Here is a 57,671-nt window from a genome sequence, read left to right as displayed (position 1 = left end):
AAGATGAAGCGACAATTGAAATGATTTATATGCCGTATGTGTTGAATCTGAAAAGATGGATTGACGAAATACAGTCTGCATTCCCGGACTTTGCGGACGGCTTTATCCCGAAGCACGCAGTGCCTGACACTCATTTTATCCAGCTGGATTAAATAAAACCCCTGCCGCATGGCGAGGGGTTTTTCAGCTATGCCATTCTCTCAGCTTCTGATCGCTCGGCAATAGGAAGGCAAGGATGCCGAGAACAGGGAGAAAGGCAATGGCAATCATTGTCGGAGTCAGTCCCGCGGCGTCAATCAGAGCGCCCAGCGCAACAGCGCCAATCGCGCCCATTCCGAAGGCGAGCCCGACAGTCAAACCGGACATTGTGCCGATTTTTCCAGGAACTAGCTCTTGTGCGTAGACAACTGTTACGGAAAAGCTTGACATCAGAATCAAGCCAATCAAGGCAAGCACGCCATAGGCGAGAACAGGGCCGGCAAATGGCAGCAAAATCGCCAGCGGCGCAGAGCACAGCAGCGAACCGAGGATTACGAAGCGTTTTCCAAAACGGTCTGCGAGCGGGCCGCCGAGAAACGTGCCGACAGCGCCGAACAGCAAAAAGACAAAAATATAGCTTTGTGCCTGCTGAATGCTTACGTGATATGTATCCATCGCGTAAAACGTGTAAAAGTTGCCGATCGCACTCGTATACCAGGAACGCGCAAAAATGAGAAATATAATAATGATAAGAGCAGATACTACAGATTTGGTGATGGCTGTTTTTTCAGCCGTTTTCTTTTGTTTGCCGGACTGCTGGGCAAGGCTTCCGAGACGTACAGCATACCATTTCGCAATATACAGCAGAAACATAACAGCGAGCGCGGCGACAAGCGTGAACCAAACGGCGCCGAATTGTCCGAGCGGCACAAGGATCAGCGCGGTGATCAGAGGCGCCATCGCCTGGCCTGAGTTTCCGCCTACCTGATAGATCGACTGGGCGAGCCCGCGTTTTGTGCCGGCGGCCATATACGCCACACGGGAGCCTTCCGGATGGAAAATGGCCGAGCCTAATCCGATGAAAAACACACAGCATAAAATCGTTACAAATGACGGGGCAAATGCCAGGCCCAAAATGCCAAGCATGCTGGCGGTCAGACCGATTGGCAGCGCGTACGGCCGCGGCCGTTTATCGGTATACCAGCCGACGACAGGCTGCATGACGGATGATACCATGTTTAATGTAAAAGCGATGATGCCGAGCTGTGTAAATGTCAGGCTCATGGAGCGTTCCAAAATAGGGAACATGGCCGGAATTACGGCTTGCAGCGAATCGTTGAGCATGTGGCAGATTCCGATGATAATCAAAATCGGATACACCGTGGTGTCGGGTTTTTGAACTGTTTTTTCTTTTAGCGGGGCGGCAATAGCCAAATGAGTCTCCTCCTTACATCTATAACCAAAGCATATCACCATATTATTCATAAGGTGAAGAATTTATCAAGAGGAAAAAAGACTCTTCTAAAAGCGTCGTCAGCTTGATTAGTAGCTGACGGGATTTTCGATCTTTAAAATGGGGTACAGTTCTTCAAGCTTGCGAATCTCATAGGTTGGCAGGATCTCTGGCTCGTTTGGCTTATTGCCAGGGTTAATCCAGCAAGTATCAAGCCCGGCGAGCTGTCCGCCTTTGATATCAGCTGTCAGTGAATCTCCGATGATTAATGTGTACTCCGCGGAAAATTGGGGAATCCGTTCAAATACGTAATTAAAATACTCCTTCATCGGCTTTTGGAAGCCTGTGTCTTCAGAAACGAAAATATTCTTGAAGAACGGAAATAATCCTGCATCACGGAGGCGCTTGTATTGTGTCTTTGACACGCCGTTTGTCACGATATACAAATCAAACTGATGCTGCAGATTTGAGATGAGATCAAAGGCGCCGTCAATAAGATGATGCCCTTCTTCGAGAAAGCTGCGATACTTTTGCTCAAGCAAAGTGCCGTCCGCTTCATAACCGCACTCCTTGAACAAAGCGGAAAAACGGGTATTCACGACTTCATCCCGAGTCATCTTACCTTCTTCAAAGGCTCTCCAGAGACCTTGATTAATCGTTTTATACTGCGCCTTCATGTCATTTGTTAAAGGAATGTTCTGATCCTCAAACAGCAAACGCAGCGCTAAAGCTTCTGCCGCTTGAAAATCGAGGATGGTATCATCTACATCAAATAATAAAGTGCGGTATTGTTTCATCTGTGTATCTCCCTTTTCATGAAGTACTCAAAGTATAGCACATAAAAAAAGGAAAAAGCCGGCAGGTGAGGCACCGCCGGCTAAAAGAGATTATTTGTTTAATAAGCTGTGTTTTCTTGAATACAGAAAATAAACCAGCGTTCCGATAGCGATCCAAATCACAAATGAAAGCCATGTGACGCCGGGAAGGCTGTACATGAACCATAGGCAGATGCCCGCGCTGATAATCGGCACTACCGGAACAAACGGCACTCTGAAGGACGCTTTGATGTCTGGAAATTTCTTTCTTAACACAATGACTGCAATCGAAATGACGGTAAACGCGGCAAGCGTTCCCATGTTCACCAGATGAGCCAGCGTTCCGAGATTAATAAAGCCGGCGATCCCCGCTGCAACGATACCTGTCAGCCATGTGTTGCGGAACGGGGTTTTAAAGGACGGATGAACCTTTGCGAACAACCCGGGCAGAAGACCGTCTCTGCTCATGGCAAATGTCAAACGGACCTGAGCGTACAGCAAAGCAAGCATAACCGTTGTAATCCCAATAATGGCGCCGACAGAAATGATTCCGGCAACCGCGTCCTGGCCGACGAATTTCAGTGCAAAGGACACCGGATCTCCGACATTCAATTTTGTATAAGGCATCATGCCTGTCAGCACAAGGGATACCGTGATGTACAGAACCGTGCAGACGGCAAGGGCTGAAATAATGCCGACGGGCATGTTTTTTTGCGGATTTTTCACTTCCTCTGAAGCGTTAGAAACCGCGTCAAACCCAAGATACGCGAAGAACACAGTTGCCGCGCTCAGAATGACGCCTTTCATCCCGAATGGCATAAAAGGAGACCAGTTGTCCGGTTTGACATAGCCGATGCCGACAATAATGAACAATAAAATGATCCCGATTTTCATCAGTACGATGACGTTGTTAAAGCGAGTGCTTTCCTTGACGCCTCTGCTGACAATCGCAGTGATGATGAGAATGATCACTGCAGCCGGAAGGTTAAATACGGCGCCCGGGGTGCTCCCCGGCGCTCCTGTCAATGCGGCCGGAATATGAAGGTTGAAGCCGGCAAGCAGTGATTGAAAGTATGACGACCAGCCGGTGGCAACCGCCGACAGTGCAATGACATATTCAAGCATGAGATCCCATCCGATCAAAAAGGCGAGCAGTTCTCCGAGTGTTACGTAGGAGTATGAATACACGCTTCCCGATATCGGAATCGAAGACGAAAACTCAGCATAGCAGAAGGCAGCAAGCGCACAGGCGAGCCCCGCTAAAATAAACGATATGATGAGAGCGGGACCTGCACCGGTCGCTGCCACTGTTCCTGTAATGACAAAAATCCCTGTGCCGATGACACAACCGATGCCAAGCAAGGTTAAATCAAATGCGCTTAACGTACGGGCAAGGCTTTTTGACTTGCTCTGCGCACTCAATGTTTCAAGCGGTTTTTTTCTAAATAATGAACTCATCAAAAGTTCCTCCTGGAAAATTCGAAATATTCTAATCATTATATACAGTTCTTGTTGTATTATATTGTCGAAATTTGGCGCAGTCAATCATATATTTTTCTGCTTTAAAAGATAGAAGCAAAAAAGCGTTGGCGTATCATAGTATAGTAATTTTTACTAATCATATATTCAATTTTATGCAGGGTGAACCGATAGAAAAAATAGAATCGCCCATATTTCGACTTGCGGTTAAAAAGGAGATGCTGACCATGTTTCAATATGAAGAATTGAATAAACAGTTTATCGGCGGAAAATGGCAGGAGGGCAGCAGCCCAAATGTACTGGAAAACAAAAATCCTTATACTCAAAAAACATTCACAACCTTTCAAAAAGCGACTGCTGACGATGTAGATGAAGCGTACAGGGCAGCGGCGCTGGCGAAGAAAAAATGGGATGCGGTCAATCCGTTCGAGAAAAGAACCATTTTAGAAAAAGCCGTCACGTATATCGAAGAGAACGAAGAAGCCATCATTTATTTGATTATGGAAGAGCTTGGCGGAACAAGGCTCAAAGCAGCTTTTGAAATCGGTCTTGTCAAAAACATCATAAAAGAAGCGGCAACGTTCCCTGTCCGCATGGAAGGCAAAATTCTTCCGTCAACAATAGACGGAAAGGAAAACAGATTATATCGCGTGCCTGCAGGTGTAGTCGGTGTCATCAGTCCATTTAACTTCCCATTCTTTTTATCTATGAAATCAGTGGCGCCCGCGCTTGGAGCCGGGAATGGCGTCGTATTAAAGCCGCATGAGGAAACGCCGATTTGCGGCGGTACGCTGATTGCGAAAATTTTTGAGAACGCGGGAATTCCAGAGGGGCTGCTGAATGTTGTTGTCACAGACATTGCAGAAATCGGAGACAGCTTTGTTGAACACCCAGTGCCGCGGATCATTTCATTTACAGGTTCTACGAAAGTCGGCAGTTACATCGGCCAGCTTGCGATGAAGCATTTTAAAAAGCCGCTTCTTGAACTCGGCGGCAACAGCGCCTTCATCGTACTTGAGGATGCAGATATAGAATATGCGGTCAATGCGGCGGTGTTCAGCCGATTTACACACCAGGGACAGATTTGCATGTCAGCCAACCGCGTACTGGTTCACTCATCAATTTATGATAAGTTCCTTGAACTGTATCAGGCAAAAGTGGAATCGCTGAAGGTCGGCGACCCGATGGATCCTGATACGATTATCGGGCCTTTAATCAACAGCAGACAGACGGACGGACTGATGAAATCTGTCGAGAAAGCGATTGAAGAAGGCGCTGTTCCAGTGAAGCTTGGGGGATTTAACGGGACGATCGTAGAACCGACGATCTTAAAAGACGTTAAACCGTTCATGAGCATTGCCAAGGAAGAGCTGTTCGGACCTGTCGTTTCCTTTATGAAGTTTGATTCAGAAGATGAAGCGGTAGATATCGCAAACGAAACCCCGTTTGGTTTGAGCGGTGCCGTACATACGTCAAATCTTGAGCGCGGCGTTGCTTTTGCGAAACGCATTGAAACAGGCATGATTCACGTCAATGACACGACCATTAATGATGAACCGAATGTGGCCTTCGGCGGTGAAAAGCAATCAGGCCTCGGCCGTTTGAATGGCGAGTGGAGCCTCGAAGAATTTACAACGCTGAAATGGATCTCAGTTCAGCACGAAAAACGAAGCTTTCCTTACTAATAAAAAAGGAGTGAATGGAATTGAGCATTAAAACGGAAAAAGAAACCGCAGATCTTCTGGATGCATTTATCAAAGTAGCCCCTTATTTAAACAGCCTGGTCCAAGATGATATTACAATCGGCATTTACGATACGGAAAAACTGCTCGTGAATATACCGGCCAAAACCTTCTCGCTGAACGTAAAAGCCGGCGATCCGCTGCAGGAAGGGGATATTATCACAGATGCCATCCGCAGCAACCAGAAGAAGACGAGCATGGTGCCGAAAGAATTGTTCGGTTTCCCATTGATTGCCCGTGCCATCCCGCTTCACGACGAGAATGGAAGAGTCATTGGGGGCGTCGGCCTCGGAACGAGCCTTGAGGAGTCGTCTAAGCTTCATGATGTGGCAGAAAGCTTATCGGCTGTTGTTGAACAAACGGCTGCTGCCATTTCCGACATTTCTGAATCTATCAACGGGTTTTCAACCCAAATGTCGGGCATTTCCTCTCAGGCGAAAAAGGTAAGCGAAAGTGCCGGTGAAATCGCCGATATTTCAGTAACCGTGAAAGGCATCTCTGACCAAAGCAACCTGCTCGGCTTGAACGCTGCGATCGAAGCGGCGAGAGCTGGAGAGTCCGGAAAAGGCTTCTCTGTCGTGGCAGATGAGATCAGAAAGCTAGCAACACACTCGAAAGAAAATGTCGGCCAAATTGATCAAATCACGAAAAAAATCCACAGCCTGCTGAAAGGGCTGGAGGAATCAATAGAGTCAATCAACCAGCATACGGATGGACAAGCCGCTGCCGTTGAACAAATTTCCGCTACGATGCAGGAGATTTCAGGAAGCGCGCAGCATCTTGCAAAAATGGCAGAAAAAGCGCTTGAGGAAGAGTAAGAGACCGGGGACAACTGTCCCCGGTCTTTTTCTTATCCCGCATTTCCATGAAATTTGCCTGACGTTTTACTAGTTTTATTCCAGCAGCTGATTTAAAATGTACACATGAACTTACGTGAGGATTGATAGGAACCATGAGCATATTAAAAGCAGAACATCTTTATAAAACATACGGAGATAAAACATTATTTGACCACATCTCCTTTCATATTGAAGAGAATGAGAGAATCGGATTAATCGGGCCGAACGGAACAGGAAAATCAACGCTGCTGAAAGTGATCGCCGGCTTGGAATCTATCGAAGAGGGAGAAATCATGAAATCGGGCAGCGTGCGCGTCGAATTTCTTCATCAAGAACCGGAGCTGCCTGCGGGACAAACTGTGCTTGAGCACATCTATTCCGGTGAATCGGCTGTGATGAAAACCATGCGTGAATATGAAAAAGCGCTGTATGAACTTGGGAAAGATCCTGAAAATGAACAACGCCAGAAGCACCTGCTTGCGGCACAGGCGAAAATGGACGCAAACAACGCGTGGGATGCGAACACCCTGGCAAAAACCGTATTGTCTAAGCTAGGCGTCAACGACGTAACAAAGCCGGTCAACGAGCTCTCAGGCGGCCAGAAAAAACGGGTGGCCATTGCCAAAAACTTAATTCAGCCCGCTGACCTGCTGATCTTAGACGAGCCAACGAACCATTTGGATAATGAAACAATTGAGTGGCTTGAAGGATATTTAAGCCAATATCCCGGCGCCGTCATGCTGGTGACGCATGACAGGTATTTCTTAAACCGTGTCACGAACCGCATTTATGAGCTCGAACGAGGCAGCCTCTACACATACAAAGGCAACTATGAAGTGTTTTTAGAAAAACGCGCGGAACGGGAAGCGCAGGCTGAGCAAAAGGAAACGAAGCGGCAAAACCTGCTGCGCCGTGAACTGGCTTGGCTCAGACGGGGAGCAAAAGCACGCTCCACAAAGCAAAAGGCGAGAATTGACCGAGTGGAGGCGCTTAAGGAGCAGAAAGGCCCTCAGTCATCGGGCTCACTCGACTTTGCGATTGGCTCCCACCGTCTAGGCAAACAGGTCATTGAAGCGGAAAACATCATGATCGCTTATGACGGCCGCATGCTTGTCGACCGCTTTAATGAATTGGTCATACCGGGTGAACGGATCGGGATTATCGGACCGAACGGCATCGGAAAAACAACCCTGTTAAACACCCTTGCCGGCCGTCATACGCCTGACGGCGGCCATATTACGATCGGACAGACTGTGAGAATCGGCTACTATACCCAGGATCATAGTGAAATGAATGGCGAGTTAAAGGTTATTGACTATATAAAAGAAACGGCGGAGGTCGTAAAAACGGCGGATGGCGATATCATTACAGCTGAACAAATGCTGGAGCGTTTCCTCTTCCCGCGTTCGATGCAGCAGACGTATATCCGCAAGCTGTCCGGCGGGGAAAAACGCCGTTTATACTTGCTTCAGGTTCTCATGCAGGAGCCGAATGTCCTGTTTCTTGATGAGCCGACGAACGATTTGGATACTGAAACATTAAGCGTCCTCGAGGATTATATCGACCAGTTCCCTGGCGTCGTCATCACCGTATCCCATGACCGCTACTTCCTTGACCGTGTCGTCGACCGTTTAATTGTGTTTGAAGGAAATGGCGTCATTTCCCGCTTCCAAGGCTCCTACAGCGACTATATGGAGGAGTCAAAAGCGAAAAAAGCGGCCCAAAAACCGGCAGTTGATGAAAAACCGGCTGAAGCTGAGCCGAAGAAAAAACGGAAAAAGCTTTCTTACAAAGATCAGCTCGAATGGGACGGCATTGAGGATAAAATTGCCCAGCTGGAAGAAAAGCATGAGCAGCTCGAAGCTGACATCGCTGCAGCAGGCAGCGATTTCGGAAAAATCCAAGAGCTGATGGCCGAGCAGGCGAAAACGGCGGAAGAGCTTGAGGCTGCTATGGACCGCTGGACAGAATTGTCTCTTATGATAGAAGAGCTGGAAAGCTAAAAAACGCGGCCCGCAGAAGGCCGCGTTTTTTTCACATAATGGACAAAAACGAAGCGCCCTGCTTATGATAGGATGAAATTGTGTGTCAGCGGCACATGGAAAACTAACGGAGATGATGAAGTATGACATGGACGATCGTGATGTTAATTCTCATGAGTCTGGTAAAAATCGTATTAACCTGTCTTCCAACAGGCGTCATGGAATGGCTGCTCGGAAAATTTGAGGTACACGCCAAGCTGAGTGACGAACATGCTGTTCTCTCTATAGATGGAAAACGTCTCGAGGGTGAAGAGAAGCAGAAAGTGATTGAACAATTTAACGAAGCTGTTTTTCTGGAAAAATATTATATTTATCCAGGTGACGAAGAGCGTTATTTACATCCGGAAAACGGCGGTACGCCGCTGGTGATAGATACGAAAAAAGGCAAAAAAGTTGTAAAGCTGTTTGTATACCGCTACGGCGACCATATCGACGTCGTGAAACAGTACAAGAAGAAAGTCATTGCGTATCAATTGCTTTCTGATAGCCTTCAAAAGCAGACTCTGTCAGTGACAGGAAGTTTAGCTTAAACAAGAAAGTGCAAGACGGGTGCTTTATGGCGCTCGTCTTTTTTTCTTGTTTTTCAAAACTTTACGTTTACGTTAAGGTTCAAAAGGTGTATAATGGGAACAGAAACGGCGAAGGGGGATTTACCTTGGAATGGATGAAGATTGATCAAGTAGCCAAACGAAGCGGGCTGACAAAGCGGACCATCCGTTTTTATGAAGAAATCGGCTTGATTCCGGCGCCGAAACGGACAGACGGCGGCGTAAGGCTTTATTCAGAGGATGATATGGAGGAGCTTGAGAAAGTCATCAGCACAAAAGAGGTGCTCGGTTTTTCCCTTCAGGAGCTTCAGCATTTCATGGAAACCAGCCGCCAGCTAGAGTTAAACAAAGAGGGGTATTTGTTGTCACTGGATCCTAAGGAACGGAAAGAAAAACTGGAGGAAATTCAGGAAACCCTGAATCACCAGCTGAATTTGATTGATGAGAAAATCCGCACATTCCAAAGCTTTAAAGAACGCCTGCAAGGCATGAAAAATAAAGCGGAACGTGCCATTCAATCAATCGAATGAAACGTTTGCCAAACGCTATTTTTGTAGCGTTTCTTTTAATGGAATAAAGATGGAGGTCAGGTCAAATGGATAAGACGAAACAAGTGAATCAGAAAACAGGCTTGCTCAGCCAGCCGAAAGCGGTATGGGCTGTGGCATTTGCCTGTGTGATTTCCTTTATGGGAATCGGGCTGGTCGATCCAATTCTTCCGGCCATTGCCGCACAATTACATGCTTCACCTAGTGAAGTATCACTCTTGTTTACAAGTTATTTGCTCGTTACCGGATTTATGATGTTTTTCTCAGGAGCCATTTCCAGCCGCATCGGCGCGAAATGGACGTTAATTCTAGGACTCATTTTTATTATTGTGTTTGCGGGGCTTGGCGGCAGCTCAAGCTCAATCGCTCAGTTAGTCGGGTATCGCGGCGGCTGGGGATTAGGTAATGCTTTGTTTATTTCAACAGCGCTTGCAGTTATCGTCGGCGTATCAGTCGGAGGAAGTGCCCAAGCGATTATTTTGTATGAGGCTGCGCTCGGTCTCGGGATTTCTGTCGGGCCGCTAGCAGGCGGAGAGCTTGGAAGCATTTCATGGCGCGCACCGTTTTTCGGAGTATCTGTCCTGATGTTTATTGCGTTAATCGCGATTTCTTTCATGCTTCCGAAGTTGCAGAAACCGGCGAAACGCGTCGGAGTGTTTGATGCGATGAAGGCGCTCAAATATAAAGGCCTTTTAACAATGGCGGTATCGGCATTCTTATACAACTTTGGATTTTTTATCCTACTTGCTTATTCTCCGTTCGTTCTGGATTTAGATGAACACGGTCTTGGATATGTCTTCTTCGGCTGGGGCCTTCTGCTGGCGATTACGTCAGTCTTTACGGCGCCGCTCGTGCACAAAGCGCTGGGCACAGTGCGTTCCTTGGTTGTTCTCTTTATCGCCTTTGCAGTCATTCTTATGATCATGGGGATCTGGACAGAGCATCAGACATTGATTATTACATGTATCGTTGTCGCTGGTGCTGTCCTCGGTATGGTGAATACGATCATGACAACCGCTGTGATGGGTTCTGCGCCGGTTGAACGTTCAATCGCGTCTTCAGCCTACAGCTCAGTCCGCTTCATCGGCGGTGCGCTCGCTCCGTGGATTGCGGGAATGCTGTCAGAGCACTTCACCGCAAGCACACCATATACAGTAGGCGGTATCGTCGTTTTTGTCGGCATGCTTGTCCTTCTCATGGGACGTAAACACCTTGCCGGAATTAAGGCGGGACATTAATGGCGAAAGACACTGCAGATGCAGTGTCTTTTTTCATTTGATCAAGTTATACCCTTTATTGTCAGTATTCATGATCAGTTATAATGGCATCATCATAACATTAGTGCAGGAAAGGACAGCCTTATGACACAATTTTACGATTTAACGGCTAAAACGCCTTTAGAAACCGGTTCTTTCAGGCAACGAAAACGGCGTTCACGGAAAGGGCATCCGCTTCGGTCTGGCATTGATGCGGCGGGTATTTATCTAGAAGAGGCCGATAATGTATCCGTTCATTTACGATTGCCATATCAAGTGATGGTTCATGCTATAGAGGGGACGTTTGCCATGGATAAGGCAAAACCTGACGAATATGATCAGAAGTGTTTACAGGTGCTCTATCATTACATACACAGCGTCATGAAAAACAGCTTTTCGGTTGAATGGTTCACCGCTTGGGCTGATGAGGAGGACTTTGAACTGTCTGCCAAAAGAGAGCTGACACTTGATGAATTCACATCGCCATCGCAGCTCATTTTAAAAGACAGAGAGCTGTTGAGAATCGTTCAGAAAAAATGGCAGTAAAAAACCCGCCCTTCAGCAGGCGGGTTTTCTTCAATTTAAAGCACTTTCGTCGTCCAAGACTCGCAGTTCCATGTTTCTGTCGCGATATCCATATAAAAGTCGGGCTCGTGGGAAATGAGCAGAATGGAGCCTTTGTATTCTTTGAGGGCGCGCTTGAGCTCTTCCTTGGCATCGACATCCAAGTGGTTTGTCGGCTCATCGAGCACCAGCAGATTTGTTTCTGAATTGATCAGCTTGCATAATCTGACTTTCGCTTTCTCTCCTCCGCTTAATACGGAGACGCGGCTTTCGATATGCTTTGTTGTCAGCCCGCATTTTGCCAGTGCGGCACGGATTTCATACTGCGTATAAGAAGGGAATTCGCTCCATACCTCTTCGATGCACGTATTGTTGTTTGTTTCCTTAACCTCTTGCTCAAAATAGCCGGTAAAGAGATGCTCGCCGCGTTCAACAGAGCCCTCAAGCGGCTGGATTTCGCCAAGCAGGCTCTTCAGCAACGTCGTTTTTCCGATTCCGTTTGCGCCGTAAAGGGCGATTTTTTGGCCGCGCTCCATGCGGAGGTTGAGCGGACGGGACAGCGGGGAATCGTAACCGATCACGAGATCCTTCGTTTCAAAAATCAGCTTGCCTGAGGTTCTCGCCGGCTTAAAGTGGAATTCCGGCTTTGGCTTTTCTGCCGCCAGCTCGATCATATCCATCTTATCGAGTTTCTTTTGGCGGGACATCGCCATGTTTCTCGTGCTGACACGGGCTTTGTTGCGGGCAACGAAATCCTTCAGCTCTGCGACTTCCTGCTGCTGCTTTTTGTAGGCCGCTTCAAGCTGCTGTTTCTTCACCTCGTAGACTTCCATAAACTGATGGTAGTCGCCAACATAGCGAGTCAGCTCTTGATTTTCTACGTGATAAATCAGGTTGATGACGCTGTTTAAGAACGGAATGTCATGGGAAATCAGGATGAACGCGTTCTCGTATTCCTGCAGATAGCGTTTCAGCCATTCAATATGCTGTTCATCAAGATAGTTGGTCGGCTCATCGAGAAGCAGAATTTCCGGCTTTTCAAGGAGCAGCTTGGCGAGAAGGACCTTTGTGCGCTGTCCGCCGCTCAAATCAGTGACATCACGCTCTAATCCGATATCGCTCAAGCCGAGGCCGCGGGCGATTTCCTCCACCTTGGAATCAATGACATAAAAATCATTGTTTGTCAGCGCGTCTTGAATTACGCCGACTTCTTCAAGCAGCTTTTCGAGCTCGTCGGGATCAGCCTCGCCCATTTTGTTGTAAATCTCGTTCATTTCCTCTTCCATCGCAAATAAATAATGGAACGCGTCTTTCAGGACGTCACGGATGGATTTTCCTTTTTCCAGCACGGTATGCTGATCGAGATAGCCGACACGGACATTTTTTGACCACTCGACTTTTCCCTCATCAGGTTCAAGCTTTCCGGTAATAATATTCATGAAGGTTGATTTTCCTTCACCATTTGCGCCGATCAAGCCGACGTGCTCGCCTTTTAACAGGCGGAAGGAAACGTTATTAAAAATGGCCCGGTCCCCGAAGCCGTGGCTTAAATCCTTTACAGATAAAATACTCATGTTTACACCTCTATCGTTATCAAACACGCACAATCGGCGTGTAATATTCACCCTTTTGATTATAAAGGAGGATTCGGAATGTTGAAAGGTATAGGAAAGAAAAAGAAAAATTGCGTTCCGGGCGAGGTTTTGAGATACTATGGAATAGATTTCAGGAATTGAGGAGAACAAAATGACGCAAACTTGGCCATTTTTACATAATGCACAATCATTTATACAAGAGAATTGGAATGCTTCCGGCTTTCAAAAGCCGACCCCTGTTCAGGAGCAGGCAGCCCAGCTGATTATGGACGGAAAGGATGTTATTGCGGAATCGCCGACAGGCACAGGCAAGACGCTGGCGTATGCGCTGCCGGTCTTAGAGCGGATCAAGCCGGACCAGAAGCATCCGCAGGCAGTCATTTTAGCGCCTTCGCGTGAGCTGGTGATGCAGATTTTTCAGGTGATTCAGGATTGGAAAGCGGGCTCAGAGCTGCGCGCGGCTTCCTTAATCGGCGGGGCGAATGTGAAGAAGCAGGTCGAAAAGCTGAAAAAACACCCGCATATCATCGTCGGTACGCCAGGCAGGGTATTTGAGCTGATTAAAGCAAAGAAACTCAAAATGCATGAAGTGAAAACGATCGTGCTTGATGAAACGGATCAGCTTATCCTGCCGGAGCATCGCGAAACGATCAAGCAAATCATTAAAACGACATTGAGAGACCGGCAGCTTCTTTGTTTCTCAGCCACCCTCAAAAAGGAAACAGAGGATGTGCTTCGCGAACTGGCGCAAGAGCCTGAGGTATTGAAGGTACAGCGAAGCAAGGCGGAAGCTGGAAAAGTGAAGCATCAATATCTGATTTGCGACCAGCGCGACAAAGTGAAGCTGCTGCAAAAGCTGTCAAGGCTCGAAGGCATGCAGGCGCTCGTATTTGTGAGAGACATCGGCAACCTGAGTGTATATGCGGAAAAGCTGGCCTATCACCACGTTGATCTCGGCGTTTTGCACAGTGAGGCGAAAAAAATGGAGCGGGCTAAAATCATTGCTGCATTCGAAGACGGAGCGTTTCCGCTTTTATTGGCGACTGACATTGCTGCACGCGGTTTAGACATTGAAAACCTGCCATACGTAATTCATGCAGATATTCCTGACGAAGACGGCTACGTTCACAGATCAGGTCGAACAGGCCGTGCCGGAAAAGAGGGCAATGTGCTGAGCCTCGTTACAAAACTGGAGGAATCAAAGCTGAAAAAAATGGCGAAGAAGCTTGGCGTGGAGCTGAGTGAAGCTGTGTATGCCGGCGGAAAATTGAAGACGAAATAAAAAGGAGGGCGAAAAGCCCTTCTTTTTTGTTGTAAAATAATAGAAAAAGTTTCGCGCGGGGGTGGGAAGATGGTTTCAATAGACAGATTTCAAGCAGTGAAGGAGCCAGAGCTGAAGATCCTTGAACACTGGTTTGAACATGAGGATACCAGGCGGAGAATGGATGGCATGCTGCCATTAGATGACTGGTATGCACGAGTAAGTAAAGATGAACAGGATACTGTCATCATGGCATATGATGGACAGCTGCCGGCAGGGATGGCCGTTATTGAGTTCGGGGAGGAGCGGACGTATATTGGATTAATCGTTAATCCTTTGTACCGGCTTCAAGGGTATGGAAAACGGATATTGCAAAAACTGCTGGCTGATCAGGATTTTACTAGCGTGCGGGAATGGGTGGCATGCATCGAAGAAGACAATCGAGTCAGTTTAGCCTGCTTTCAAGCAGCAGGATTCACTTTAGAAGATACAGAACCTGATGAAGATGGTTTTCTTACGCTGATTCTTCGCAGCTGACCTCATCCCAACACAAAAGGAGGGCAAAAAGCCCTCCCATTTTCATCTTCAGCTCGGATCGCTGACCTTGATCAGCTGTTTTCCTTTATTTTCTCCCTTAAATAAGCCGAGAAACGCGTCAGGAATGTTTTCGAAGCCTTCTGTGATGGTTTCCTCGTAATGAAGTTTACCAGCCTTCAGCCATTCGGCCAGCTGTTTTGCCCCCTCAGAAAAACGATCGGAGTAGTCGCTTACGATAAACCCTTGCATCAGCGACTTCGTTTTAATGAGTTTTGATTGAACACGAGGGCCCATGTCATCTGCTTCGCTTTCTGCGTTATAGGAAGATATGGCGCCGCACACCGGAATGCGGGCAAATTCATTGAGCAGGTTCATGACCGCGTCTGAAATCGGTCCGCCTACATTGTCAAAATACACATCGACACCGTTAGGACAAGCGTCTTCAAGCGCTTTTTGGATATCATCAGCTGTTTTGTAATTGATGGCTTCATCAAACTGCAGCTCCTGCTTTAAATAGGAGACTTTTTCATCAGAGCCCGCGATGCCGACAACTCGCGCGCCTTTGATTTTGGCAATCTGCCCGACTGTTGAACCGACGGCTCCCGCAGCTCCGGAGACCACTACGGTTTCGCCTTCTTTCGGACGCCCGATATCCAGCAATCCAAAGTATGCCGTCAAGCCGGTCATCCCCAAAATGCCGAGATAGGCAGAAGCGGGAGCAAGGCTTGTATCAATGTTTCGCAAGGCAGACTCGCTTACCGAGGAAAATTCCTGCCAGCTGAGGTTTCCGATGACGATATCGCCTTTTTTCAGATGATTCCCGTCTGATACAACTTCAGCGATGACCCCGCCAGAAAGCGCTTCATTCAAGGCGAACGGCTCAACATATGACTTCGTATCCTGCATACGGCCGCGCATATAAGGGTCAACCGATACATAAAGCGTTTTGACAAGCACTTCCCCTTGCTTCGGTTCAGGAACCGGAATGGTTTCAAAGCGAAAATCTTCATGAACGGGAACACCTTGCGGACGTCTTGCTAATTGAATTTGCTGCTGAGATGCTGTCATTTTCATCCTCCTATCACTTGGTTGACACCACTGTAACATGGACAGGAGAGGAAATACAAAAGGTATGCTGGCATACAAAAAAGGAGAGGGGTTCCTCTCCTTTTTATTTGGCCCGTAATTTCGGGCACAGTCCCGTCGGCAGGCACATTGGCTTCTGGTCGATCGGGCTTCTCATAATGCAGCATTCCAAGCCGAAGACTTCACGGAAAAACGGCTGGGTAAATACGTCTTCCGGTGTTCCGGCATTGTATATTTTTCCGTCCAGTACACTGATCAAATAGTCGGCATATTGAGCGGCTTGGTTTAAATCATGGAGCACCATGACAACGGTGCGGCCATGATCGCGGTTCAGCTTTTTCAGAAGCTCAAGCACTTCAATCTGGTGTGAGATGTCTAAATATGTGGTCGGTTCATCAAGCAAAAGCAAATCAGTGCCTTGTGCAAGCGCCATGGAAATCCATGCTCTTTGTCTTTGGCCGCCTGAGAGGGCATCCAGTGTCCGATCCTTCAGCTCAATCATGCCCGTTGCTTCCAGCGCCCACTCTACCATGTCGTGATCCTCTTGGGTATGCTTGGATAACAGCTTTTTGTGAGGATGTCTGCCGAAATAGCATAATTCTTCTACCGTCAATCCTTCAGGCGCCTGAGGAGATTGAGGTAGAATGGCCAGTTTTTTTGCGACTTCTTTTGATGGCTGGCGGTGTATATCTTTTCCCTCTAATAGAACAGTACCGCTTTTTGGAGCCATCAGCCTGGCGAGCGATTTGAGGATCGTTGATTTCCCGCAGCCATTGGCGCCGATAAGCGCAGTGATTTTGCCTTCTTCTATCTTTAAATCGACTCCGTCTATAATCACTGTGCTGTCATATGAAAGAGTGAGTTGGTCTGCAGCCAGTTTTCCCATGGTATCCTCTCCCTACTGTTTCCTCGCTTCAAATTTCAATAAATATAAGAAATAAGGCGTACCGATCACGGCCGTCAGTATGCCAGCCGGTATTTCAACCGGGGGCATGATGCCGCGCCCTAATGTATCTGCAATTAATAATATAATAGCACCAATCAATGCCGATGCAGGCAGTAAATATTTAGCTTTTTCTCCGGTAAGCCGTCTGGCGATATGCGGAGCAAGCAAACCGATAAAACCGATTGAGCCGACGACGGCTACACAGCTTCCCGCAAGTGCAACCGCGGTGAAAATCAGGATGAATCTCAGCCGGTTTGCGTTTTCGCCCAGACCCTGTGCAAGCTCATCACCGAGAGACATCAGGTCCAGCTTCGGTATGAGAATGCAGACGATCGGCAAAAGAATCAATAGCCATGGCGCAAGCAGCTTGACTTCTTCCCAGTTTCTTCCCCAGAGGCTGCCTGTCAGCCAAATGAGTGCAGCATTCACGTCGCCCGGAAACTTGACCATCATATATTGCATCCCGGCGTGGCAGACCGCGCCTAAGGCGATGCCTGATAAAGCCAGTGAAGAGGGCTGAATGCTTTTTTTGCGGGCTATCATTAATAATAGTACAGCAATAATGGCGGCGCCGGCAAATGCGGAGAACGGAAGCACGTATACCGGTGATTCAGGAAAGATCAGAATCACAGTCATCGCCGCAAGTCCGGAACCTTTTGAAATGCCGACAACGTCCGGAGAAGCGAGCGGGTTGCGAATCACACCCTGTAAAATTGCTCCGGCTGCGGCAAGCCCGGCACCAGCCAAAATCGCTAATACAATCCGTGGGAGGCGATATTGCTGAATGATAAATTCAAAGGAATGATCCAATCCCAGCAAATTCGTCACTACCGCAGCTGGTGAAATGTATAAGGCGCCGAAGCCGATGCTGATGACGGACAGAACGATCAGAATCACGGCCAATAGAAGTATCGCCAGCAAGGGGCGTTTTTGTTTTCTGGTTGTTTTCTTCATTTCAGATTTCGCCCTTTCCTCGCCAAGTATAAGAAGAACGGTGTTCCGATAATTGCTGTGACAATGCCAACCGGTGATTCATAGGGAAATGCAATCCATCTGGCCAGAACATCGGCGTACACCAGCAAAATGGCACCGAACAGCGCCGAAAACGGAAGCACGTATTGGTAATGTTCTCCGATCAGCTTGCGGACAATATGCGGAACAAGCAGTCCGACAAATCCAATCGGCCCGGCGACGGCTACGGAAGCGCCGGAAAGAATTAAAATGATCAAACTGATCAGAATTCGGATGCCGTTCATATTTTGCCCAAGCCCTTTTGCTGTTTCGTCTCCGAGACCAAGAACAGAAACAGAGCCGGAAAACACGAGGGCCAGCCCGATGCCGATCACAGAAAACGGAGCGATGGTCATGACGTCCTGCCAATTGCTCCCATCTATCGCGCCTGTCATCCAGTACAGGACATCCTCTCCCGACTCATTTAAAATAATAATAGCCTGTGTCATGGAAGAGAGGAACAAATGCACCGCCATTCCTGACAGGGCCAGCTTGACAGGTGTCATTCCGCCAGATGAGGCAATCATGTATACAATCGCACCGCCTGCTGCCGCACCCGCAAAAGCGAATACAACGGAGGAGTAGGGCGATGCCGGCAGAACGACGAGCGCAGCAACGACAAAAAGCGATGCACCCGCATTCACGCCGAAAATTTGAGGTGAAGCCAGAGGGTTTCTCGTCATGGCCTGCATCAGCGCCCCTGCTACGGCCAGGCTGGCGCCGACGAAAACGCCGATTAATGTGCGGGGAAGGCGAAGAGTAGAGATGATGAGCTGTTCCTTAGAACCGTCCCATACAAAAAGATATTTCAATGCATCGATGATGCCGATATCTGAGGCGCCTACTGAAAGATTCAGCCCAAGCCCGAATATTAATATGATCAGTGCGATGATGAACATCATCAGTCTTGATGATGAGCGCCGTTTGGCTGAATGATACAACTGTCTCACTTCCTTACTGCGTCTGATTGCAAAAACGAAGAAGCAAGGATTTCCCCTCGCTTCTTTTTTGTCCTACTTATTATACACTTTTTTGAGGACGTCTTTGGCGCTTGTTTCACTAGACTTGATCCCTCTGAATCTTGTCCAAGTGTCACGGTCCGCATCATAGATTTGTCCGTTTTTCACCGCTTTGAGATTTTTCCAGAGCGGGTTCTTTTTCCACTCGTCTACAATTGTCTTGCCTTCATTCGCTGAGATGAACAATATATCAGGATCGATTTTGCTCAATTGCTCAAGGCTGACCTCTTGATAGGCTTCATTTGATTTCACAGCGTGTGTAAAGCCGAGCATGTTAAAGATTTCTCCGTCATAAGATGATGACGTATGAAGCTGGAATGAATCTGCTCTCGCAACCCCGAGAACGATGCTGCGATTTTCATCTTTAGGAAGTTCCGCTTTCAGATCGTTGATCACTTTTTTGTGATCGGCAAGCTTCTCTTTTCCTTCATTTTCTTTATTTAATGCTTTAGCGATCGTTGTAAAGCTGTCGATCGTTTCGTCATAAGTCGCTTCCCGGCTTTTTAATTCAATTGTCGGGGCGATTTGTTTCAGCTGTTTATAAATGTTTTTATGGCGCTCAGCGTCAGCGATGATTAAATCAGGCTTCAAGGAACTGATGACTTCAAGATTCGGTTCGCTGCGTGTGCCTACAGATGTATAATCGATTGAACTGCCGACAAGCTTTTTAATCATATCTTTTTTGTTGTCATCGGCGATGCCCACTGGCGTAATGCCGAGATTGTAGACAGCATCCAAGAATGATAGCTCTAGGACAACCACCCGCTTAGGTGTGCCGCTTACTGTCGTTTTTCCTTCTTCGTCTCGGATCACTCTGGAATCCTTAGACTCGCTTTTGCCGCTTCCGTTGTTATTCTGGCTTGATGAACAGCCAGATACAATGAGGCAGGCGAGCAATAAAACACTCATGATGGCAATCAACTTGTTAGAATAGGTGCGCATGTCATTCTTCCTTCTTTTAGATTTAGTAATGAGAATCATTATCACATGTAAACACTATAATAGCATGGCTCATCATGTCAATATTTTTTTAATAAAGAAAGCTGCGGTTTATTGCTTTTTCATGAAAGCATCATCAGACACAAATAAGTGGTATGCAACGTTACCGTGTCTTCGAGACAAAAACGCATGGGCGTTGGCTTTAGAGGTTTCGAACATATCAGCAGTGACATAAGGAAGGAGAGTGCTGAGATAACCGGACAATTTCTTTTCTATTTCATCTGTTAGTGCAAATTCAATGTCGCCGATATTCATGATAATCGAGAAAACAAAGTCGATATCGATATGAAAATGTTCCTCGGCAAAAACCGCAAGCTCGTGAATTCCTGGTGAACATCCGGCGCGCTTATAGAAAATCTGTTTGACTAAATCACTCACAATCCAAGCATTGTATTGCTGTTCTGGTGAAAAGTATTGCATTAGACATACCTCCTGCTCGTACGGATAAAGGCAGCATTTCATGGTCGTGTGCTCCGTGCAGCGGCTTCTCTTTAATTTTGATTTTTCTGAAAATGGGTCCCGTTCCTATCACTTTACCATGGGCGGAAAATAAAAGGCTACTATCATTCTTCCTGTTTTTCTCTCCAATGTTCTGAAATCTGTTTCATCAATATGCGAACGGGTATAAAAGAAACATAGATATCATGAAGGAGGAATTCGAAATGAAACCAGTTGTAAAAGAGTATACAAACGACGAACAGCTCATGAAGGATGTAGAAGAATTACAGAAAATGGGTGTTGCGACAGAGGATGTATACGTCTTAGCTCACGATGATGACAGAACGGAACGCCTGGCAGGCAACACGAATGCCAACACGATCGGAGCAAAAGAAACAGGTTTCAAGCACGCGGTAGGAAATATCTTTAATAAAAAAGGAGACGAGCTCCGCAATAAAATTCACGAAATCGGCTTTTCTGAAGATGAAGCCGCTCAATTCGAAAAACGTTTAGATGAAGGGAAAGTGCTTCTCTTTGTGACAGATAATGAAAAAGTGAAATCCTGGGCATAATGCAGGGATATAGCCCAAAAGGCAAACTTCGGCCTTTTGGGTTTTTTTGCGGTCTTTGCGGTATATGCGTTGCAGTATGCCGCAATCAGATAGCGGAACATTTTCGGTTCTGAATGTCCCTCAATTTGCTATTATATTTTTGTGATAAATTGGAATAAAATCTCACAAAATAGAAAATGGGGGTACATAGTGAATGAAAAAAGTAATGTTAGCTACGGCTCTGTTTTTAGGATTGACTCCAGCTGGCGCGAACGCAGCTGATTTAGGCCATCAGACGTTGGGATCCAATGATGGCTGGGGCGCGTATTCAACCGGCACAACAGGCGGATCAAAAGCATCGTCCTCGAATGTGTATACCGTCAGCAACAGAAACCAGCTTGTCTCGGCACTAGGAAAGGAAACCAACACAACGCCAAAAATCATTTATATCAAGGGAACGATTGACATGAATGTGGATGACAATCTAAAGCCGCTTGGTCTAAATGACTATAAAGATCCGGAGTACGATTTGGATAAATATTTGAAAGCCTATGACCCAAGCACATGGGGCAAAAAAGAGCCGTCTGGAACTCAAGAAGAGGCGAGAGCACGCTCACAGAAAAACCAAAAAGCACGGGTTATGGTGGATATTCCTGCTAACACGACCATCGTCGGTTCAGGGACAAATGCCAAAATCGTGGGCGGAAACTTCCAAATCAAAAGTGATAACGTCATTATCCGCAATCTCGAATTCCAGGACGCTTATGATTATTTTCCGCAGTGGGATCCGACTGACGGCAGCTCAGGAAACTGGAACTCACAATACGACAACATCACGATAAACGGCGGCACGCACATATGGATTGACCATTGCACCTTTAATGACGGTTCCCGGCCAGACAGCACATCGCCTAAGTATTTCGGCAGAAAATATCAGCATCATGACGGGCAAACTGATGCTTCTAACGGTGCTAACTATATCACGATGTCTTACAACTATTATCACGATCATGATAAAAGCTCCATCTTCGGATCAAGCGACAGCAAAACATCTGATGACGGAAAATTAAAAATTACGCTTCACCACAACCGCTACAAGAATATCGTTCAGCGCGCACCGAGAGTCCGCTTCGGACAAGTGCATGTATACAACAACTATTATGAAGGCAGTACAAGCTCCTCAGATTATGCCTTCAGTTATGCGTGGGGAATCGGAAAGTCCTCTAAAATCTATGCTCAGAACAATGTCTTTGACGTACCTGGACTGACAGCTGCTAAAACGATCAGCGTATTTAGCGGGGGAACAGCCTTATATGACTCAGGCACATTGCTGAACGGGGCACAAATCAACGCATCGGCTGCAAACGGGCTGAGCTCTTCTGTCGGCTGGACGCCGTCTCTGCACGGCACAATTGATGCTTCCGCCAATGTGAAAACAACTGTTATATCCCAAGCGGGTGCGGGTAAACTAAATTAAGAAAATGAAAAACACAAAGGGATGTTCACCTTTGTGTTTTTTAATTAATTAAAATGTTTATTAACTTAGTTAAGGAGTAGAATGGGAAAGGGGATCGGAAAACAAGTATATAGGAGGAGACCTATTTATGGCTTCAGAAAAAGACGCAGGAAAACAGTCAGCAGTAAAGCTTGTCCCATTGCTTATTACTGTCGCTGTGGGACTAATCATTTGGTTTATTCCCGCTCCGTCCGGACTTGAACCTAAAGCTTGGCATTTGTTTGCGATCTTTGTCGCGACAATTATCGGCTTTATCTCCAAGCCCTTGCCAATGGGTGCAATTGCAATCTTTGCATTGGCGGTTACTGCACTAACTGGAACACTATCAATTGAGGATACATTAAGCGGATTCGGGAATAAGACCATTTGGCTTATCGTGATCGCATTCTTCATTTCCCGGGGATTTATCAAAACCGGGCTCGGTGCGAGAATTTCGTATGTATTCGTTCAGAAATTCGGGAAAAAAACCCTTGGACTTTCTTATTCACTGTTGTTCAGTGATTTAATACTTTCACCTGCCATTCCAAGTAATACGGCGCGTGCAGGAGGCATTATCTTTCCTATTATCAGATCGTTATCCGAAACATTCGGATCAAGCCCGGCAAACGGAACAGAAAGAAAAATCGGCGCATTTTTATTGAAAACCGGTTTTCAGGGAAACCTGATCACTTCTGCTATGTTCTTAACGGCGATGGCGGCAAACCCGCTGATTGCCAAGCTGGCCCATGATGTCGCAGGGGTGGACTTAACATGGACAAGCTGGGCAATTGCCGCGATTGTACCGGGACTTGTAAGCTTAATCATTACGCCGCTTGTGATTTACAAGCTGTATCCGCCGGAAATCAAAGAAACACCGGATGCGGCAAAAATCGCAACAGAAAAACTGAAAGAAATGGGGCCATTCAAAAAATCAGAGCTTTCCATGGTTATCGTGTTTCTTTTAGTGCTCGTGCTGTGGATTTTTGGCGGCAATTTCAATATCGACGCAACCACAACTGCATTGATCGGTTTGGCCGTTCTCTTATTATCACAGGTTCTGACTTGGGATGATGTCAAAAAAGAACAGGGCGCTTGGGATACGCTCACTTGGTTTGCGGCGCTTGTCATGCTCGCCAACTTCTTGAATGAATTAGGCATGGTGTCTTGGTTCAGTAATGCCATGAAATCATCCGTATCAGGATTCTCATGGATTGTGGCATTCATCATTTTAATTGTTGTGTATTATTACTCTCACTATTTCTTTGCAAGTGCGACAGCCCACATCAGTGCGATGTATTCAGCATTCTTGGCTGTGGTCGTAGCAGCGGGCGCACCGCCGCTTTTAGCAGCGCTGAGCCTTGCATTCATCAGCAACCTGTTCGGGTCAACGACCCACTACGGTTCTGGAGCGGCTCCAGTCTTCTTCGGAGCAGGCTACATTCCGCAAGGCAAATGGTGGTCCATCGGATTTATCCTGTCGATTGTCCATATTATCGTATGGCTTGGGATCGGCGGATTATGGTGGAAAGTTCTAGGAATATGGTAAAGTCTAAGCTTGAAAAGAGAAGATTATTTTCTCTCTTCAAGCTTTTTTACTATTAAAACAAAAATAACAGAATATTTACAAAAATATTAAAAAAGAGAAATTTAAAGCATTTACACAAATTCCAGCTCATGATATTATTTACTCAATTAGTTCATATAAACCTTAGGTGTAATTTCATGTAAATATACATATGAGGTTTTTTGTGAGGAGTTATTATTTTGCAATATTAAATAAAGAGAATTCGTTTTCAAATGTAATAAACGAAGACAAAACAAATAATATTTATCTGAATATTTAGTCTTCAAAGGAGGTGATTTCATGTTGGAGCTTCTATTAGACTTGTTTGTCTCTATTACAATTGGTTAATTTCATGACACATGATTTCATTAATGCATGAAAGGAGAAGATGACATGTTGGACCTTCTATTAGACTTGTTTGTCTCTATCACAATTGGTTAATTTCATGACACATGATTTCATTAATGCATGAAAGGGGAAGATGACATGTTGGACCTTCTTTTAAATCTATTTATCTCAATCAACTAAACCTTTTATGGGTTACATAATCGCTTCACTTAAGACAATTCACTTATATATACTACTTCATTGATAAATGTTAATTTCCGTTCCAATGGCGCGTTAGAACTTATTTTCTTATTGCTATAGTGACATCAAAAAATGTAATAGGTTTTACTCAGATTGTAGAGAAAGGCTATGTTTTCTCTACAATCTTTTTTGTGTTGGAAAACTTTCTTTGTGATTTACTTGAAAACTAAAATTGAAAGGCCGCTAACGAATCTTTGTGAGGTTCGTAATATTTAAGAGCTATAACTTTTTCAATAGGTAATGGTCTCAGAAAGAATTTCGTTTGTTTACGCAATCAATACCAAAAAACAAAAAATTCTGAACGAAAAATGATATGATCTAGGTAGAAAGGACGGCTGGTGCTGTGGTGAAAAAGCGGTTCCATTTTTCCCTGCAAACAAAAATAATGGGGCTCATTGCGGCTCTGCTGGTCTTTGTCATTGGTGTGCTGACCATTACGTTAGCCGTTCAGCATACACAGGAGGAACGGAGACAGGCAGAGCAGCTGGCGGTTCAAACGGCGAGAACCATTTCCTACATGCCGCCGGCTAAAGGGCTCATTGAGAGAAAAGGCGGACATGCGGCTGAGACGCAAGAGGTCATTGAACAAATGATAGAACAGACTGGCGCGTATGCCATTTATGTGTTGGATGAAAAAGGAGACATTCGCAGCGCCTCTGGAAAAAGCGGTCTAAAGAAGCTGGAGCGCAGCAGAGAAATTTTGTTTGGCGGCTCCCATGTTTCTGAAACAAAAGCGGATGGACGAAGAGTGATTAGAGGGAGCGCGCCGATTATAAAAGAACAAAAGGGATACAGACAAGTGATCGGCAGCGTGTCTGTTGATTTTCTGCAAACGGAGACAGAGCAAAGCATCAAAAAGCATTTGAGAAATTTGAGTGTGATTGCTGTGCTTGTGCTGCTGCTTGGATTTGCCGGTGCCGCCGCATTGGCGAAAAGCATCAGGAAGGATACGCTTGGCCTTGAGCCTCATGAGATCGCGGCTCTATATCGTGAGAGAAATGCAATGCTTTTCGCAATTCGAGAAGGAATCATTGCCACCAATCGTGAAGGCGTTGTCACCATGATGAACGTGTCGGCGGCCGAAATGCTGAAGCTGCCAAAGCCTGTGATCCATCTTCCCATAGATGACGTCATGCCGGGCGCAGGGCTGATGTCTGTGCTTGAACAAGGAGAAATGCTGCCGAACCAGGAGGTAAGTGTCAACGATCAAGTGTTTATTATCAATACGAAAGTGATGAATCAAGGCGGGCAGGCGTATGGGATTGTCGTCAGCTTCAGGGAGAAAACAGAGCTGAAGAAGCTGATCGACACATTGACAGAGGTTCGCAAATATTCAGAGGATCTCAGGGCGCAGACTCATGAATTTTCAAATAAGCTTTATGCGATTTTAGGGCTGCTTGAACTTGGAGAATGCGATGAAGCCATTGATCTGATTAAAGAGGAATACGCGATACAAAATGAACAGCATGATCTTTTATTCCAAAACATTCATTCGCAGCAGGTGCAGGCCATTTTGTTAGGGAAAATCAGCAAGGCATCGGAAAAGAAGGTCAAGCTGGTTATTGATGAGAACAGCTCACTCGCGCCTCTTCCTGCACATATCGGCTTGTCTCATCTTATTACGATTATCGGCAATTTAATTGATAACGCTTTCGAAGCTGTAGCGAAGCAAAGCGTGAAGGAGGTTTTGTTTTTTATCACGGATATGGGCCGTGACATTGTCATTGAAGTATATGACACAGGGCCCGGTGTGCCGCCAGATAAGATGGAGGCTGTGTTTGAAAGAGGCTATTCTTCAAAGGGGATGGAGAGAGGCTACGGTCTGGCCAATGTGAAAGACTCAGTAGATGAACTGGGCGGCTGGATCGAACTGGCGAATCAAAAAACTGGCGGTGCGGTATTCACTGTATTTATACCAAAGGAGAAACAAAGGGGGAATCCATTTGATTCACATCGCGATTGCGGAGGATGATTTTCGGGTTGCGCAAATCCATGAGAGATTGATTGAACAGCTTGATGGATTCAAGATTATCGGCAAAGCAGCAAACGCTAAAGAGACAATGGCGCTTTTAGAGGAACGAAAGGCTGATTTGCTTCTGCTGGATATTTATATGCCGGACGAGCTTGGGACCACATTGATTCCTGAGATACGAAGCCGATTTCCTGAAGTGGATATTATGATTATCACAGCGGCAACAGAAACCCGTCATTTACAGGAAGCGCTCAGGGCAGGGATTGCCCACTATTTGATCAAACCCGTCACGGCTGATAAGTTCAGGCAGGTGCTGCTTCAGTATAAAGAAAAAAGAAAGCTGCTCCTGTCTCAGCCGGAGGTCAGCCAATCCATGATCGATCATATTTTTGGGAACGGTGTAAAAACATCCTTGCCGGCAGAGGATTTGCCGACAGGCATTAATTCGATTACACTGCGAAAAATTAAGGAAGTGCTTCGGACTGCGTCAGAAGGATTAACAGCGGAAGAACTTGGAGAAAAGATGGGGGCGTCACGAACGACTGCCCGCCGGTATGCCGAGTACCTTGTATCAAAGGAAGAAGCAAGAGCAGAGCTTGAATACGGGATTATCGGCAGGCCGGAGAGAAAATATTATTTGGCGGCGGACTAGATATGAAAAAATCGATAATCCTATTGATTTCTTTATTGATCTTTATGCAGGGTGATATCAGGCAGGCGGCTGCGCCGCGCCTGCCTGAGGGGCCGATAGAAATTGTCGTCCCCGCTGAGCCTTCTGGCGGCTGGGATGTCACAGCCAAGGCGATCCAATCTGTTTTGAAGCAGAAGCAGATTGTGAAGGGTGATGTTCATATTGTCTATAAACCCGGAGGAGGGGGAGAGAAAGGCTGGAAATACGTTAACGAAAGCAGCAAACAGACCATCAGCATGACGTCCAGCCTAATATTGAGCAATGACCTTCTTGGGCAAAGCAAATTAAAAATGGCCGATTTTACTCCGCTCGCCATTCTCTCCAAGGAATGGCAGACGGTTGCATTGCCAAAAGGATCGGTGTTATCAAACGCCAAGGATGTTCTGAATGAGATCAAAAGGCATCCCGGCAAGGTGAAAATCGGCTTTGCTCCGGGATTTGGCAATGATGATCAGCTCTCGTTCGTCAGAGCGGCAGATATGTACGGCATTGACCCTTTTGACATTCAATTTTTACAGTATGACAGCAGTGAACAGCTCATTCAGGCGCTGATGAGACATGAGATAGAAGCGGCTTCCATGACACTTTCTGAAGCGAAGCCATATGAACGGCAAGGCGATATCACGTTAGCCGCTGTCACGTCTGATAAAAGACTTCCCGGCTTTCCAAATGTACCGACGTGGAAGGAGCAGGGGATCCCGTTTGTGTTTTCTCATTGGCGAGGGATTTTGGGCCCGAAAAACATGTCTGAGGAAGAGATTTCTTACTGGGATCAAGCGCTAAAAAAGGTCACATCCTCACCTGAGTGGAAGCAAAAAATAAACGAACAGGACTGGGAAAGCTTTTATTTAAACAGCAGCGAAACGAAACGGTTTCTTGAACAGCAATCCGCTTTTTATCAAAGCATTATGACAGGACATTAAGATCCCGGCATCCCGGGATTTTTTTCATGACGGAAAATGGTCAAAAAGAACAAAACGGTTTTAAAAAATTAAAAATACAAAAAAACCAAATTATTTACTTGCGAATGGTTTTCTCATACGATGGCAAAAAGGCAAGACAAAAAGGGAGTAAGGGAGACAAAAAAATGTAAGCGGATTCATTTAAGGGGGAATGGATGTGTTAGCAATCTTAGGCTTTCTCATGATGCTTGTGTTTATGGCGTTGATCATGACAAAACGGCTTTCTGTTTTAACAGCATTAGTTTTGACGCCGATTGTGTTTGCGCTGATCGCCGGATTTGGATTTACTGAAGTCGGCGATATGATGATTTCGGGGATTCAGCAGGTAGCGCCGACTGCGGTCATGATTATGTTTGCGATCTTATATTTTGGGATAATGATTGATACAGGACTGTTTGATCCGATGGTTGGCAAAATTCTAAGCATGGTCAAAGGTGACCCGTTAAAAATCGTTGTGGGGACAGCGATTCTTACGATGCTTGTTGCCTTGGACGGAGATGGCTCGACTACGTATATGATTACGACAAGCGCCATGCTTCCGCTCTATCTGCTGCTTGGCATCCGGCCGATTATCCTGGCGGGAATCGCGGGAGTCGGCATGGGGATCATGAACACGATTCCATGGGGAGGCGCGACGCCGCGGGCGGCGAGCGCGCTGGGGGTTGATCCGGCTGAGCTTACTGGGCCGATGATACCTGTCATTGCAAGCGGGATGCTTTGTATGGTAGCGGTTGCGTATGTGCTTGGAAAGGCGGAACGAAAGCGCCTTGGCGTGATTGAACTGAAACAGCCGGCCAATGCCAATGAACCGGCGGCCGCGGTTGAAGATGAGTGGAAGCGGCCGAAACTTTGGTGGTTCAATTTATTGTTAACGCTTTCTTTAATAGGATGTTTGGTATCTGGGAAAATCAGTTTAACTGTACTGTTTGTCATTGCGTTCTGTATTGCACTCATTGTGAATTATCCAAATCTTGAGCATCAAAGACAGCGCATCTCGGCGCATTCGAGCAACGTGCTGGCTATTGGATCCATGATTTTTGCGGCGGGGGTTTTTACGGGGATTTTGACAGGCACCAAAATGGTTGATGAAATGGCGATTTCGCTCGTGTCTATGATTCCTGAACAATTGGGCGGATTGATTCCGGCGATTGTGGCCTTAACAAGCGGCATTTTCACATTCTTGATGCCGAATGACGCGTATTTCTACGGGGTGCTTCCGATTTTATCAGAAACAGCTGTCGCATACGGTGTGGATAAAGTGGAAATTGCCAGAGCCTCCATCATCGGCCAGCCGATTCATATGCTGAGCCCGCTTGTGCCATCCACGCATCTGCTTGTCGGACTTGTCGGGGTTTCCATTGATGACCATCAAAAGTTCGCATTGAAGTGGGCGGTTCTGGCTGTGATTGTCATGACGGCTATCGCTCTATTAATTGGTTCGATCTCTATTTCCTTTTGATAATTCAGGCGGAATGACACACACTAACGGCATACAACATACCGGAGGTGTCATCATGAGTGATCCTTACATGCCGCTGACTTCAGTCAGAAGCGGAACGGGGTTCGAAGCGGCAAAAGGGGTGCACGGCCTGACCGTGCAAATTGCGAATGTCTATTTTATTCAGCTGCCTGCTGAACCTCACTCATTTGTTTTGGTCGATGCCGGCATGCCTCAATCAGCCGGCATGATTATCAATGAAGCCAAACAAAGATTTGGTGAGGATTTTCAGCTGAAGGCGATGATCCTCACACACGGGCACTTTGATCATATCGGGGCAATCGAAGAGATTCTTGAGCATTGGGACGTTCCTGTTTATGTCCACTCTCGGGAAATGCCTTATGTAACAGGGAAAGAGGATTATCCTCCGGCTCGTCCTGACAGCAAGAGCGGGCTGGTCGCCAAGCTGTCGCCGCTGTTTCCGCGGCATTCCATCAATATTTCCTCATATGTGCAGGCACTGCCGGAAGACGGCTCCGTTCCGTTTCTTGACGAGTGGATGTGGATTGCGACACCGGGACATACGCCCGGCCATATTTCATTATTCCGCGAGGACGGACGCGTGCTTGTGGCAGGCGATGCTGTCATTACAGTCGAACAGGAGAAAATGGCTGACGTCTTGATTCAAAAACAGGAGCTTCACGGGCCGCCAGCTTATTTCACGCCTGACCCAGAGACGGCTGCCGAGTCCATTCAGAAGCTGGCCGGCCTTGAACCGGAAGCGCTGCTGACCGGGCACGGCATACCGATGACCGGCAAAAACTTTCACAGTGACTTAACTGAATTGGCAAATCGCTTGTTGTCTCTTTGACACCCACAGACGTGGGTGTTTTTTATTGTTTTATTCCAAGAAGATGCAGAAAAATCATTTGTCTTCCCGCTTAAAAACGATACAATGAAAAGCATGAATGTGATGTGAAGGGGAGAGTTTGTTGGAAGAAAAAGAAATACTCTGGAACGAAGCGAAAGCGTTTATTGCCGCATGCTATCAGGAATTGGGAAAGGAGGATGAAATAAAAGGCCGTCTTGATGGCATCAAAAGTGAAATTGACCGGACCGGAAGCTATGTACATACGAAGGAAGAGCTGGAGCACGGAGCGAAAATGGCTTGGAGAAACAGCAACCGCTGCATCGGCAGATTGTTCTGGAACTCGCTGAATGTCATCGACAGACGTGACGTCCGGACGAAGGAGGAAGTGCGTGACGCGCTCTTTCATCATATTGAAACCGCCACCAATAACGGGAAAATCAGGCCGACCATTACGATTTTCCCTCCGGAAGAGAAGGGTGAAAAACAAGTCGAGATCTGGAATCATCAGCTGATCCGGTACGCTGGATATGAATCAGACGGAGAAAGAATCGGCGACCCGGCTTCCCTTTCTCTGACCGCAGCCTGCGAAGAGCTCGGCTGGCGCGGAGAACGAACGGATTTTGACCTGCTGCCGCTTATCTTTCGCATGAAAGGCGACGAACAGCCGGTCTGGTATGACCTGCCGCGTTCACTTGTGATTGAGGTTCCAATCACACATCCGGACATCGAAGCGTTTTCAGATCTGGAGCTGAAATGGTACGGCGTGCCGATTATTTCTGATATGAAGCTTGAGGTCGGGGGCATTCATTATAATGCCGCGCCGTTTAACGGCTGGTATATGGGCACGGAGATCGGAGCGAGAAACCTGGCGGATGAAAAGCGGTACGACAAGCTGAAAAAAGTGGCATCCGTGATCGGCATCGCCTCTGATTACAATACGGATTTATGGAAGGATCAAGCGCTTGTTGAATTGAATAAAGCTGTGCTGCACTCGTTTAAAAAGCAAGGTGTCAGCATCGTTGACCATCATACGGCCGCAAGCCAGTTTAAACGGTTTGAAGAACAGGAGGAAGAAGCGGGCAGAAAGCTGACGGGAGACTGGACGTGGCTGATACCGCCGATTTCACCCGCGGCAACCCATATCTTCCACCGTTCCTATGACAACGCAATCGTTAAGCCGAACTACTTTTATCAAGATAAGCCTTATGAGTAAACAATGGAAAAGCGATGATGGCCGTTAAGGCTGCGGGATTCAGTAACAGAGACGTCGGTAACCTTTGAGAAAGGGCTGCCTTTCTTTACAGCCTCAACAAACGATTGCAAGGCGTTTTCCGGGCCTTCTGCCAAAATCTCGACACGGCCGTCATCCCGGTTTTTGACCCAGCCGGCCAGTTTTCGCTTATCGGCTTCCATTTGAACAAAATAGCGAAAGCCCACACCTTGAACCCGGCCGTCTACAACGATTCGGTATTGAAGCATGTCAAAACCACCTTTTCTTTTTATGATAATCAAATATTTTGCGACCTGTAAAGGGGATGTGTTCGTATGAAACCAGCGCACTATTCAGTTCTTTCTCTTAATCTCGGAATGCCGCAGACGCTTGAATATGACGGAAAGAAGATCGAAACCGGCATCATGAAGCGGCCGGCTGATTCCGCTGTTATGCTGTATCGGGAGAATTTTGAAGGAGACGGACAGGCGGATCTCGTCAATCACGGCGGGCCTGATAAGGCTGTCTGTGTTTATCCGGCAGAGCATTATCCGTTTTGGGAAGAGTTCCTCTCAAGACCGCTGCCAAGCGCCGCATTTGGTGAAAATCTGACGGTCGCGGGTCTGACCGAGGAGAATGTTTGCATCGGGGATGTGTTTAAGCTTGATGAAGCTGTTGTTCAGGTCAGCCAGCCGCGCCAGCCGTGTGTAAAGCTGGCGAAAAAGTTTGGCGTAAAGGAAATGGTACTGAAGGTCCAGCAAACCGGCTATACCGGTTTTTATTTTCGCGTATTGGAAGAGGGCAGGGTGTCTCCAGGCGCCAAACTTGAATTGCTGTCCAGAGGAGCGAAAGGCATATCCGTCCAGTTCGCCAACCGCATCAACTACCATGATGCAAAAAATCTCGCAGCCATTGAACTGATATTAAGTGAAGATGCATTGTCGGAGAGCTGGAGAGCGTCTTTTATGAAAAAAAGAGACAGGCTGCAGCCGGCTGAATAGAAAAAAGCCGCGCATATCAACGTGCACGGCTTTATCATTCTTAAGATTGTTTTTTCTTTGTTTCAAGCAGGTTGGCAAGAAAATAGGTTTTATAGCTTTGAAGCTTTCTTCCTTCATGGTGCGTGATCCCCTGCTTTTTTAATTCTGCCACATACCAGCCTTTACTGCCGTAATGCATGTCAGAAAACTCCTTTCCCTATCTGATTTCTAAACGATTGGCATTGTAACATCCATAAAAAGATGCTGAAAAGAGATGCGGGAAAAACTGAGCCTTTCGAACTAGATGTACGAATGTTCTTCTGTATGTATATGCGGAGCAAAAGCCGAATATGATTTAATGGCCGGTCAATTTGAGCATGACAACGCCAAATGTCATAATGGCGAAAACAACGCCGATATATGTGAGCATCCCGTTTTTTTTCTTTACGCCGTAAACGGTCATAATGATGCCTTCAATGAAAAAAATAATGCCGAAAATAATAAACCACATGCAGATAAAGGCTCCTTTCACAGACATAATAGTAGTGTAGCATATCTGGAAGAGCCGGGCTGTGACAATATCAAGAAAGCCAGGCAGCATATGCGCCCGGCTCATGTTTTATTGTTTATCAACCAATTTGACCAGCAGCTGTGCCAAATGTTTTTTCTCATCTTCGTCCGCAACGCTCCAAAGCTCTTGCAGCAGCATTTCTTCACTGTTTTGCGGCTCTTCATGCTTCGCGAGGTAGTCTCCCAGGATCGCGGCGCTTTTCACAAGCTTGCCGTCATCCAATCCCAGCTTTTTGCCTCGGTTCACTTGTTTTTTTAAGTAGTCCTTAAATTCCTCGAAGTCTTGTAAAATGTCTTCTTTTGTTATGCCATGCATTGCGTTCAATTCGTTTTCAATTTGGATTTTTTCTTGATCTCTGTTCATTGCAATACCTCCTCCTGCAGAATAGTGATGTTTTACCTGCAATTGGAGGAGGTTAAACATGCCGGCAGTCCGGAATATGTTTTACAGCTTTGTCAGGATAATCGGTTCGTCCTTTGTGATGACGATGGTGTGTTCCACTTGGGCAACCATGCTCTTGTCAGGTGTCTTGAACGTCCAGCCGTCTCCAGCTTCAACAATGGTTTCTGCTTTCGTTGAAATAAACGGTTCGAGCGCGATGACTGTGCCGTTTTTGAAAAGCGCGTTATCAAATGGATCATAATAGTTCATGATGTGATTTGGCGCTTCATGCAGGCTTCTGCCAATTCCGTGCCCGGTCAGGGTTTTGATGACGGTAAAGCCTTGAGAGCGTGCCTCATGATAAACGGCTCTTCCGATTTGGTTTTGGCGCTTACCCGCTTTTGCCTGCTGCAGCCCCTTTTGAAAAGCGTCTTCCGCACATTGGCAAAGCTTATGAAGGCGTTCTTCTCCTTCACCGAGCACAAATGAGACGCCTGTATCGGAATAGAAACCTCCAAATTCTGCTGAGATGTCAATGTTCACAAGATCTCCCGCTTTTAATATTTTGGAGGTGCTTGGTATGCCGTGAGCCACTTCATCATTTACGCTGATGCATGTCACACCCGGAAAGTCGTATTCCTTCTCAGGAGCGGAAACAGCGCCGTGCTCATCAAGCACCGCTTTTCCGATCAGGTCAAGGTCTTTAGTGCTCATGCCGGGCTCTGCTTTCCGTTTCATTTCTTCACGTGCAAGCGCCACAATTCTTCCGATTTTTTTCAGGCCTTCTAATTCTTGATCGTTTGTTACAATCATCTGTCATTCCCGCTTTCTTTTTAAATAATCTAGTTTAAGCTTACCACAATTGTCTTAAAAATAGGAAATACACGAACCTGGGAAAAAAGAAATACGGCCGGGAAAATTGGTATAGATCACTAGATATCCTATATGGTATATTTGAACAAAAAGGGTATGAGGGGGATGGGTATGCTTTCATTTTTACAAAAGCTCGGGAAGTCATTTATGCTCCCGATTGCGGTTCTGCCTGCGGTTGGAATTATCCTGGCGCTTGGCAGGGAGGATGTATTTAATATCCCGTTTATCTATCAAGCAGGGACGGCGGTTTTTGATCATCTTCCGCTTATTTTCGCGATCGGTATTGCCATTGGAATTTCAAAGGACAGCAATGGGGCCGCAGGTTTATCAGGGGCGATATCGTACTTGATGCTTGACGCGGCGACAAAGACAATTGATAAAACAAACAATATGGCGGTGTTTGGGGGAATCATTGCGGGGTTAATTGCCGGTTATACGTATAATCGCTTTAAGAATACAAAGCTGCCTGAATATCTCGGATTTTTCAGCGGCAGACGGCTTGTGCCAATTGTAACCGCTATTATCACGATCATTTTAGCCGGTATTTTCGGAATCGTCTGGCCTCCGATTCAATCGTGCATTAATGCGTTTGGAGAATGGATGCTGGGACTCGGCGGCATCGGGGCTGGCATATTCGGCCTATTCAACAGGCTGTTAATACCGCTTGGCCTTCACCACGTGCTGAACAATATTTTCTGGTTCCAATTTGGAGAATATAACGGAGTGACAGGGGATCTGGCACGCTTTTTCGCAAAAGATCCGACAGCGGGCACATACATGACCGGATTCTTCCCAATTATGATGTTCGGTCTTCCGGCGGCATGTCTGGCTATGGTTGTGACTGCCAAGCCGTCAAAGCGGAAAGCCACGGCGGGAATGATGATCGGGTTTGCCTTGACTGCGTTTATCACAGGGATTACGGAGCCGATTGAGTTTGCATTTATGTTTTTATCTCCGCTTTTATACGCTGTTCATGCGATCTTAACCGGGCTGTCTTTATTTATCGTCAACTGGCTCGGCATCCGTTCAGGTTTTTCTTTTTCAGCGGGAGCGATCGATTATGTGCTCAGCTACGGAATCGCAGAGAAACCGCTGCTTCTGCTTCTGGTAGGTATATGCTATGCGGCGGTATACTTTATCGTGTTCTATGTACTGATTAAAGCTTTGAACTTAAAAACGCCGGGACGGGAAGATGATGACGTGGATGAAGTGCTGGACGAAAATACGGTTCAGGATGTCAATGAAAACATCATGCTGAAAGGGCTCGGCGGAAAAGAAAACCTTCAAACCATTGACCATTGCGCCACAAGGCTGCGGCTGACTGTGAAGGATACCGCTTTAGTAAATGAAGCACTGCTCAAGAAAGCAGGCGCAAAAGGGGTGGTCAAATCAGGCGGGCAATCGGTTCAAGTGATCATTGGCCCGAATGTCGAATTTGCAGCGGAGGAATTGAGGGCTGCCATGAAATAAAAAAAGCAGAGAGGCTAGCCTCTCTGCTTTTTCTTATTTATCTTCATCATCTGTTGACGTTTCGGAAGAATCCTCGCCATGTTTTGTGTAATCATAATCAGAAGGGTTCACCTTCTTAAAGCCTTTCGGCTCGTAGAAACGCAGCAGGTCTCCATTTATGATTTTATCGGACATTTCAAGTTCCTTCTTGACGAGCGAGTCTTCTGATTTGTCGACTTCAGATTCATCAAGCTCTTTTCCGGTTTTCGTATCATAATACTTGCCGGATACTTTCGTATACTTCGGTGAAATAAAGTCTCCGTTACGGAACGGAATCACTTCACGATGTTCTTTCGATAAAATATCCGAACCGGACATCAGATAGTCTTTTGTATCCACTCCGAGCAAATGAAGAATGGTCGGAGCCACATCGACGTCTCCGGCATATTTATGAACCTTCTCGCCCTTCACACCGGCAGCGTGGATAAAGAGCGGCACCCGTTGAAGCTGGGCGTTGTCATAATCGGTGATTTCTTCTTTGCCAAGCACTTTGGCCATCGCTTTATTGTGGTTTTCAGAGATGCCGTAGTGGTCTCCGTACATCACGATAATCGATTTATCATACAGCCCATCTTTTTTCAGGTCATTGAAAAATTGTTCAATGGACTGATCAAGGTAATGGGCTGACTGGAAGTAGTTGTTGACGACAGAGTCACCAAAGTCTCCAGCCGGGAAGTCTGTATCCCCCTCATCCATTCCGAATGGGAAGTGGTTAGACAGGGTAATGAACTTCGTATAGAACGGCTGCGGCAGGCTTTCTAACAGCGGCATGGATTCCTTGAAGAACGGTTTGTCTTTCATGCCGTAGTTTTTCGTGTTTTCTTCGCTCATGTCATAGTAGGCAGAATCGAAGAACTTATCGATGCCTTCCGCTTTGTACATCTCGTTTCTGTTCCAGAACGTCTGCGTATTTCCGTGGAACGTAGCAGATGTGTAATCCTTAGACTTCAGAATCGCCGGAACAGATTGAAGCGTGTTTTGCGCTTTGTTGACGAAAACTGAACCTTGAGCCAGCGGGTACAGAGAGTTTTCCATCATAAATTCTGCATCGGATGTTTTACCTTGTCCCGTTTGGTGGAAAAAGTTATCAAAGTAGAACGTATCGTTATCATGTGCCAATTTATTTAAGAACGGTGTCACTTCTTTGCCGTTAATCTTATAGTCGATGACAAATGACTGAAGAGATTCAAGTGAAACGTAAATGACGTTTTTTCCTTCCGCTTTGCCGAAATACACATTATTCGGCACGTCGTAATTGGCTTTCATGTAGTTTTCAACTTCTGTTACGTCGCTTGAATCGGCAAGCGCACGCTGGCTGTTCGATTTGATATTCTGCACAGCGTCATAAATTGTAAAATTGTACGTTCCCAGGTATTTCACAAGATAATTTCGGTCGAATGATCTTGTCAGCAATTCAGGACGGTCTGATTCTGCAACTGCCAGGTTAATAAGGAAAACCAGAATCGAAGACGCAAGAACGATTCGGAACGATTTTTTGCTCGACGTTTCAACAGGCTTGTTCACTTTGATCGCCAAGATGATCAGAATAATCGTATCGATAAAGTAAAAGGCGTCAGTCGGTCTCATCAGCGAAAATGCGCTGTCACCGAGTTGGCCGCCGTTTGTTTTAGCCTGCATAATGACCGGAATTGTAATAAAATCATTGAAAAATCTGTAGTACACAATGTTTGCGTACAGTAAAAAAGACATTAAAAAATGAATCACTATAATGGCTGTCTGCTGTAATTTTTTCTTGAACAAGAGTCCAAAGCCAAGAAAGAACAAGCTTGAGCTGAGAGGATTCACAAAAAGCAATATTTTTTGTATCGTGTTGTCTATTCCTAAGTTGAAGTTAAGGACATAACCGACATACGTTTTGATCCATAACAGGACGACCGCAATTAAAAAGAAGGCCAGTCCTCTTTCTTTAATAAATGTTTTCATTGTTACACTCCTTTTTTCCGATCACAGTTCGAGCGAAACGATAGAAAAAACGAACGTATCAAATATAACACGAATCAGCTGATTAGAAAAGTGAAAATCGTACGATGGAGAAAGTGGCGAAAAACGCCGTCGAATCAACGTTTTCAGTACATATTGCCGAATGTAAAATAAGGTTTCTTCCTTGAAATAAAGGAATAAAATGGTACTTAAAGAACGATATGATAAAATATAAGCTATATTTGAAAAGAGGTGGAATGATGGATTTTTCCCATATTGTGTCTGAAGATAAAATTAAGCGCGCCATCAAAGACGGGGAATTTGAAAACCTGCCGGGGATGGGGAAGCCGCTGCCAAAAGATGACGCAGCACACTTGCCTGAATCGCTCCGCATGGGCTACCGTATATTGAAAAATGCAGGTATGGCAGAGGACGAGGGCGCACTCAAAAAAGAGCTTATGACGATCGACCATCTCATCGCAAAGTGCTATGACGAAAAAGAACGGGAGCAATTAATAAGAAAAAAAACTGAAAAGCAGATGATGCTCGATAAGCTTGTTGACAAAAAAGACATGTTTTCAAAACCTGCGTCGGCTTTTTATAAGAATAAAGTATATGATCGGCTTGGACGAAACAGACCTTCTTCCAGCTGATGTTTCCTGTCTGAAGGATGGCGATTGACTAAAGCCATCCTCTTTTTATATTCTAAGTTCTTTGTCAAAGGGTTTATGTTTTTTCATCTATGGGAAATGACCCATAAACGGAAAAAGGGTGATGGGATGGAACGATTATTGGAATGGTTAGAGCGTATATCTGATTGGCTGTGGGGACCGCCGCTGATCATCTTGCTGACGGGGACGGGGCTGTATTTTACTATTTTGCTGAAAGGCTTTCAATTTCGCTATCCTTTATACATTTTCAAACAGACCATCGGCAGCGTAGGGAAAAAGCCGAAGGGAGAGGGCACGGTCACACCTCTTCAGGCATTGACCTCAGCCCTCAGTTCAACAATCGGTGCAGCGAACATTGTCGGTGTCCCTGCCGCTATTATGTTTGGAGGCCCCGGAGCGGTTTTTTGGATGTGGCTGATTGCCTTATTTGCCATGGCGATTAAGTTTTCTGAAAGTGTGCTTGCTGTTCATTACAGAGAAAAAAATGAGCAGGGGGAATTTGTAGGGGGACCGATGTATTACATAACAAAAGGGCTGCGCATGAAATGGCTCGGCGTATTTTTTTCTGTTGCGCTGATTGTGGAGCTGATTCCAAGCATTATGGTTCAGGGACATTCAGTTTCGGTCTCTCTGGCCGAAACGTTTTCTTTCAATAAAATATACGCGGGAATCGGCATTGCGTTTTTGATCGGGTTAGTGGTGATAGGAGGGGTAAAGCGGATCGGAAAAGTAACAGAGTTTATCGTTCCTCTTATGGCAGGGGCATACGCGGGAGCCGGGCTCCTGATTGTTCTCATGAATCTATCCTCAGTGCCGGCGTTCTTCTCTCTCGTCTTTTCGAATGCGTTTACTTCTTCTTCAGCAGTTGGAGGATTCGCAGGTGCTGCACTGGCTGAAACCGTTCGCTGGGGATTTGCCCGCGGACTGTATTCGAATGAAGCCGGAATGGGAACAGCCCCGATTGCACATGCGGCGGCAATGACTGATCACCCTGTGAGGCAGGGGTTCTGGTCTGTAATTGGCATTGTCATTGACACCTTGATTATCTGCACCACGACGGCTTTTGTTGTTCTAGCATCCGGTGTCTGGACAGGGGAGAATGCTTCAAATGACCCGGCAGCACTGACGACGGCTGCATTTCAGCACTATTTTGGTTCTGGCGGAGGGTACTTCGTCTCGATTTCCCTCGTCTTCTTTGTTGTATCGACTATTATGGTAGTCATTTTTTACGGCGTGAAGCAAGCTGAATTTCTGTTTGGGCGGCTGGCAGGACATGTGATCAAATTCGCTTATTTGGCTGCTATCATCATAGGTGCCGCGGGCGGAGCAAAAGCCATCTGGGGCTTTCTGGACTTAGCATTGGCTTTTATCCTCGTTCCGAATGTGATTGCGCTGCTGTTATTAAGCAGAAAGGTAAAAGCGCTGTATACCGAATTTTTTACATCTGAACAGTATTATCTGAAAGATAAGGGAAAAACGAAACAAGATTCTGTGTATCAAACAAAAGAAGCCAAACATTCTTAGTGTTTTGCTTTAGCGCCGAACTTTGCTTTGCTTTTGATGATCAAATAGATGAATACAGGCAGCAAAAGAGAAATCACTACATTGATGAACGGTTTGATTCTGTTAAAGTCGATCAGCTGATTTGTATTTAGGAAAAACCAAAAGCTGCATACGAGCGAAAACATGCCGGTTGGTGTATACATGGCTTTCAGGTCGATTTTTGAGTGCAAGAAGGAAAGTCCGTATACCACAATATAAAGCGAACCGGCTATCTTCACCATAATGACCGGAATCCATAAGGCCGCGATGATGAGATCTGATCGATCCAGGAAATCCGTAATGCGGATCTGCCTGATCACCATATAGGCAGGATCAAAGAAAGTAGATGTCAGATTGGGACCGAAGACTGAAATTGAAGAAAATAACATCACGGCAAGGAATAAAGCGCCCAGCAGTATTGCAATAATGGTGTGTTTCAGCGGGACGCTTCTGTTTGAAAAGAGAAGTGGGAGGATGATCAATTCTCCCATTGTGCCGAACGCATAAAAGCTTGATTGAAGGTATTGGATCGGCCCTTCAAAGACCGGCGTTACATTTTGCAGCTCAATTTGTGTGGCCAGTGTAAGGGGAAGAAGCAAAATCAAGGTGCCGAATGGAAATAAAAAAATCTGCGCCATTCTTGTCAACGTTTCTTTTCCCTCTCTGGCAATACAGATCGCCACAAAGATAATAACGCCGCCAAGAACAGCCATTGGTGTTCTCGGCAGAAATAAAATGTTAATTAAATTGATGAAAAAACGTATATCATGAGCGTTGATTAACAGGAAATATAAAGAAAACAGGAAAATAATAAACCGGCCGGCGATTGGCGAAGAGCGGCTCAATAGCTGATAGATATTTTGATCCTGATGCTTTTTCATCAGCCTGTGCATAAGCCAGAGCGCCGGAAAGACCAAGATGACGCCTAGGATATAGCTGTGCCAGGCGTTTTGTTTTGCCGATTCGATCATGAGGATCGGGGCATGCTTCAGTCCAACCGCTAACGTATAAAGCGCTCCGAAAAATAACCCTTGGTATGCAGAGGTCTTATCCATAAAGCACATCCTTTCTGTCATGTTCAAAACGTTATATATTTAAACAGGTGACCCAGCCGCGGAAGCAGGGGATTCACTCTCAAATAAATCCACAGAAAAGCACTTCCTGCTATCAGCAAGCTGAAGGCCCATTTCGTTGCTGCGGTAGCGGAACGAAAATTCTTCCATTCATATACGTAAATGGCAATGCACACAATCACTGTCTGTACGATATAGCTGATCATGCTGGCGCACCTCCATTAATGGCTGATCGTTTTATACAAGACACCGCCTTGCTCAATCGTCATAATTGGGTTGACGTGAATCTCCATGTCCTTGTAGACCTCATCCCATTCCTTTCTCAGCAGATCCTTCGTGATGTCCATGCTTCTTATCGTTTGGTCTTGGAAGCCGGCCGGGTCCGCCTTTAGCTTTTGAAGCCGATGAACGGTGCTGATCACGTCTTTTTTAACAGCTCTGTTTAAAGCTTTTTGTATGATGTAAAAATGGTCATTCTCTCTCGTCTCATAAGTGGATTGGTTTTCCATAATAATTCCTTTGGCTCTGATCTCGATTGTCATCGACAGCTTTCCGTTTTTTTCAGCCGCATGAAAGGATGCATTGGACTTTTGAAGCTGAATGGACGCTTGCCCCATTTGATTGGGCAGGTCTAGGATGAATTCTGGCTGCCGTGCTTGATTCAGCAACATCAGGGCTGCTGTCATGTGTTCGTCTTTGAAAATATCCATCAATCTGTCCTTTTTAAAGATCGCAAGTCCGTCAATCTTCAAATTGGGCTTGCCTTTCCCTCCAGGCTTTGTTTTAGATGCGGAGATGACCGGTGCATATGGATCACTGCCTTTTTCTACTAGGTCAGACATGAATCTGCTTAAAAAAACGGGGCGGCTCGTTGCCATAATGGCCAGCTCCCGAATCATTTCCGCCGAAAACTGTTCAAGCTGAACATCGGTGTTTAAAATGTCCCGCGCTTCTCCCCGGCTGATTAAAAGAAGCGCCGTTAATCTGTTCTGCGGATTTCGCGTTAACATATCAAAGACTGGGGCGACGCCGTCCCTTGCCATATCCTCTCCAATCACGACCGTACGCCTGTGGGACGTATTGATCATCCGGGACAAGGAAGTTTGCAGCTTGCTGTTTGCTTCCTTAATCGTAGTGCCCGAAGCTGAATCCACATACCATGTCTTTGAACCGGCAGTTCCGCCTCCTCCACCTGTTTGTCCGCCTAATTTGCCAACCAAGGGAATTTGCATGGCTACTCGGTACTGATCTTTTTTCTTATCAATTGCAGAGCTGACGACAAAGGCGATGTCATTGATTTCTGTACGGTCCCAGCACCCTGTTAGAAGGATACAAACGAGAAGCGGCACAACACACTTATATATTGTTTTCTTCATCTTGAGGATCCTCTCTTTTCGCTCCCTTCTGTCCATTGCCGCGCGAATACGTGCCCGGCCTTCTGGTCATCGTCCACCACGGCGCCCGAACAAAAATATCTTTCACTTCCTCTCGTTTAAACGGAGAAATCCCGGATAAATAAGGAATGCCGAAAGATTGCAGCTTGCATAAATGGAGCACTAAGAGAATTGTGCCGAGCATAATGCCGAATATCCCGAAAATACTCGCCAAAAACATAAATGGGAAACGAAGCATCCTGATGGAGATGGCTAAATTAAACCGCGGAATCGTAAAGGAGGCGATTCCTGTTAACGATACGATGATCACCATCGGAGCTGACACAATTCCCGCCTCAACTGCGGCTGTCCCGATGACCAGTGCGCCGAGAATGCTGACGGTCTGGCCGATGGTTTTCGGGAGGCGCACCCCCGCTTCACGGAGAGCCTCAAAGGAGATTTCCATAATCAATGCCTCCACGATGGCGGGGAAAGGAATCGGTTCACGCGCAGATGCCACGCTGAACATTAAGTTTGTCGGCATTAAGTCCTGATGGTATGTAATAACGGCAACATAAATAGCCGGCAAATATAAAGCAACGAATAAAAACATATAGCGAAGCCAGCGGATTAAGTTAGACATCAAATAACGCTCATAGTAGTCTTCACTGGCCTGCATCAGCTGCCAAAACGTAATTGGGCCTGTTAAGACAAAAGGCGTATTATCTGTAAAAATGGCAAAACGGCCTTCGAGCAGCTGGGCGGCAACGGTATCGGGCCTTTCCGTGTATTGCAGCTGGGGGAAAGGAGAGTACGTGTCGTCCTCGATAAACTCCTCAATATATCCGCTTTCTAACACGGAATCAATCTTGATGTTTTTGATTCTCTTTTTCACTTTGTCAATGACCTTTGGATCCGCAAGCCCGTCAATATAGGCCAAGACAATGTCGGTTTTGGTTTTGGTGCCGATTTTAAAAGAGAGCATTTTGAGCTGAAACGTTTTGACCCGAAAGCGCACAAGGGCTGTATTAACCCTGAGGCTTTCAGTGAAGCCCTCTCGCGATCCTCTGATGGTCGATTCCGTTATCGGTTCTTCGATGCTTCTTCTTTGCCCGCCTTTTATTTTTAAGATCAGGCATTTTGAATGTTTGTCGGCAAATAAAACCGCGTTTCCTTCAATGATGGATGAAGCCACTTTAGATAAGCTTGTTTCTGCCGTGACGCTTGAAATCGATAGTGTATTTTGCAGCGCTTCTTCATGTTCTTCTATCTGGTCTGTCAAATGCCTTAAGAAAGGACGGAGAGCGTGATCCTGTATGTGTTCAGATTTTACAATTCCTTCGATATAAACAATAAATCCACACAGTCCGCTTCCAAAATCAAATTGTCTAAAAACAATGTCTGAGCAGCCTTCTGTTAATAAAGTCAGATGATCGAGGTTTTCCTTCAAATCGGGAGAAATCGGCCTGTCCTGATTGTCTTCAAGCTCTTTGATGAGCTGCAGCGCTTTGTCGTGTTTATTCATGAGGGTCACCCTGCTTTTTCAATGTCTTTATTTAATAAGTGCTCGTGACTTTTAGGGTAACCTTGTCTGTTTCAGATATTCCGGACTAGGATGAAAGCGCTATAAAAAATTGTTGACTACATGTATATACAAGAATACAATATAATCATAAGTTGTATATACAAGTTATCAACGAATACGGAGGGGTTGGCATGGGGGAACTGAACAGATCGGCACGGCAGATTGTCGAAGCAGTCGGCGGTGCTGAAAATATTGCAGCGGCAACTCATTGTGTGACACGTTTGCGTTTTGCATTAATAGATGAGAGCAAGGTTGACCAAGAGGAACTTGATCAAATTGACGTTGTAAAAGGGTCGTTTTCGACAAACGGGCAATTTCAGGTCGTAATCGGCCAGGGAACGGTCAACAAAGTATATGCTGAACTGGTCAAGGAAACGGGGATTGGCGAGTCAACAAAGGATGAAGTGAAGAAGGCTTCAGAAAAAAATATGAATCCTTTTCAGCGTGCTGTGAAAACGCTTGCAGATATTTTTATTCCCATATTGCCTGCGATTGTCACGGCGGGCCTCTTGATGGGGATCAACAACATTTTAACGGCTCAGGGCATTTTCTTCAGCACCAAATCGATTGTGCAGGTCTATCCGCAATGGGCTGATCTTGCTAATATGATTAACCTGATTGCGGGCACAGCCTTTACGTTTCTGCCTGCGCTAATCGGCTGGTCTGCGGTCAAACGGTTTGGCGGCAATCCGCTGCTTGGCATTGTGCTCGGCGTGATGCTCGTGCATCCTGATTTGCTGAACGCGTGGGGCTACGGGGCCGCAGAACAAAGCGGAAAGATTCCGGTATGGAATTTGTTCGGACTTGAGGTACAGAAAGTCGGATATCAGGGGCAGGTGCTTCCGATTTTGTTAGCCTCCTATATGCTGGCGAAGATTGAAGTATTTCTAACAAAGCGAACACCTGAAGGCATACAGCTGCTCGTCGTCGCACCGATAACGCTACTTGTAACAGGCTTTGCCTCTTTTATTATTATCGGTCCGGTTACATTTGCGATTGGAAATGTGCTGACTTCAGGGCTTATCTCGGTGTTTGGTTCTTTTGCCGCGCTGGGTGGTTTGTTATATGGCGGTTTCTACTCGGCGCTCGTGATTACCGGCATGCATCACACGTTTCTGGCAGTCGACCTGCAGCTCATCGGCTCAAAGCTTGGCGGCACATTTTTATGGCCGATGCTGGCGCTTTCTAATATCGCGCAAGGTTCGGCTGCACTGGCCATGATGTTTATTGTGAAGGATGAGAAACAAAAAGGCCTCTCCCTCACATCAGGGATTTCTGCATATTTAGGCATTACAGAGCCTGCCATTTTCGGGGTGAATCTTCGGTACAGGTTCCCGTTTATTATTGCGATGATCAGCTCAGGGCTGGCCGGAATGTATATTTCTTCTCAAGGTGTGCTGGCAAGCTCCGTCGGTGTCGGCGGCGTGCCGGGGATTTTCTCAATCATGAGCCAGTACTGGGGGGCGTTTGCTATCGGGATGGCTATTGTATTGATCGTGCCGTTTGCCGGAACATACGCGTATGCGAGATTCAAACATAAATAACCAATGGGGAGCGGGGCGTGTTGAACGTTCCCTTTTCCCGTTGTCAATTTAAATATGGTGGTGGAGACAGATGAAAACAGAACAAACGCCATGGTGGAAAAAAGCTGTGGTCTATCAAATTTATCCGAAAAGCTTTAACGATACGACAGGAAACGGTGTCGGAGATCTAAACGGCATTATTGAAAAGCTTGATTACTTAAAAACACTTCAGGTGGATGTGCTTTGGCTGACACCGATTTATGATTCACCGCAGCATGATAATGGATATGATATTCGGGATTATTACTCGATTTATCCTGAATACGGGACGATGGAGGATTTTGAGCGGCTAGTGTCCGAAGCGCATAAAAGAGACCTGAAAGTCGTCATGGATCTTGTTGTCAACCATACGTCAACAGAGCACAAATGGTTTCGAGAGGCAATTTCTTCAAAAAACAGCCCGTACCGTGACTTTTATATATGGAAAAACCCGCAGGAAAACGGTGCTGCCCCGACGAACTGGGAATCGAAATTCGGCGGCTCAGCCTGGGAGCTTGACGAAGCATCGGGCCAATACTATTTGCATCTGTTTGATGTGACGCAGGCTGATTTGAATTGGGAAAATGAAGAGGTCAGAAAGCATGTCTATGACATGATGCATTTTTGGTTTAAAAAGGGAATAGACGGCTTCAGGCTGGATGTCATCAACCTGATTTCTAAGGATCAGCGCTTTCCGAATGCGGAAGACGGTGGCGACGGCCGTTCCTTTTACACTGACGGCCCGCGGGTGCACGAATTTCTGCATGAAATGAACGAAAGGGTGTTTTCCCTTTATGACAGCATGACGGTCGGTGAGATGTCTTCAACCACGGTAGCCCATTGCATCCGGTATACGAATCCCAACAATAAAGAACTTGATATGACGTTCAGCTTCCATCATCTCAAGGTTGACTATCCAAACGGTGAAAAATGGGCCTTGGCGCCGTTTGACTTTTTGAAGCTGAAGGAGATCCTCTCCGAGTGGCAGACGGGGATGCACGCTGGAGGAGGATGGAATGCTCTGTTCTGGTGCAACCACGATCAGCCGCGCGTTGTATCAAGATATGGAGATGACGGCGCATACAGGGTGAAATCAGCGAAAATGCTTGCGACCGCCATTCACATGATGCAGGGCACGCCTTATATTTATCAGGGCGAGGAGCTGGGGATGACAAATCCGAAGTTTACTGACATCAGCTCCTACCGGGATGTCGAATCGCTGAACATGTATCACACCTTTAAGGAAAAGGGAATGGCTGAACAAGAGATCAATGCGATTTTACAGGCGAAGTCCCGAGACAATTCCAGAACGCCTGTTCAATGGGATGCTACGGAGAATGGCGGTTTTACAACGGGCACGCCATGGATACCGGTTGCCGGCAACTATCGGGAAATCAATGCCGAAGCGGCGCTGAAGGACCAAAACTCGGTGTTTTACCATTATCAAAAGCTGATTCAGATTCGTAAAACGTATGACATAGTGACAGATGGGACGTATGAGTGCATTGCAAAGGATGACCCGAACATTTTTGCGTATCTCAGACACGGCAGCAATGAAAAGCTGCTTGTGATCAATAATTTTTACGGAAGAGAGGCAGCCTTTACACTGCCGGACTCTATAAAGCCTGACGAATGGAAGGCAGAGGTGCTGCTGACGAACGATGATGTGAGGGAACAGCTGCAGAACATGACGCTCCGTCCGTATGAGTCCATTGTTTATCGTTTAACGAAACCGTGTTAAACTAAGCTGGGTGGTCCATAATGAAGGTGAACAAATTCATCACAATCTATAAAGACATCGCACAGCAAATTGAAGGCGGCCGATGGAAAGCGGAGGAGATTCTTCCCTCTGAACACGAGTTGGCCGCACAATACAGTACATCGAGAGAAACGGTCCGAAAGGCGCTTCACATGCTTGCGCAAAACGGCTATATCCAGAAAATCAGAGGGAAGGGCTCCGTCGTCCTCAACCGTGAAAAAATGCAATTTCCCGTATCAGGCCTTGTCAGCTTCAAGGAGCTCGCGCAAACGCTTGGCAAAGAAACGAAAACAACTGTACACAAATTCGGGCTGGAGCCTCCGTCAGAGCTCATCCAAAAACAGCTTCGTGCTCAGCCGGAAGACGATATTTGGGAGGTCATCAGGTCAAGAAAAATTGACGGGGAACATGTGATTTTGGACAAGGATTACTTTTTCAGAAAGCATGTGCCGCACCTGACGAAAGAAATTTGTGAAAACTCTATATATGAATATATAGAAGGGGAACTGGGTCTTTCAATCAGTTATGCCCAAAAAGAAATTGTTGCCGAGCCGTGTACGGATGAAGACAGGGAGCTGCTTGATTTACGCGGCTATGACCATATGGTCGTGGTGAGAAACTACGTCTTTTTGGAGGATACGAGCCTGTTTCAATATACGGAAAGCAGACACCGCCTGGACAAATTCCGATTTGTCGATTTTGCGAGGCGGGGAAAATGAAAGTAGCGCCTGCCTGCGGCAGCGCGCTTTTTTTGTTGGTATCAAAATTGATACTATCCAACAAAAATGTGCGTACTTTTACTTTTTATCATAATGGCTACAATAGAGATGAGAGTAACCAAAAGGAGAGGTGTTTAACATGGCAGATCTAAAGAAACAAATTCTCGATGCATACCATTTCAGACATGCAACAAAGGAATTTGACCCGAATAAAAAAGTATCAGACAGTGATTTTGAATTTATTTTAGAAACAGGAAGACTGTCTCCGAGCTCACTTGGCCTTGAGCCTTGGAAATTTGTCGTCGTGCAAAATCCGGAATTCCGCGAGAAGCTTCGCGAATACACATGGGGCGCACAAAAGCAGCTTCCGACCGCAAGCCATTTCGTCCTGATTCTTGCGCGTACAGCGAAGGATATCAAATATAATGCGGATTACATCAAACGTCATTTAAAAGAAGTAAAACAAATGCCTCAGGACGTATACGAAGGCTATCTCAGCAAAACAGAAGATTTCCAGAAAAATGATTTGCATTTGCTTGAAAGTGATAGAACACTGTTTGACTGGGCATCCAAACAAACCTATATCGCGCTTGGCAACATGATGACTGCCGCTGCGCAAATCGGTGTTGATTCTTGCCCTATCGAAGGCTTCCAGTATGACCACATTCACCGCATTCTTGAAGAAGAAGGCCTGCTGGAAAACGGAAGCTTCGATATTTCTGTGATGGTGGCGTTCGGCTACCGTGTGAGAGACCCTCGCCCGAAAACAAGATCTGCTGTTGAAGATGTTGTGAAGTGGGTGTAATAAAGAAAGCTGCTCGATAACGAGCAGCTCTTTTTTATGCCTGATTCGCTTTATTCTGTTTTCTTCTCTGATGCCAGTACATAGCTGTTCCGAGTGCACTGATCAGAAATCCGGCCAAGAGGATCGAGTACATGGAGGTGGCTGTGTCCGGTAGCAGGCCGCCAGCCGGGTCGTCTGCACCTGATCCGCCCGATCCGTTTCCTCCAGAGCCGTTTGTCGGTTCAGTGCCGAGAGGTGTATCATGTCCTCCGTTTCCATCAGTCGGCTGTTTTCCGCCGGGTTTGTCGGAGCCTCCGCCATTGCTGCCGTCATCACCGCCTGTCGGCTGATCGGATGGGAATGCCGGCGGTTTGTTGTTTTCACCGGAATTTAAGATCGTGTATTCGCTGAAGTGGTTTGTATATCCTGTCACCATATCATTGTCAACTGATCCGTTTTCTGTCTTTGTGAATGCTTTCTTTTTCCGGTCAACATGGTAAATCGCAGGGTTATGGGCTTCTTCAATATCAAACATGCGAAGCGAAAGCTGCACAGGCTCCTTGAATGATTTTATTTCTTTTCCTTTTTGTTTCACTGTAAAGTCATATACATCTGCCAGTGAAACATTCAATTCTCCCGTAGATTTGATCCCAATTGCAGTATCGGCGGTTTTGAGATTTGCCATTGGCAGCTTCATGCTGTACCAGTAGTTGAACACCGTCAATGAAGGATCTGACTCTCTTTCTTTTAAACGTTTGACCTGGTCTTTTTTCACTTTTAGATTAATAGGCTTCTCTTGAGATCCTTCAGGTGTTTCATAATAGACAGACGGCGTATTTGCATTTTTAGCATAAATCGCAAATTTGTCCTCATCAAGTGTCCAGCTGCCGTCCTTCTGCTTTGTTGGCAGGAAGACTTCTTTGATGCGTCCTTCGATTTTAGGAGAGACCTTGTTTCCTAGTTTTTTCAGCTGTTCAGTGAAAATCTCATAATCCACGTAGCCAAGGTCTTCACCATGGGATGCCTTTGTGAAGACAGAGTATCCGTCTCCTCCGGCGCCGACAAAATTATTCGTTGCCACGCGGTAGGTATCATCCGTATTCAGATCAACTTTGTCTCCGTTAGGCGATTCGAATTTCACGTCTAAAACACGGTGTCCAGGTTCGTTGTTTAAGGTAAAGGTATATTCGATTCCGGCCACCTGAGGGAAGGCGCCGCCTCCGTTTTCCACATTGCTTAAGCCTTGTTCAAGGGCTTCTTTGATTTGCTTTCCGGTCAAATCGGCCACGTAAAGCGTGTTGCCGAACGGCATCACGTTCAGCACCTCGCCGAGTGTGATGTCGCCTTTGTCAATGCCGGCTCTGATGCCGCCGCCATTTGTTATCGCGATTCTGGCGCCGGCTGCTTCTTTCGCTTTTGCCAGCATGCCGTCCGCAATGAAGTTTCCGAGATTGGTTTCCTTCGTGCGCACATGCTCACGCTGGCCGTCAAGCGCGACATCCGTGTAGCCGACTTTTTCATTTTTCACGTCCTCTAATTCAGTTTTGAACTGATCGAGCTCTTTTTTTGCTTCTGCGTTTTCTTCTGTATGTTCATCAATCGGCAGCACGCTCAGATTTGATTTGTCTGTTTGCACCACACCGTTTTCATCAAATGCGACATCAACACGTCCCAAGTATTGGCCGTATTCTTTGGCTTGCGCCACGATCGTCGGCTCTTCGTTGTCCACGACCTCCATTTTGTCAACGAGGGTGTGGGTGTGTCCGCCGATGATCAAGTCAATGCCTTTAACTTTTTTGGCTAGCTCAAGGTCTCGGTTATGCCCGATATGGGTTAAAGCAATAATTTTGTTTACTTTTTCTTCTTCTTGAATCGCTTTGACGGTGTTTTGTGCTGTTTCAAAGGCATCATTGAAAACGATGCTTTTGCCCGGGCTTGATGTGGTGGCCGTATCTTCGGTTGTCAGTCCGAATACGGCGACCTTCTCACCGTCAACATCTAACAGAATGTAAGGGTGGATGCCGGGCTCTTTCTTTTCACCTGCCGTAAAGGTTTGCGGCTTTTTGACATACGCTGCAAGCTTAGGCTCATTTGACACATCTACGTTAGCGCTGACGAACGGAAATTCAGGTGCTTCAAAGTGATAGCGGTTCGCCGGGTCGACGGTTGTGATGTTTCCGCTGAGAAAATCAGAAAGCACTGCCGGCCCTTTATCAAACTCGTGGTTTCCGAAGGTCATGGCGTCATAGCCCATCATATTCATCATTTTCAAATCGGCTAAACCGTTCCATTTTGTGAAATACAGATCCCCGGAAAACACGTCTCCTGCATCAAGGAGAATGTGATGGTCTGTTTCGTTTCGTACTTCGTTAATTTTCGTCATTCGTCTCGCTGCGTTATCGAGGTGGGCGTGCGTATCATTGGTGTGCATGACAGTCAGGTCCCACAGTCCGTCTTTAGGAGGATCAGGAGCTGGGTCATCATCGAATTGCAGCTTGTACACACCATAGCCATTATTTGCAGATTCGCCTACATAAGCGACATCGTCTGCTTTATCGGCAAACGGCTTGGCCAAAAGCGAGGATTCAAACGTCAAATTGGTTCCGGAAACAGGCGCGATTGACCAGTTATTGTCTGCTTTTGGATTAACTGTTTTTTGTTCGATAATATAATCCATCAGCACCTGCCTGTTTTCAACCGCAGAGCCGTGAACAATCTTATCGCTCGTCAGGTGAGGGAATCCGCCGCCTCCGGACGCACGATAATTATTGGTGACAACGAGAAATTCCTGGTTTGGGCTGATCGGTTTGCCTTCATAGGAAAGATTGATGATCCGGGATGAGTTCGCATTGATCACTTTTCCGTTCTCATCGTATTTCGCCGGTTTTGTGACATCTACCTGATAGGTGACGCCGTCCATCACGTCAAAATTATAGGAGCGGAAATTCTCATTCAGCAAGGCTTGATCCCCGCCTTTTGACGGATCAATTTGATTGAACTGGCCAGCTGACATCTCCAGCCAGTCCTTGACTTCGCTTCCTGTCAGCTTGACGATCTGAACGGTATTATCGTACAAATACAAGTCACCGACGTTTTTAATGGCGAGATCACCGGCCGGAATGTTCGTATAGTAGTTGGCTCCGTTTCTGCCGCCTGCTTTAAACGGCGCTCCGGCGGATAAAATCGGCAGGTCCTTGTACTCGGTATCCTTCATCTCTTTTTCGGCATACCATTTTTGCGCATCGGTCACAATCTGAATGGATGGGTCATCTTTGACCTGTGCAAAGAAGCTGTTAATATCTGCTTCTGTTTTGCCGACCGGTTTTCTGACATATTCCAATGTGTTTTGGTGTGTTTGCTGAATGGTGCTTGTGACGGTTTCATTTCGTGATGTGACATTGCCGGCAATGGATTCAATACTGCCTTTGGAATCTGCCACCTTCCATGAACCGTCCGTCTTTTCAAGTTTGAGGTCTATCACGCCTAAGTATTTGCCCCAGCTGCTCGGCATGACGACAGGAATGCCGTTAATGGTCCCTTTTTCAACATCGAATTGGGCAGCACCCGCATACTCGGCGGATGGGAAGAGTCCGTGCTGATGGCCCGAGATGATGGCGTCAATGCCTTTCGTTTTGGTGGCAAGGTCAAACACGGCATTTTCTGCGCCTGACGATTGAGCCTGCTTTTCAATGCCGGTGTGGGCGAGGGCAATAATAACCTCTGCGCCTTCCGCCTTCATTTTCGGAATCGTTTCATTGGCGGATTCTACGATATCCTGCACCTGCACCTGACCTTCGAGGTTCTTTCTATCCCACGTCATGATTTGCGGCGGGACGAAGCCTATGTAGCCGACCTTTACTTTCTGTTCTTGGCCGTTTTCGTCAGTAACGGTTTTTTCTTTAATGACATACGGCGTAAAACGATTTTCACCGTTTGTTGTTTTGACGTTGGCATTTACAATCGGGAAATCGGCTCCCTTGATCGTGCCGTCGAGAAAATCGAGCCCGTAGTTGAATTCATGATTGCCCAGTGTGCCGGCGTCGTATTTCAGCGCATTCATCACGCTGATGATCGGGTGGGTTTTCGAGCCGGAGATAATGTCGTTTTTTTCATATTTCACCGCGTATTCACCCAGCGGATTCCCTTGGATCAAGTCGCCATTATCAACGAGCAGGGTGTTTGGGTTTTCCTGGCGGTGCTTTTGGATCAGCTGGGCCGTCCTCGCCAGCCCGAAATCCGCCGTTTCTTTGTCGCTGTAGTAATCGTAATCCATCATGTTGGCATGAATATCAGTCGTGGCCAAAATACTCAGATGCACTTGAGGAGCCGCGCTTTCTTCTGCATGAATGGGTGGTGTTGGGAGGATTAGGCTAAGTATCATAATTGGGGGCAAAAGAATACGGAGAATGTTACCGACGTGTGTTCGTCTTTTCTGTATTCTCACCAGTTCTCCACCTTTCAACGAAATTTGTGTTACAGCTCCTATTGTAAGAATATTTTGTAACTATTTGTAGGTGTTTCTTTATGATTATTGTAAAAGGGAGAAAAATGAGTATTATGTAATGGCATCTATCGATGAATTTTGGGTATTTATGCTTAGTGTATGCCGGATCTGAAGAATGTTTATTTTAGTGTGGCTGGGGTAGAGTGTTTTATGTAGTCATATTAAGCGGGAGGTTATGAATCATGGGGAAAAAAATTGCAGTTGTTTTGACAGATTATTTTGAGGACAGCGAGTACACGGAACCAGCGAAAGCTTTTAAAGAAGCGGGACATGAACTGACTGTCATCGAAAACGAAAAAGGAAAAACAGTAAAAGGCAAGCAGGGGAACGCGGAAGTGACAGTTGACGCGTCCATTGACGATGTCAACCCTTCAGACTTTGATGCGCTTTTGATTCCAGGAGGATTTTCACCAGACCAGCTTCGCGCAGATGACCGTTTCGTCCAATTTACGAAAGCGTTTATGACTGACAAAAAACCGGTATTTGCGATTTGCCACGGCCCGCAGCTCTTAATCAACGCAAAAGCGCTCGATGGCCGAAAAGCGACAGGCTATACGTCTATTCGTGTTGACATGGAAAACGCGGGTGCCGACGTTGTGGACCAGGAAGTGGTCGTTTGCCAAAATCAATTGGTCACAAGCCGCACACCGGACGACATTCCGGCATTTAACCGCGAATCTCTCGCATTGCTTGAGAAATAAGAAAAACGGACGCCCAGGGCGTCCGTTTTTTATGAATGACAGCGTGGAGCAGCCGTCAGTTTTTTGTATCTGTAATACAGGAAGGCGGCTGCAGCTGTACCGATGACTGCTATGCCGAAGTCGAACATAAAGATATGGGCGGTGCCTCCCGCTTGTGCGATAAGCCCGGTGGCAATCGGCAGCAGAATCGACGCGAGGCTTGAAGCGGTAGCAACAATGCCGGTAACGGTTCCTTTTCGCTTCCAAAAAAGCTCTGTCATTAATGTAATGGTAATCTGAAACACACCCGCGGTTGAAAATCCTAAGAAAAAGGCGGTGATGTCCAGCACCAATGGCACATGAACCGTCAGCATAACCGCAAGCGTACATAACGTAATAACAGGATACAAGAGCGTAATCATGACTGGCTTAACCCATCTGTTCAGCAGAAGGGCTAATAATAAAACGGATGTCAGAGATCCTATACTGTAATAGCTCAGCAATTGCACGGATGCTGTTTCAGCTAAACCGGCAGCCTTTTGCGCGTAGCTCGGGAGCCAGATTTGAGAAACGGTAAATAAAGCCGTTGATGTAAAACCGATAATGATCAGTGCAGTGCCTTCTTTCTGAAAAACAGGTTCAGACAAGAAGGCGGGAGAATCCTGGTGGCCGCTGTTAGTTGGCTTCTCCTGTTTCTTAGGAAACGAAAGCGTTGATAAATAAACGATATTCAGCGCATACACTGCTGCCGGGAGATAAAAAGCAAATCCGTAAAACATGCTGTGGTCTGCTAAAAATGTGATCAAAAGCGGCAAAAGTGCGGCCCCGACAGACATAAAGGCTTTGACCAAAACATTCGCCGAGCCGGAAGCTTTCGGGAAGAGCTCGGTTAAAGCCGGATATGTTCCGGCGTCCATTGCTGAATTAGCGATTCCGGCTAATAAGGCGAACACAAACGCCAGTTCATAGCTCGGTGATAAAGGAATACCGACTAAAAAGACGGCCATAATTCCCGCAGAAGCGACAACAAGCGGCTTTCTTCCAATCTTATCTGACAAAACACCGGAAATGCCGTATGTCAGAAGCTTGCCGAACCCGATAGCGGCAATGACATAACTGATGCCGGTCGGATCGGTATTCCACTGTTTTGTTAAAGAGGACATATTGGATGCGAGAATGATGTTGACCATCCCCAGAAAGAAGTAGTTGATATACATTCCGGATGCAGTTTTAATAGATGTCGTTTTCATGCTTGTACTCCTTCAAATCTTTTTCGGGCATGACTGTTTTTTGATGTTATAGACGTTATGTCTTGGCCAGTCAATGTGTTTTCCTTATTAAACATGACGCCTGTCTTTAGGAAATTTGGTTTTGGGGCAATGATAAAAAAGACTCGCCGAGTTTTCGGCCAGTCTCCATTATTTACGAAGTGAGGCAAGTTCTTGAGCAATCGCCTGCATTTCACTTGGGCTGAATGAGTCCTTTCTCATCACCATGCTGTGGAGGTACGTGAGGTCTTCGATCTTTTCATCACTGAAATCCTCCGCTTTGATCACGCCGACATTCAGCATGTTCAGTTTTTGGGAAATGTCTTCAATCATTTGAGTTAACGTTTCTGTATTTGGGCTGGACAAATGGCTCCATCCTTTCTTTACGCGAGATTCGGTATGTTTTATTCTAACAGAATTCGTTCAGAAAAAAACCCTATTCTAAAAGCTGCCCGTTGATTTCAAAAAAGTGGAGACATCAGTTGAAAAGAAAATGAACATCCTACTAAGATATTCATGAAGGTTTCTTTTAAGAGAAATATGGGCAAAGAATAGGGAGGTTGCACAACATGGTAAGCGTATTATTTGTTTGTTTGGGAAACATTTGCCGGTCTCCGATGGCGGAAGCGATTTTTCGGGACTTGGCAGCCCAAAAAGGTTTAGAGGGGAAAATCAAGACGGACTCAGCCGGTATCGGTGGGTGGCACATCGGCAAACCGCCGCATGAAGGAACGCAGGAGATATTGCGCAGAGAAGGAATCAGCTTTGAGGGCATGCTGGCGCGTCAAGTCAGCGAACAGGATCTGTCTGATTTTGATTACATCATTGCGATGGATGCAGAAAATATCGGGAGCCTCAGAAGCATGGCGGGTTTTAAGAACACCCCGCATATCAAAAGGCTTTTGGACTATGTTGAAGATTCAGATCTTGCCGACGTTCCCGATCCTTACTACACAGGGAACTTTGAAGAGGTCTCCCAATTAATCAAATCGGGTTGTGAGCATCTGCTTGCATCCATTCAAAAAGAAAAACAATTGTGAGTGAAAGGAGAATTTGCATGAACAATGAACGTTTAATGCTGAAAGGTATATTTCTCGGAGCTGCGGCAGGCGCGGCGTTATCGCTGCTCCATAAGCCGACAAGACAGGCATGCGGTATGAGATGGCTGACATGCAAGCATAAACTTTCACTGTACAAAAGCAATCCAGAACTGCTGAAAAATACCATAATCACAAAAGTGGATAAGGCCAAGAAGCTCGCCCAAACGCTTTCAGATGAAGTCGGCTTTGTGAATCAGCAAGTGAAAGAGCTGAAGAAAACAACGCCGCAAGTGATGGAGCTTGTGCAAGAAACAAAAGAGCATTTTACAAAAAAATGATCAAACATGTGAGGTGAGACGGACATGAATTTTTTGAAAGAGCTTTTCAGCCGATACACCCTTCATGAGGGGCAAAGCAAATCAGCGGAGCTGGCGTATTTTTTTCTATTGTCACTGTTTCCGTTTTTGATTTTTATGCTGACGCTCACCGCATATCTTCCGCTTTCTACCGATGATGTGCTGGGAGTTGTCGAACAATATGCTCCCGACAGTGCGATGTCCCTCGTTGAATCCATTACCCATCAAACCTTAAATAATCGAAATGGCGGTTTGCTGTCATTCGGGATTATCGCGGCTTTATGGTCTGCGTCTAATGGAATGAACGCCATCGTCCGATCGTTAAATCATGCGTATGATGTGGAGGAAAACCGCTCTTTTATCATTGTTCGTCTAACCTCAATTTTTCTGACAATCGCCATGGTATTTACCATTTTAGTAGCCTTGCTTCTGCCGGTATTTGGCCGCCAGATCGGGATACTCGCTTCAGACTTTGTCGGTGCATCGGACCTGTTTTTATCCGTTTGGGAGGCGGTTCGCTGGGGTGTCAGCCCGCTTGTGCTGCTGATCGTCTTTTCCGCCCTGTATGTCATCGCGCCGAACAAAAAGCTGTCCCTCCGCTTTGTCATGCCGGGTGCGGTGTTTGCGACGATCGGCTGGATCGTTGTCAGCACCTTGTTTTCATTTTATGTCAGCACATTTGCGAACTACAGCGCCACATATGGAAGCATCGGGGGAATCATTGTCCTGATGATTTGGTTTTACTTGAGCGGCATCTTAATTATCCTGGGAGGAGAAATCAACGCTCTTTTACATAAACGTAAAAAGCTTCCTGATGAAAATCCCTATCAATAGCACACCCTATAAACGAACTGCGGTTCAAAAAGATGTCGGGGGGCTATCGTAATGACCAAGCATACGAAAAAAGGCGGAAGCCACAACAAACAAAATTCGAAAAGCAAATCAAGCAATAAAACAAGCGGAAGCGCCAACGGACAAAACGGCTATCATTAGCATAAAAG

Annotated in this window: 54 protein-coding genes and 1 pseudogene (1 of these 55 only partly in view); 32 read left to right on the top strand and 23 right to left on the bottom strand. The window is 46.3% G+C overall.

The window, feature by feature from the left end; translation table 11 throughout:
• A protein-coding gene (locus tag MOC09_RS08705; RefSeq protein ID WP_268370226.1) for a hypothetical protein crosses the window boundary here: on the top strand, positions 1-152 show its final stretch. 784 nt of this gene lie to the left of the window's left edge; the window shows 152 of its 936 coding nt (coding positions 785-936); its start codon lies beyond the left edge, outside the window; the stop codon is at positions 150-152.
• 31 nt (positions 153-183) lie between these two features.
• On the opposite strand, the gene MOC09_RS08700 is transcribed toward MOC09_RS08705, so the two are convergent.
• From MOC09_RS08700 to MOC09_RS08690, 3 genes are all read right to left on the bottom strand, one after another.
• A complete protein-coding gene (locus MOC09_RS08700) occupies positions 184-1,413 on the bottom strand; it encodes an MFS transporter (RefSeq protein WP_268370223.1) in 1,230 nt (409 codons plus the stop codon).
• 108 nt (positions 1,414-1,521) lie between these two features.
• A complete protein-coding gene (locus tag MOC09_RS08695; RefSeq protein ID WP_268370221.1) occupies positions 1,522-2,229 on the bottom strand; it encodes a YjjG family noncanonical pyrimidine nucleotidase in 708 nt (235 codons plus the stop codon).
• Between the two features lie 90 nt (positions 2,230-2,319).
• Positions 2,320-3,705: an amino acid permease gene (locus MOC09_RS08690; protein ID WP_268370219.1), complete on the bottom strand. Its 1,386-nt coding sequence runs from the start codon at positions 3,703-3,705 to the stop codon at positions 2,320-2,322.
• A gap of 248 nt (positions 3,706-3,953) precedes the next feature.
• On the opposite strand from MOC09_RS08690, the gene yfmT reads away from it, so the two are divergent.
• From yfmT to MOC09_RS08655, 7 genes and pseudogenes are all read left to right on the top strand, one after another.
• Positions 3,954-5,411, top strand: a complete 1,458-nt coding sequence (gene yfmT, locus MOC09_RS08685) for a benzaldehyde dehydrogenase (RefSeq protein ID WP_041519150.1) — start codon at positions 3,954-3,956, stop codon at positions 5,409-5,411.
• A gap of 14 nt (positions 5,412-5,425) precedes the next feature.
• Positions 5,426-6,286: a methyl-accepting chemotaxis protein gene (locus MOC09_RS08680; RefSeq protein ID WP_268361493.1), complete on the top strand. Its 861-nt coding sequence runs from the start codon at positions 5,426-5,428 to the stop codon at positions 6,284-6,286.
• A gap of 134 nt (positions 6,287-6,420) precedes the next feature.
• Positions 6,421-8,310 carry an ABC-F family ATP-binding cassette domain-containing protein gene (locus tag MOC09_RS08675; RefSeq protein ID WP_268370215.1) on the top strand — a complete coding sequence of 630 codons (1,890 nt, stop codon included), beginning with the start codon at positions 6,421-6,423 and terminating at the stop codon, positions 8,308-8,310.
• Positions 8,311-8,432: 122 nt separating this feature from the next.
• Positions 8,433-8,879: a YfmQ family protein gene (locus MOC09_RS08670; RefSeq protein ID WP_268370213.1), complete on the top strand. Its 447-nt coding sequence runs from the start codon at positions 8,433-8,435 to the stop codon at positions 8,877-8,879.
• Positions 8,880-9,004: 125 nt separating this feature from the next.
• Positions 9,005-9,427: a MerR family transcriptional regulator gene (locus tag MOC09_RS08665; protein WP_268361496.1), complete on the top strand. Its 423-nt coding sequence runs from the start codon at positions 9,005-9,007 to the stop codon at positions 9,425-9,427.
• Positions 9,428-9,492: 65 nt separating this feature from the next.
• Positions 9,493-10,683: an MFS transporter gene (locus tag MOC09_RS08660; RefSeq protein ID WP_268370212.1), complete on the top strand. Its 1,191-nt coding sequence runs from the start codon at positions 9,493-9,495 to the stop codon at positions 10,681-10,683.
• 327 nt (positions 10,684-11,010) lie between these two features.
• Positions 11,011-11,164, top strand: a pseudogene (locus MOC09_RS08655) (hypothetical protein).
• A gap of 118 nt (positions 11,165-11,282) precedes the next feature.
• Here MOC09_RS08655 and MOC09_RS08650 read toward each other — a convergent pair.
• On the bottom strand, positions 11,283-12,839 hold the full coding sequence (locus MOC09_RS08650) for an ABC-F family ATP-binding cassette domain-containing protein (RefSeq protein ID WP_021481222.1): 1,557 nt from the start codon (positions 12,837-12,839) through the stop codon (positions 11,283-11,285).
• A 172-nt stretch (positions 12,840-13,011) separates the two neighbouring features.
• On the opposite strand from MOC09_RS08650, the gene MOC09_RS08645 reads away from it, so the two are divergent.
• Positions 13,012-14,142, top strand: coding sequence for a DEAD/DEAH box helicase (locus MOC09_RS08645; protein WP_268361500.1), 1,131 nt, complete (start codon positions 13,012-13,014; stop codon positions 14,140-14,142).
• 69 nt (positions 14,143-14,211) lie between these two features.
• Positions 14,212-14,658, top strand: a complete 447-nt coding sequence (locus MOC09_RS08640) for a GNAT family N-acetyltransferase (protein WP_268361202.1) — start codon at positions 14,212-14,214, stop codon at positions 14,656-14,658.
• 48 nt (positions 14,659-14,706) lie between these two features.
• Here MOC09_RS08640 and MOC09_RS08635 read toward each other — a convergent pair whose 3' ends face one another.
• The 6 genes from MOC09_RS08635 to MOC09_RS08610 all read right to left on the bottom strand — a co-directional run bounded on the left by MOC09_RS08635 (position 14,707) and on the right by MOC09_RS08610 (position 20,139).
• A complete protein-coding gene (locus MOC09_RS08635; RefSeq protein ID WP_268361203.1) occupies positions 14,707-15,726 on the bottom strand; it encodes an NADP-dependent oxidoreductase in 1,020 nt (339 codons plus the stop codon).
• Positions 15,727-15,829: 103 nt separating this feature from the next.
• On the bottom strand, positions 15,830-16,630 hold the full coding sequence (gene yfmF / locus MOC09_RS08630) for a Fe(3+)-citrate ABC transporter ATP-binding protein YfmF (protein WP_003233737.1): 801 nt from the start codon (positions 16,628-16,630) through the stop codon (positions 15,830-15,832).
• Between the two features lie 12 nt (positions 16,631-16,642).
• Positions 16,643-17,644, bottom strand: coding sequence for a Fe(3+)-citrate ABC transporter permease YfmE (gene yfmE, locus MOC09_RS08625; protein WP_268370211.1), 1,002 nt, complete (start codon positions 17,642-17,644; stop codon positions 16,643-16,645).
• Entirely contained in the window at positions 17,641-18,642 is a 1,002-nt protein-coding gene (gene fecD / locus MOC09_RS08620) for a Fe(3+) dicitrate ABC transporter permease FecD (protein WP_268361205.1), read from the bottom strand. Before fecD ends, yfmE begins: the two co-directional genes overlap by 4 nt.
• A gap of 72 nt (positions 18,643-18,714) precedes the next feature.
• Positions 18,715-19,662: a Fe(3+)-citrate ABC transporter substrate-binding protein YfmC gene (gene yfmC / locus MOC09_RS08615; RefSeq protein WP_268370209.1), complete on the bottom strand. Its 948-nt coding sequence runs from the start codon at positions 19,660-19,662 to the stop codon at positions 18,715-18,717.
• A gap of 108 nt (positions 19,663-19,770) precedes the next feature.
• Positions 19,771-20,139, bottom strand: coding sequence for a YfmB family protein (locus tag MOC09_RS08610; protein ID WP_268370207.1), 369 nt, complete (start codon positions 20,137-20,139; stop codon positions 19,771-19,773).
• Between the two features lie 242 nt (positions 20,140-20,381).
• Here MOC09_RS08610 and MOC09_RS08605 point away from each other — a divergent pair, with 242 nt between their 5' ends.
• The 10 genes from MOC09_RS08605 to nosA all read left to right on the top strand — a co-directional run bounded on the left by MOC09_RS08605 (position 20,382) and on the right by nosA (position 31,502).
• The gene (locus MOC09_RS08605; RefSeq protein ID WP_268370205.1) at positions 20,382-20,729 is read left to right on the top strand and encodes a general stress protein; all 348 of its coding nucleotides are present in this window, start codon (positions 20,382-20,384) and stop codon (positions 20,727-20,729) included.
• A gap of 193 nt (positions 20,730-20,922) precedes the next feature.
• Positions 20,923-22,185, top strand: a complete 1,263-nt coding sequence (locus MOC09_RS08600) for a pectate lyase (RefSeq protein WP_268370204.1) — start codon at positions 20,923-20,925, stop codon at positions 22,183-22,185.
• A gap of 127 nt (positions 22,186-22,312) precedes the next feature.
• On the top strand, positions 22,313-23,749 hold the full coding sequence (locus tag MOC09_RS08595; RefSeq protein ID WP_268361210.1) for an anion permease: 1,437 nt from the start codon (positions 22,313-22,315) through the stop codon (positions 23,747-23,749).
• A gap of 949 nt (positions 23,750-24,698) precedes the next feature.
• Entirely contained in the window at positions 24,699-26,327 is a 1,629-nt protein-coding gene (gene yflR / locus MOC09_RS08590) for a two-component sensor histidine kinase CitS (protein WP_268370201.1), read from the top strand.
• Positions 26,299-26,979, top strand: coding sequence for a two-component response regulator CitT (gene citT / locus MOC09_RS08585; RefSeq protein ID WP_268370199.1), 681 nt, complete (start codon positions 26,299-26,301; stop codon positions 26,977-26,979). The genes yflR and citT overlap by 29 nt, the downstream gene beginning before the upstream one ends.
• 2 nt (positions 26,980-26,981) lie before the next feature.
• A complete protein-coding gene (locus MOC09_RS08580) occupies positions 26,982-27,941 on the top strand; it encodes a tripartite tricarboxylate transporter substrate binding protein (RefSeq protein ID WP_268361873.1) in 960 nt (319 codons plus the stop codon).
• Positions 27,942-27,967: 26 nt separating this feature from the next.
• Complete coding sequence (locus tag MOC09_RS08575) at positions 27,968-28,111, top strand: hypothetical protein (protein ID WP_268361871.1); 144 nt, start codon at positions 27,968-27,970, stop codon at positions 28,109-28,111.
• A 26-nt stretch (positions 28,112-28,137) separates the two neighbouring features.
• Positions 28,138-29,439, top strand: a complete 1,302-nt coding sequence (citM, locus tag MOC09_RS08570; protein ID WP_268361869.1) for a citrate transporter CitM — start codon at positions 28,138-28,140, stop codon at positions 29,437-29,439.
• Positions 29,440-29,494: 55 nt separating this feature from the next.
• The gene (locus MOC09_RS08565) at positions 29,495-30,289 is read left to right on the top strand and encodes an MBL fold metallo-hydrolase (RefSeq protein WP_268361868.1); all 795 of its coding nucleotides are present in this window, start codon (positions 29,495-29,497) and stop codon (positions 30,287-30,289) included.
• A gap of 121 nt (positions 30,290-30,410) precedes the next feature.
• Positions 30,411-31,502 carry a nitric oxide synthase gene (nosA, locus tag MOC09_RS08560; protein WP_268361867.1) on the top strand — a complete coding sequence of 364 codons (1,092 nt, stop codon included), beginning with the start codon at positions 30,411-30,413 and terminating at the stop codon, positions 31,500-31,502.
• On the opposite strand, the gene MOC09_RS08555 is transcribed toward nosA, so the two are convergent.
• Positions 31,493-31,768 (bottom strand): acylphosphatase, encoded by a 276-nt coding sequence (locus MOC09_RS08555; RefSeq protein ID WP_268361865.1) that lies wholly within the window; start codon positions 31,766-31,768, stop codon positions 31,493-31,495. The two genes, nosA and MOC09_RS08555, sit on opposite strands and share 10 nt — an antisense overlap.
• 66 nt (positions 31,769-31,834) lie before the next feature.
• Here MOC09_RS08555 and MOC09_RS08550 point away from each other — a divergent pair, with 66 nt between their 5' ends.
• The gene (locus tag MOC09_RS08550; protein WP_268370197.1) at positions 31,835-32,500 is read left to right on the top strand and encodes an MOSC domain-containing protein; all 666 of its coding nucleotides are present in this window, start codon (positions 31,835-31,837) and stop codon (positions 32,498-32,500) included.
• A gap of 40 nt (positions 32,501-32,540) precedes the next feature.
• Here MOC09_RS08550 and MOC09_RS08545 read toward each other — a convergent pair whose 3' ends face one another.
• From MOC09_RS08545 to map, 4 genes are all read right to left on the bottom strand, one after another.
• Positions 32,541-32,678 (bottom strand): YflJ family protein, encoded by a 138-nt coding sequence (locus tag MOC09_RS08545; protein ID WP_003239885.1) that lies wholly within the window; start codon positions 32,676-32,678, stop codon positions 32,541-32,543.
• A gap of 156 nt (positions 32,679-32,834) precedes the next feature.
• Complete coding sequence (locus MOC09_RS08540) at positions 32,835-32,990, bottom strand: hypothetical protein (protein WP_268361861.1); 156 nt, start codon at positions 32,988-32,990, stop codon at positions 32,835-32,837.
• A 108-nt stretch (positions 32,991-33,098) separates the two neighbouring features.
• Positions 33,099-33,413: a DUF3243 domain-containing protein gene (locus MOC09_RS08535; protein ID WP_268361858.1), complete on the bottom strand. Its 315-nt coding sequence runs from the start codon at positions 33,411-33,413 to the stop codon at positions 33,099-33,101.
• A gap of 81 nt (positions 33,414-33,494) precedes the next feature.
• Positions 33,495-34,244, bottom strand: coding sequence for a type I methionyl aminopeptidase (map, locus tag MOC09_RS08530; RefSeq protein WP_268290837.1), 750 nt, complete (start codon positions 34,242-34,244; stop codon positions 33,495-33,497).
• Positions 34,245-34,415: 171 nt separating this feature from the next.
• Between map and nagE the strand changes: the two genes are divergently transcribed.
• Positions 34,416-35,774, top strand: a complete 1,359-nt coding sequence (nagE, locus tag MOC09_RS08525; RefSeq protein WP_268361856.1) for an N-acetylglucosamine-specific PTS transporter subunit IIBC — start codon at positions 34,416-34,418, stop codon at positions 35,772-35,774.
• A gap of 33 nt (positions 35,775-35,807) precedes the next feature.
• Here the strand turns inward: nagE and ltaS are convergent, their stop codons facing one another.
• Complete coding sequence (gene ltaS, locus MOC09_RS08520; protein ID WP_268370195.1) at positions 35,808-37,757, bottom strand: lipoteichoic acid synthase; 1,950 nt, start codon at positions 37,755-37,757, stop codon at positions 35,808-35,810.
• Positions 37,758-38,014: 257 nt separating this feature from the next.
• Between ltaS and MOC09_RS08515 the strand changes: the two genes are divergently transcribed.
• Together MOC09_RS08515 and MOC09_RS08510 are read left to right on the top strand one after the other, a co-directional pair.
• On the top strand, positions 38,015-38,407 hold the full coding sequence (locus tag MOC09_RS08515; RefSeq protein WP_268360962.1) for a DUF1992 domain-containing protein: 393 nt from the start codon (positions 38,015-38,017) through the stop codon (positions 38,405-38,407).
• A gap of 126 nt (positions 38,408-38,533) precedes the next feature.
• Complete coding sequence (locus MOC09_RS08510) at positions 38,534-39,949, top strand: alanine/glycine:cation symporter family protein (protein WP_268360960.1); 1,416 nt, start codon at positions 38,534-38,536, stop codon at positions 39,947-39,949.
• Here MOC09_RS08510 and MOC09_RS08505 read toward each other — a convergent pair.
• The 4 genes from MOC09_RS08505 to MOC09_RS08490 are packed head-to-tail and all read right to left on the bottom strand — an operon-like array spanning position 39,946 to position 43,938.
• Positions 39,946-41,022 (bottom strand): endospore germination permease, encoded by a 1,077-nt coding sequence (locus MOC09_RS08505; RefSeq protein ID WP_268360958.1) that lies wholly within the window; start codon positions 41,020-41,022, stop codon positions 39,946-39,948. The genes MOC09_RS08510 and MOC09_RS08505 overlap by 4 nt on opposite strands.
• Positions 41,023-41,045: 23 nt before the next feature.
• On the bottom strand, positions 41,046-41,246 hold the full coding sequence (locus MOC09_RS08500; RefSeq protein ID WP_044163621.1) for a hypothetical protein: 201 nt from the start codon (positions 41,244-41,246) through the stop codon (positions 41,046-41,048).
• A gap of 15 nt (positions 41,247-41,261) precedes the next feature.
• Positions 41,262-42,416: a Ger(x)C family spore germination protein gene (locus MOC09_RS08495; RefSeq protein ID WP_268370193.1), complete on the bottom strand. Its 1,155-nt coding sequence runs from the start codon at positions 42,414-42,416 to the stop codon at positions 41,262-41,264.
• Entirely contained in the window at positions 42,397-43,938 is a 1,542-nt protein-coding gene (locus MOC09_RS08490; protein ID WP_268360955.1) for a spore germination protein, read from the bottom strand. The genes MOC09_RS08495 and MOC09_RS08490 overlap by 20 nt, the downstream gene beginning before the upstream one ends.
• A gap of 191 nt (positions 43,939-44,129) precedes the next feature.
• Between MOC09_RS08490 and treP the strand changes: the two genes are divergently transcribed.
• From treP to MOC09_RS08470, 4 genes are all read left to right on the top strand, one after another.
• Entirely contained in the window at positions 44,130-45,542 is a 1,413-nt protein-coding gene (treP, locus tag MOC09_RS08485) for a PTS system trehalose-specific EIIBC component (protein WP_268370191.1), read from the top strand.
• Between the two features lie 70 nt (positions 45,543-45,612).
• Positions 45,613-47,301 (top strand): alpha,alpha-phosphotrehalase, encoded by a 1,689-nt coding sequence (gene treC / locus MOC09_RS08480; RefSeq protein WP_268370189.1) that lies wholly within the window; start codon positions 45,613-45,615, stop codon positions 47,299-47,301.
• A 20-nt stretch (positions 47,302-47,321) separates the two neighbouring features.
• Positions 47,322-48,038 carry a trehalose operon repressor gene (gene treR, locus MOC09_RS08475; RefSeq protein WP_268370187.1) on the top strand — a complete coding sequence of 239 codons (717 nt, stop codon included), beginning with the start codon at positions 47,322-47,324 and terminating at the stop codon, positions 48,036-48,038.
• A gap of 139 nt (positions 48,039-48,177) precedes the next feature.
• The gene (locus MOC09_RS08470) at positions 48,178-48,843 is read left to right on the top strand and encodes an NAD(P)H-dependent oxidoreductase (RefSeq protein WP_268360949.1); all 666 of its coding nucleotides are present in this window, start codon (positions 48,178-48,180) and stop codon (positions 48,841-48,843) included.
• Positions 48,844-48,877: 34 nt separating this feature from the next.
• On the opposite strand, the gene MOC09_RS08465 is transcribed toward MOC09_RS08470, so the two are convergent.
• Positions 48,878-53,266 carry a multifunctional 2',3'-cyclic-nucleotide 2'-phosphodiesterase/3'-nucleotidase/5'-nucleotidase gene (locus MOC09_RS08465; RefSeq protein ID WP_268370186.1) on the bottom strand — a complete coding sequence of 1,463 codons (4,389 nt, stop codon included), beginning with the start codon at positions 53,264-53,266 and terminating at the stop codon, positions 48,878-48,880.
• Positions 53,267-53,508: 242 nt separating this feature from the next.
• On the opposite strand from MOC09_RS08465, the gene yfkM reads away from it, so the two are divergent.
• Entirely contained in the window at positions 53,509-54,027 is a 519-nt protein-coding gene (yfkM, locus tag MOC09_RS08460) for a general stress protein 18 (protein WP_268360947.1), read from the top strand.
• 29 nt (positions 54,028-54,056) lie between these two features.
• Here the strand turns inward: yfkM and MOC09_RS08455 are convergent, their stop codons facing one another.
• Together MOC09_RS08455 and MOC09_RS08450 are read right to left on the bottom strand one after the other, a co-directional pair.
• Complete coding sequence (locus tag MOC09_RS08455) at positions 54,057-55,256, bottom strand: MFS transporter (protein WP_268360945.1); 1,200 nt, start codon at positions 55,254-55,256, stop codon at positions 54,057-54,059.
• 168 nt (positions 55,257-55,424) lie between these two features.
• The gene (locus MOC09_RS08450; RefSeq protein ID WP_268360943.1) at positions 55,425-55,640 is read right to left on the bottom strand and encodes a DUF1128 domain-containing protein; all 216 of its coding nucleotides are present in this window, start codon (positions 55,638-55,640) and stop codon (positions 55,425-55,427) included.
• 203 nt (positions 55,641-55,843) lie between these two features.
• Here MOC09_RS08450 and MOC09_RS08445 point away from each other — a divergent pair, with 203 nt between their 5' ends.
• Genes MOC09_RS08445 through MOC09_RS08435 form a run of 3 tightly spaced genes read left to right on the top strand, consistent with a single transcriptional unit; the run spans position 55,844 to position 57,504 of the window.
• Positions 55,844-56,314: a low molecular weight protein-tyrosine-phosphatase gene (locus MOC09_RS08445; protein ID WP_268360942.1), complete on the top strand. Its 471-nt coding sequence runs from the start codon at positions 55,844-55,846 to the stop codon at positions 56,312-56,314.
• Between the two features lie 17 nt (positions 56,315-56,331).
• On the top strand, positions 56,332-56,652 hold the full coding sequence (locus tag MOC09_RS08440; protein ID WP_268360941.1) for a hypothetical protein: 321 nt from the start codon (positions 56,332-56,334) through the stop codon (positions 56,650-56,652).
• Positions 56,653-56,676: 24 nt separating this feature from the next.
• A complete protein-coding gene (locus tag MOC09_RS08435; RefSeq protein WP_268360939.1) occupies positions 56,677-57,504 on the top strand; it encodes a YihY family inner membrane protein in 828 nt (275 codons plus the stop codon).
• Positions 57,505-57,671 lie beyond the last annotated feature (167 nt).

The sequence above is a fragment of the Bacillus sp. N12A5 genome (genome assembly GCF_026790125.1).
Classification (GTDB): Bacteria; Bacillota; Bacilli; order Bacillales; family Bacillaceae; genus Bacillus.
Note: the sequence above shows the minus strand (reverse complement) of the source record. Positions and strands in the feature narration are given on the sequence as shown.

Excerpts from the sequence above, each read along its gene's own strand:
- MOC09_RS08660 (WP_268370212.1), top strand. The coding sequence starts at position 9,493 with ATGGATAAGACGAAACAAGTGAATCAGAAAACAGGCTTGCTCAGCCAG.
- map (WP_268290837.1), bottom strand. The coding sequence starts at position 34,244 with ATGATTGTAACAAACGATCAAGAATTAGAAGGCCTGAAAAAAATCGGA.
- MOC09_RS08535 (WP_268361858.1), bottom strand. The coding sequence starts at position 33,413 with ATGAACAGAGATCAAGAAAAAATCCAAATTGAAAACGAATTGAACGCA.
- MOC09_RS08435 (WP_268360939.1), top strand. The coding sequence starts at position 56,677 with ATGAATTTTTTGAAAGAGCTTTTCAGCCGATACACCCTTCATGAGGGG.
- yfmE (WP_268370211.1), bottom strand. The coding sequence starts at position 17,644 with ATGAAGAAAACAACCAGAAAACAAAAACGCCCCTTGCTGGCGATACTT.
- yfmF (WP_003233737.1), bottom strand. The coding sequence starts at position 16,630 with ATGGGAAAACTGGCTGCAGACCAACTCACTCTTTCATATGACAGCACA.
- MOC09_RS08445 (WP_268360942.1), top strand. The coding sequence starts at position 55,844 with ATGGTAAGCGTATTATTTGTTTGTTTGGGAAACATTTGCCGGTCTCCG.
- MOC09_RS08500 (WP_044163621.1), bottom strand. The coding sequence starts at position 41,246 with ATGATCAGCTATATCGTACAGACAGTGATTGTGTGCATTGCCATTTAC.
- MOC09_RS08670 (WP_268370213.1), top strand. The coding sequence starts at position 8,433 with ATGACATGGACGATCGTGATGTTAATTCTCATGAGTCTGGTAAAAATC.
- MOC09_RS08650 (WP_021481222.1), bottom strand. The coding sequence starts at position 12,839 with ATGAGTATTTTATCTGTAAAGGATTTAAGCCACGGCTTCGGGGACCGG.
- MOC09_RS08565 (WP_268361868.1), top strand. The coding sequence starts at position 29,495 with ATGAGTGATCCTTACATGCCGCTGACTTCAGTCAGAAGCGGAACGGGG.
- treR (WP_268370187.1), top strand. The coding sequence starts at position 47,322 with ATGAAGGTGAACAAATTCATCACAATCTATAAAGACATCGCACAGCAA.
- MOC09_RS08575 (WP_268361871.1), top strand. The coding sequence starts at position 27,968 with ATGACGGAAAATGGTCAAAAAGAACAAAACGGTTTTAAAAAATTAAAA.
- MOC09_RS08595 (WP_268361210.1), top strand. The coding sequence starts at position 22,313 with ATGGCTTCAGAAAAAGACGCAGGAAAACAGTCAGCAGTAAAGCTTGTC.
- MOC09_RS08440 (WP_268360941.1), top strand. The coding sequence starts at position 56,332 with ATGAACAATGAACGTTTAATGCTGAAAGGTATATTTCTCGGAGCTGCG.
- MOC09_RS08675 (WP_268370215.1), top strand. The coding sequence starts at position 6,421 with ATGAGCATATTAAAAGCAGAACATCTTTATAAAACATACGGAGATAAA.
- yfkM (WP_268360947.1), top strand. The coding sequence starts at position 53,509 with ATGGGGAAAAAAATTGCAGTTGTTTTGACAGATTATTTTGAGGACAGC.
- MOC09_RS08545 (WP_003239885.1), bottom strand. The coding sequence starts at position 32,678 with ATGCATTACGGCAGTAAAGGCTGGTATGTGGCAGAATTAAAAAAGCAG.
- MOC09_RS08695 (WP_268370221.1), bottom strand. The coding sequence starts at position 2,229 with ATGAAACAATACCGCACTTTATTATTTGATGTAGATGATACCATCCTC.
- MOC09_RS08555 (WP_268361865.1), bottom strand. The coding sequence starts at position 31,768 with ATGCTTCAATACCGAATCGTTGTAGACGGCCGGGTTCAAGGTGTGGGC.
- yfmC (WP_268370209.1), bottom strand. The coding sequence starts at position 19,662 with ATGCGCACCTATTCTAACAAGTTGATTGCCATCATGAGTGTTTTATTG.
- MOC09_RS08610 (WP_268370207.1), bottom strand. The coding sequence starts at position 20,139 with ATGCAATACTTTTCACCAGAACAGCAATACAATGCTTGGATTGTGAGT.
- MOC09_RS08550 (WP_268370197.1), top strand. The coding sequence starts at position 31,835 with ATGAAACCAGCGCACTATTCAGTTCTTTCTCTTAATCTCGGAATGCCG.
- MOC09_RS08515 (WP_268360962.1), top strand. The coding sequence starts at position 38,015 with ATGGATTTTTCCCATATTGTGTCTGAAGATAAAATTAAGCGCGCCATC.
- MOC09_RS08540 (WP_268361861.1), bottom strand. The coding sequence starts at position 32,990 with ATGTGGTTTATTATTTTCGGCATTATTTTTTTCATTGAAGGCATCATT.
- MOC09_RS08510 (WP_268360960.1), top strand. The coding sequence starts at position 38,534 with ATGGAACGATTATTGGAATGGTTAGAGCGTATATCTGATTGGCTGTGG.
- MOC09_RS08645 (WP_268361500.1), top strand. The coding sequence starts at position 13,012 with ATGACGCAAACTTGGCCATTTTTACATAATGCACAATCATTTATACAA.
- MOC09_RS08605 (WP_268370205.1), top strand. The coding sequence starts at position 20,382 with ATGAAACCAGTTGTAAAAGAGTATACAAACGACGAACAGCTCATGAAG.
- MOC09_RS08505 (WP_268360958.1), bottom strand. The coding sequence starts at position 41,022 with ATGGATAAGACCTCTGCATACCAAGGGTTATTTTTCGGAGCGCTTTAT.
- MOC09_RS08640 (WP_268361202.1), top strand. The coding sequence starts at position 14,212 with ATGGTTTCAATAGACAGATTTCAAGCAGTGAAGGAGCCAGAGCTGAAG.
- MOC09_RS08455 (WP_268360945.1), bottom strand. The coding sequence starts at position 55,256 with ATGAAAACGACATCTATTAAAACTGCATCCGGAATGTATATCAACTAC.
- MOC09_RS08635 (WP_268361203.1), bottom strand. The coding sequence starts at position 15,726 with ATGACAGCATCTCAGCAGCAAATTCAATTAGCAAGACGTCCGCAAGGT.
- MOC09_RS08600 (WP_268370204.1), top strand. The coding sequence starts at position 20,923 with ATGAAAAAAGTAATGTTAGCTACGGCTCTGTTTTTAGGATTGACTCCA.
- treC (WP_268370189.1), top strand. The coding sequence starts at position 45,613 with ATGAAAACAGAACAAACGCCATGGTGGAAAAAAGCTGTGGTCTATCAA.
- MOC09_RS08680 (WP_268361493.1), top strand. The coding sequence starts at position 5,426 with ATGGAATTGAGCATTAAAACGGAAAAAGAAACCGCAGATCTTCTGGAT.
- ltaS (WP_268370195.1), bottom strand. The coding sequence starts at position 37,757 with ATGAAAACATTTATTAAAGAAAGAGGACTGGCCTTCTTTTTAATTGCG.
- nagE (WP_268361856.1), top strand. The coding sequence starts at position 34,416 with ATGCTTTCATTTTTACAAAAGCTCGGGAAGTCATTTATGCTCCCGATT.
- MOC09_RS08495 (WP_268370193.1), bottom strand. The coding sequence starts at position 42,416 with ATGAAGAAAACAATATATAAGTGTGTTGTGCCGCTTCTCGTTTGTATC.
- MOC09_RS08490 (WP_268360955.1), bottom strand. The coding sequence starts at position 43,938 with ATGAATAAACACGACAAAGCGCTGCAGCTCATCAAAGAGCTTGAAGAC.
- yfmT (WP_041519150.1), top strand. The coding sequence starts at position 3,954 with ATGTTTCAATATGAAGAATTGAATAAACAGTTTATCGGCGGAAAATGG.
- MOC09_RS08470 (WP_268360949.1), top strand. The coding sequence starts at position 48,178 with ATGGCAGATCTAAAGAAACAAATTCTCGATGCATACCATTTCAGACAT.
- treP (WP_268370191.1), top strand. The coding sequence starts at position 44,130 with ATGGGGGAACTGAACAGATCGGCACGGCAGATTGTCGAAGCAGTCGGC.
- MOC09_RS08580 (WP_268361873.1), top strand. The coding sequence starts at position 26,982 with ATGAAAAAATCGATAATCCTATTGATTTCTTTATTGATCTTTATGCAG.
- MOC09_RS08690 (WP_268370219.1), bottom strand. The coding sequence starts at position 3,705 with ATGAGTTCATTATTTAGAAAAAAACCGCTTGAAACATTGAGTGCGCAG.